At 54.1% G+C, this 56066-nt stretch carries 57 protein-coding genes and 1 riboswitch (2 of these 58 cut by a window edge); of the genes, 29 read left to right on the forward strand and 28 right to left on the reverse strand.

The genetic code is table 11. The features are described from left to right. On the forward strand, nt 1-575 hold the 3' end of the coding sequence (locus BG55_RS01735; RefSeq protein WP_034933648.1) for a beta-galactosidase. Its footprint begins 2509 nt before the window's first position; the window shows 575 of its 3084 coding nt (coding positions 2510-3084); its start codon lies beyond the left edge, outside the window; it ends in the stop codon at nt 573-575. 20 nt (nt 576-595) lie between these two features. On the opposite strand, the gene BG55_RS01740 is transcribed toward BG55_RS01735, so the two are convergent. Both BG55_RS01740 and cspE read right to left on the reverse strand, forming a co-directional pair. After that, nucleotides 596-1810: a multidrug efflux MFS transporter gene (locus tag BG55_RS01740; RefSeq protein WP_034933651.1), complete on the reverse strand. Its 1215-nt coding sequence runs from the start codon at nt 1808-1810 to the stop codon at nt 596-598. 337 nt (nt 1811-2147) lie between these two features. Next, nucleotides 2148-2360, reverse strand: a complete 213-nt coding sequence (cspE, locus tag BG55_RS01745) for a transcription antiterminator/RNA stability regulator CspE (protein ID WP_034933654.1) — start codon at nt 2358-2360, stop codon at nt 2148-2150. A 318-nt stretch (nt 2361-2678) separates the two neighbouring features. Here cspE and BG55_RS01750 point away from each other — a divergent pair, with 318 nt between their 5' ends. The 7 genes from BG55_RS01750 (at nt 2679) to BG55_RS01780 (ending at nt 9339) form a co-directional block, all read left to right on the forward strand. Then, a complete protein-coding gene (locus tag BG55_RS01750) occupies nt 2679-3350 on the forward strand; it encodes a MarC family NAAT transporter (protein ID WP_034933658.1) in 672 nt (223 codons plus the stop codon). A gap of 261 nt (nt 3351-3611) precedes the next feature. Further along, complete coding sequence (locus tag BG55_RS01755) at nt 3612-3860, forward strand: biofilm development regulator YmgB/AriR family protein (protein ID WP_034933955.1); 249 nt, start codon at nt 3612-3614, stop codon at nt 3858-3860. A 508-nt stretch (nt 3861-4368) separates the two neighbouring features. Continuing rightward, on the forward strand, nt 4369-5937 hold the full coding sequence (locus BG55_RS01760) for an ABC transporter substrate-binding protein (RefSeq protein ID WP_034933661.1): 1569 nt from the start codon (nt 4369-4371) through the stop codon (nt 5935-5937). Beyond that, complete coding sequence (locus tag BG55_RS01765; RefSeq protein WP_034933663.1) at nt 5937-6989, forward strand: ABC transporter permease; 1053 nt, start codon at nt 5937-5939, stop codon at nt 6987-6989. Before BG55_RS01760 ends, BG55_RS01765 begins: the two co-directional genes overlap by 1 nt. Beyond that, the gene (locus BG55_RS01770; RefSeq protein WP_034933666.1) at nt 6986-7843 is read left to right on the forward strand and encodes an ABC transporter permease; all 858 of its coding nucleotides are present in this window, start codon (nt 6986-6988) and stop codon (nt 7841-7843) included. The genes BG55_RS01765 and BG55_RS01770 overlap by 4 nt, the downstream gene beginning before the upstream one ends. Further along, on the forward strand, nt 7833-8681 hold the full coding sequence (locus BG55_RS01775; RefSeq protein ID WP_084276152.1) for an ABC transporter ATP-binding protein: 849 nt from the start codon (nt 7833-7835) through the stop codon (nt 8679-8681). The genes BG55_RS01770 and BG55_RS01775 overlap by 11 nt, the downstream gene beginning before the upstream one ends. Then, nucleotides 8674-9339, forward strand: a complete 666-nt coding sequence (locus BG55_RS01780) for an ABC transporter ATP-binding protein (RefSeq protein WP_034933673.1) — start codon at nt 8674-8676, stop codon at nt 9337-9339. Before BG55_RS01775 ends, BG55_RS01780 begins: the two co-directional genes overlap by 8 nt. A 69-nt stretch (nt 9340-9408) precedes the next feature. Here the strand turns inward: BG55_RS01780 and BG55_RS01785 are convergent, their stop codons facing one another. The 4 genes from BG55_RS01785 to BG55_RS01800 form a co-directional block, all read right to left on the reverse strand. Continuing rightward, entirely contained in the window at nt 9409-9603 is a 195-nt protein-coding gene (locus BG55_RS01785) for a hypothetical protein (RefSeq protein ID WP_034933676.1), read from the reverse strand. A 150-nt stretch (nt 9604-9753) separates the two neighbouring features. After that, nucleotides 9754-9870 (reverse strand): DUF305 domain-containing protein, encoded by a 117-nt coding sequence (locus BG55_RS21650; RefSeq protein WP_235192694.1) that lies wholly within the window; start codon nt 9868-9870, stop codon nt 9754-9756. A gap of 168 nt (nt 9871-10038) precedes the next feature. After that, the gene (locus BG55_RS21655) at nt 10039-10485 is read right to left on the reverse strand and encodes a lysozyme inhibitor LprI family protein (protein ID WP_034933683.1); all 447 of its coding nucleotides are present in this window, start codon (nt 10483-10485) and stop codon (nt 10039-10041) included. Then, a complete protein-coding gene (locus tag BG55_RS01800; protein ID WP_235192695.1) occupies nt 10482-11408 on the reverse strand; it encodes a DUF8812 domain-containing protein in 927 nt (308 codons plus the stop codon). Before BG55_RS01800 ends, BG55_RS21655 begins: the two co-directional genes overlap by 4 nt. Before the next feature lie 704 nt (nt 11409-12112). Here BG55_RS01800 and BG55_RS01815 point away from each other — a divergent pair. Both BG55_RS01815 and BG55_RS01820 read left to right on the forward strand, forming a co-directional pair. Further along, a complete protein-coding gene (locus BG55_RS01815; protein ID WP_152542583.1) occupies nt 12113-12337 on the forward strand; it encodes a hypothetical protein in 225 nt (74 codons plus the stop codon). Nucleotides 12338-12426: 89 nt separating this feature from the next. Further along, on the forward strand, nt 12427-13464 hold the full coding sequence (locus BG55_RS01820; protein ID WP_034933695.1) for an acyltransferase: 1038 nt from the start codon (nt 12427-12429) through the stop codon (nt 13462-13464). A 73-nt stretch (nt 13465-13537) separates the two neighbouring features. Here BG55_RS01820 and BG55_RS01825 read toward each other — a convergent pair whose 3' ends face one another. Both BG55_RS01825 and BG55_RS01830 read right to left on the reverse strand, forming a co-directional pair. Further along, a complete protein-coding gene (locus BG55_RS01825; protein WP_034933699.1) occupies nt 13538-13768 on the reverse strand; it encodes a hypothetical protein in 231 nt (76 codons plus the stop codon). 64 nt (nt 13769-13832) lie between these two features. Beyond that, on the reverse strand, nt 13833-14420 hold the full coding sequence (locus BG55_RS01830) for a class I SAM-dependent methyltransferase (protein ID WP_034933702.1): 588 nt from the start codon (nt 14418-14420) through the stop codon (nt 13833-13835). Nucleotides 14421-14979: 559 nt separating this feature from the next. Here BG55_RS01830 and yjbE point away from each other — a divergent pair. Together yjbE and BG55_RS01840 are read left to right on the forward strand one after the other, a co-directional pair. Next, nucleotides 14980-15231, forward strand: a complete 252-nt coding sequence (gene yjbE / locus BG55_RS01835) for an exopolysaccharide production protein YjbE (RefSeq protein WP_034933705.1) — start codon at nt 14980-14982, stop codon at nt 15229-15231. Between the two features lie 206 nt (nt 15232-15437). After that, on the forward strand, nt 15438-15638 hold the full coding sequence (locus BG55_RS01840; RefSeq protein ID WP_034933708.1) for a hypothetical protein: 201 nt from the start codon (nt 15438-15440) through the stop codon (nt 15636-15638). Between the two features lie 153 nt (nt 15639-15791). Here BG55_RS01840 and BG55_RS01845 read toward each other — a convergent pair whose 3' ends face one another. Next, entirely contained in the window at nt 15792-16940 is a 1149-nt protein-coding gene (locus BG55_RS01845; protein ID WP_034933712.1) for a Gfo/Idh/MocA family protein, read from the reverse strand. 309 nt (nt 16941-17249) lie between these two features. On the opposite strand from BG55_RS01845, the gene BG55_RS01850 reads away from it, so the two are divergent. Both BG55_RS01850 and BG55_RS01855 read left to right on the forward strand, forming a co-directional pair. Continuing rightward, nucleotides 17250-18113: a glucosamine kinase nucleotide-binding domain-containing protein gene (locus BG55_RS01850; RefSeq protein ID WP_034933715.1), complete on the forward strand. Its 864-nt coding sequence runs from the start codon at nt 17250-17252 to the stop codon at nt 18111-18113. Nucleotides 18114-18180: 67 nt separating this feature from the next. Continuing rightward, the gene (locus tag BG55_RS01855) at nt 18181-19287 is read left to right on the forward strand and encodes an ROK family transcriptional regulator (protein WP_034933719.1); all 1107 of its coding nucleotides are present in this window, start codon (nt 18181-18183) and stop codon (nt 19285-19287) included. Nucleotide 19288: 1 nt separating this feature from the next. Here the strand turns inward: BG55_RS01855 and BG55_RS01860 are convergent, their stop codons facing one another. Both BG55_RS01860 and BG55_RS01865 read right to left on the reverse strand, forming a co-directional pair. Beyond that, a complete protein-coding gene (locus BG55_RS01860) occupies nt 19289-20380 on the reverse strand; it encodes an ABC transporter ATP-binding protein (RefSeq protein WP_034933723.1) in 1092 nt (363 codons plus the stop codon). Between the two features lie 7 nt (nt 20381-20387). Continuing rightward, nucleotides 20388-20993, reverse strand: a complete 606-nt coding sequence (locus tag BG55_RS01865) for a GNAT family N-acetyltransferase (RefSeq protein ID WP_034933725.1) — start codon at nt 20991-20993, stop codon at nt 20388-20390. A 582-nt stretch (nt 20994-21575) separates the two neighbouring features. On the opposite strand from BG55_RS01865, the gene BG55_RS01875 reads away from it, so the two are divergent. The 5 genes from BG55_RS01875 (at nt 21576) to BG55_RS01895 (ending at nt 27031) form a co-directional block, all read left to right on the forward strand. After that, entirely contained in the window at nt 21576-22880 is a 1305-nt protein-coding gene (locus tag BG55_RS01875) for an extracellular solute-binding protein (RefSeq protein WP_034933959.1), read from the forward strand. 63 nt (nt 22881-22943) lie between these two features. Further along, nucleotides 22944-23816, forward strand: coding sequence for a carbohydrate ABC transporter permease (locus BG55_RS01880; RefSeq protein ID WP_034933732.1), 873 nt, complete (start codon nt 22944-22946; stop codon nt 23814-23816). Further along, entirely contained in the window at nt 23816-24631 is an 816-nt protein-coding gene (locus BG55_RS01885) for a carbohydrate ABC transporter permease (protein ID WP_034933734.1), read from the forward strand. Before BG55_RS01880 ends, BG55_RS01885 begins: the two co-directional genes overlap by 1 nt. Nucleotides 24632-24959: 328 nt before the next feature. After that, nucleotides 24960-25331, forward strand: a complete 372-nt coding sequence (locus BG55_RS01890) for a hypothetical protein (protein ID WP_052018645.1) — start codon at nt 24960-24962, stop codon at nt 25329-25331. Nucleotides 25332-25582: 251 nt separating this feature from the next. Next, complete coding sequence (locus tag BG55_RS01895) at nt 25583-27031, forward strand: sugar porter family MFS transporter (RefSeq protein ID WP_034933737.1); 1449 nt, start codon at nt 25583-25585, stop codon at nt 27029-27031. 117 nt (nt 27032-27148) lie between these two features. Here the strand turns inward: BG55_RS01895 and crcB are convergent, their stop codons facing one another. Next, a complete protein-coding gene (crcB, locus tag BG55_RS01900; protein ID WP_034933741.1) occupies nt 27149-27529 on the reverse strand; it encodes a fluoride efflux transporter CrcB in 381 nt (126 codons plus the stop codon). A gap of 81 nt (nt 27530-27610) precedes the next feature. Next, a riboswitch (Fluoride riboswitch) is annotated at nt 27611-27683 on the reverse strand. Nucleotides 27684-27916: 233 nt separating this feature from the next. On the opposite strand from crcB, the gene BG55_RS01905 reads away from it, so the two are divergent. Continuing rightward, nucleotides 27917-28945 carry an FUSC family protein gene (locus tag BG55_RS01905; protein ID WP_052018646.1) on the forward strand — a complete coding sequence of 343 codons (1029 nt, stop codon included), beginning with the start codon at nt 27917-27919 and terminating at the stop codon, nt 28943-28945. A 33-nt stretch (nt 28946-28978) separates the two neighbouring features. Here the strand turns inward: BG55_RS01905 and mdtI are convergent, their stop codons facing one another. From mdtI to BG55_RS01925, 3 genes are all read right to left on the reverse strand, one after another. Further along, nucleotides 28979-29308, reverse strand: coding sequence for a multidrug/spermidine efflux SMR transporter subunit MdtI (gene mdtI, locus BG55_RS01910; RefSeq protein WP_034933745.1), 330 nt, complete (start codon nt 29306-29308; stop codon nt 28979-28981). Then, on the reverse strand, nt 29295-29663 hold the full coding sequence (mdtJ, locus tag BG55_RS01915; RefSeq protein WP_034933749.1) for a multidrug/spermidine efflux SMR transporter subunit MdtJ: 369 nt from the start codon (nt 29661-29663) through the stop codon (nt 29295-29297). The genes mdtI and mdtJ overlap by 14 nt, the downstream gene beginning before the upstream one ends. A gap of 400 nt (nt 29664-30063) precedes the next feature. Further along, nucleotides 30064-31365, reverse strand: coding sequence for an MFS transporter (locus BG55_RS01925; RefSeq protein ID WP_034933756.1), 1302 nt, complete (start codon nt 31363-31365; stop codon nt 30064-30066). A gap of 119 nt (nt 31366-31484) precedes the next feature. Between BG55_RS01925 and BG55_RS22750 the strand changes: the two genes are divergently transcribed. From BG55_RS22750 to BG55_RS01935, 3 genes are all read left to right on the forward strand, one after another. Further along, nucleotides 31485-31661, forward strand: coding sequence for a hypothetical protein (locus BG55_RS22750; protein ID WP_160170826.1), 177 nt, complete (start codon nt 31485-31487; stop codon nt 31659-31661). A 426-nt stretch (nt 31662-32087) separates the two neighbouring features. Then, complete coding sequence (locus BG55_RS01930; RefSeq protein WP_034933758.1) at nt 32088-32939, forward strand: aldo/keto reductase; 852 nt, start codon at nt 32088-32090, stop codon at nt 32937-32939. A gap of 32 nt (nt 32940-32971) precedes the next feature. Beyond that, complete coding sequence (locus BG55_RS01935) at nt 32972-33961, forward strand: aldo/keto reductase (protein ID WP_034933762.1); 990 nt, start codon at nt 32972-32974, stop codon at nt 33959-33961. 35 nt (nt 33962-33996) lie between these two features. Here the strand turns inward: BG55_RS01935 and BG55_RS01940 are convergent, their stop codons facing one another. Then, a complete protein-coding gene (locus BG55_RS01940) occupies nt 33997-34884 on the reverse strand; it encodes a LysR family transcriptional regulator (RefSeq protein ID WP_034933764.1) in 888 nt (295 codons plus the stop codon). A 255-nt stretch (nt 34885-35139) separates the two neighbouring features. Further along, entirely contained in the window at nt 35140-35550 is a 411-nt protein-coding gene (uraH, locus tag BG55_RS01945; RefSeq protein WP_034933767.1) for a hydroxyisourate hydrolase, read from the reverse strand. Between the two features lie 427 nt (nt 35551-35977). On the opposite strand from uraH, the gene BG55_RS01955 reads away from it, so the two are divergent. Together BG55_RS01955 and dcuR are read left to right on the forward strand one after the other, a co-directional pair. Then, on the forward strand, nt 35978-37600 hold the full coding sequence (locus BG55_RS01955) for a sensor histidine kinase (protein WP_034933776.1): 1623 nt from the start codon (nt 35978-35980) through the stop codon (nt 37598-37600). Next, complete coding sequence (gene dcuR / locus BG55_RS01960) at nt 37597-38316, forward strand: two-component system response regulator DcuR (protein WP_034933781.1); 720 nt, start codon at nt 37597-37599, stop codon at nt 38314-38316. The genes BG55_RS01955 and dcuR overlap by 4 nt, the downstream gene beginning before the upstream one ends. Here dcuR and BG55_RS01965 read toward each other — a convergent pair. Together BG55_RS01965 and BG55_RS01970 are read right to left on the reverse strand one after the other, a co-directional pair. Next, complete coding sequence (locus BG55_RS01965) at nt 38297-39265, reverse strand: FAD:protein FMN transferase (RefSeq protein WP_034933784.1); 969 nt, start codon at nt 39263-39265, stop codon at nt 38297-38299. The genes dcuR and BG55_RS01965 overlap by 20 nt on opposite strands. A gap of 51 nt (nt 39266-39316) precedes the next feature. Then, nucleotides 39317-42094, reverse strand: a complete 2778-nt coding sequence (locus BG55_RS01970; RefSeq protein ID WP_034933788.1) for a flavocytochrome c — start codon at nt 42092-42094, stop codon at nt 39317-39319. A gap of 691 nt (nt 42095-42785) precedes the next feature. Between BG55_RS01970 and BG55_RS01975 the strand changes: the two genes are divergently transcribed. Next, complete coding sequence (locus BG55_RS01975) at nt 42786-44294, forward strand: DASS family sodium-coupled anion symporter (RefSeq protein WP_034933790.1); 1509 nt, start codon at nt 42786-42788, stop codon at nt 44292-44294. Nucleotides 44295-44349: 55 nt separating this feature from the next. Next, nucleotides 44350-45996 (forward strand): class I fumarate hydratase FumA, encoded by a 1647-nt coding sequence (gene fumA / locus BG55_RS01980; protein ID WP_034933793.1) that lies wholly within the window; start codon nt 44350-44352, stop codon nt 45994-45996. A 189-nt stretch (nt 45997-46185) separates the two neighbouring features. On the opposite strand, the gene BG55_RS01985 is transcribed toward fumA, so the two are convergent. From BG55_RS01985 to proB, 5 genes are all read right to left on the reverse strand, one after another. Next, nucleotides 46186-46611: a type II toxin-antitoxin system VapC family toxin gene (locus BG55_RS01985; protein ID WP_034933795.1), complete on the reverse strand. Its 426-nt coding sequence runs from the start codon at nt 46609-46611 to the stop codon at nt 46186-46188. Beyond that, nucleotides 46611-46862, reverse strand: coding sequence for a type II toxin-antitoxin system Phd/YefM family antitoxin (locus BG55_RS01990; protein ID WP_200871586.1), 252 nt, complete (start codon nt 46860-46862; stop codon nt 46611-46613). Before BG55_RS01990 ends, BG55_RS01985 begins: the two co-directional genes overlap by 1 nt. Before the next feature lie 91 nt (nt 46863-46953). Then, the gene (locus tag BG55_RS01995; protein ID WP_034933800.1) at nt 46954-47583 is read right to left on the reverse strand and encodes a LysE family translocator; all 630 of its coding nucleotides are present in this window, start codon (nt 47581-47583) and stop codon (nt 46954-46956) included. Nucleotides 47584-47669: 86 nt separating this feature from the next. Beyond that, nucleotides 47670-48923 (reverse strand): glutamate-5-semialdehyde dehydrogenase, encoded by a 1254-nt coding sequence (proA, locus tag BG55_RS02000; RefSeq protein ID WP_034933965.1) that lies wholly within the window; start codon nt 48921-48923, stop codon nt 47670-47672. A gap of 15 nt (nt 48924-48938) precedes the next feature. Then, a complete protein-coding gene (proB, locus tag BG55_RS02005) occupies nt 48939-50042 on the reverse strand; it encodes a glutamate 5-kinase (protein ID WP_034933803.1) in 1104 nt (367 codons plus the stop codon). 242 nt (nt 50043-50284) lie between these two features. On the opposite strand from proB, the gene ompC reads away from it, so the two are divergent. Next, on the forward strand, nt 50285-51400 hold the full coding sequence (ompC, locus tag BG55_RS02010) for a porin OmpC (RefSeq protein WP_034933805.1): 1116 nt from the start codon (nt 50285-50287) through the stop codon (nt 51398-51400). A gap of 92 nt (nt 51401-51492) precedes the next feature. On the opposite strand, the gene crl is transcribed toward ompC, so the two are convergent. The 3 genes from crl to gpt all read right to left on the reverse strand — a co-directional run bounded on the left by crl (nt 51493) and on the right by gpt (nt 53814). Further along, nucleotides 51493-51894, reverse strand: coding sequence for a sigma factor-binding protein Crl (gene crl / locus BG55_RS02015; RefSeq protein WP_034933809.1), 402 nt, complete (start codon nt 51892-51894; stop codon nt 51493-51495). A gap of 98 nt (nt 51895-51992) precedes the next feature. Beyond that, nucleotides 51993-53240, reverse strand: a complete 1248-nt coding sequence (frsA, locus tag BG55_RS02020) for an esterase FrsA (RefSeq protein WP_034933813.1) — start codon at nt 53238-53240, stop codon at nt 51993-51995. A 115-nt stretch (nt 53241-53355) separates the two neighbouring features. Next, nucleotides 53356-53814 (reverse strand): xanthine phosphoribosyltransferase, encoded by a 459-nt coding sequence (gpt, locus tag BG55_RS02025; RefSeq protein ID WP_034933815.1) that lies wholly within the window; start codon nt 53812-53814, stop codon nt 53356-53358. A gap of 252 nt (nt 53815-54066) precedes the next feature. Here gpt and pepD point away from each other — a divergent pair, with 252 nt between their 5' ends. Next, the gene (pepD, locus tag BG55_RS02035) at nt 54067-55524 is read left to right on the forward strand and encodes a beta-Ala-His dipeptidase (RefSeq protein ID WP_034933820.1); all 1458 of its coding nucleotides are present in this window, start codon (nt 54067-54069) and stop codon (nt 55522-55524) included. A 47-nt stretch (nt 55525-55571) separates the two neighbouring features. Here the strand turns inward: pepD and dinB are convergent, their stop codons facing one another. Continuing rightward, nucleotides 55572-56066, reverse strand: the end of a protein-coding gene (gene dinB, locus BG55_RS02040; protein ID WP_034933823.1) for a DNA polymerase IV. It continues 561 nt past the right edge of the window; the window shows 495 of its 1056 coding nt (coding positions 562-1056); its start codon lies beyond the right edge, outside the window — the gene reads right to left on this strand; it ends in the stop codon at nt 55572-55574.

The following is a 56066-nucleotide window of genomic DNA, read 5'->3' on the forward strand; positions in this document are numbered from 1 at the left end:
GTGTTCAGCTGGCAACCACCCAGGCATGGCAGTCTGACGGCAGAATTTGCTTCCTCAGCCGTAAACAGTATCGTTTTAATTCTCGTGGCGAGATGAATATTCAGACTGACGTGACGGTGGCGGCTGGCCTGCCTGCTCCGGCAAGGATTGGATTATGCTGCCAGCTGCGACAGGCCGCAGAGACGGTAAGCTGGCTGGGGCTGGGCCCCCACGAGAACTATCCGGATCGTCGCCTCGCCGCGCAGTTTTCCCGCTGGTCACTGCCGCTTGACTCGCTCTATACCCCGTATGTCTTCCCCGGCGAAAATGGCCTGCGGGGAGGCACCAAAGAACTCACCTTCGGCACGCTCACCGTGCGCGGCGATTTCCATTTTTCCCTCAACCGATACGGCCAGGAACAGCTGCGAAAAACCAGCCACCGCCATCTGCTGAAGGAAGAAGACGGCTGCTGGCTGAGTGTCGATGGCTATCATATGGGCGTCGGTGGCGATGATTCGTGGAGTCCCTCGGTCAGCCCGGAGTTCTTACTGACCGCCTCGCATTACGCTTATGCTGTCACCCTGAGTATTCGCTGAGCGGCCGACCTGGACCGCTTTCAGAGCGGACTGTTTCCCGCCGGTGGCGTTTTTCCCCTGCGGTAGACCAGCATCAGTTGCAGGGTGTTAATCAGCACCACTAACGCAGTGGCGGTAAACACCCAGCGAAAGCCACCTGCCGCCGAAACGCCCGATCCAATCAGTGGCCCGACAACGTTGCCCAGATACATAAAAGACTGGTTGTAACCAAAAATTCGCCCGGTAATACGATCGCTGGAGTAGCGCAGTAATAATGTCTGCACTGCCGGCATCATCGCGCCGTCGGCAAACCCCAGTAAGAAGCGTAATGCTCCAAGCTGAAAAGCACTGCCTGCCCAGGACATGGCGATAAACAGCAGGATGGTCAGCGTCAGTGCGCTGAACAGAATGCGCTGGGCGCCAATCCGATCGCCCAGCTTGCCCAGCCGTGGCGCGGACAACAGCGCAGACACGCCGGGGATTGCCGCCACCACGCCGCTGATAAAGGCGATATTCTGCACGTCCGGCTCCAGTTGGCGCACAAACAGCGTCAGGATCGGGCTGACAGAGCCGTTACACAGCTGGATAACCATCGTGGTGATGAACAGGCTGACCATCAGCCCCGGATGACTCAGAGAACGGAATACCATGCTGCCGCTGAGCTTATCCTCTTTCTTCACCTGCCGGTAACCGCTCTCTTTGATCAGCAGCAGCGTAATCAGAAAACTGGTCAGCAGCAGTGCGGAGGTAATCAGAAAAACCGTGCGCAGCCCCACCAGGTCGGCAAGAAAACCGCCCATCAGCGGCCCCATGATCACCCCACAAATCTGCGCGGTGGTCACCATACTCAGCGCCCAGCCGCTTCTTTCACGCGGGACCTGGGTCGCCACCAGCGCCATCGCATTAGGGATATAGCCTGATGTCAGCCCCATCAGCGCCCGCAGCAACAGCAGTTGCCAGACGTTGGTGACAAAAGCCTGAAGCAGGATCACTATCCCCATCCCCAGTGAGGCACGCAGCAGCATCAGCTTGCGCCCTTTGCGGTCAGCAAGGCTTCCCCACATCGGCGCGACAATAGCGGAAACCAGAAAGGTTACGCTGAAGATCAAACCAGACCAGAGCGTCAGCGAGCTGGCGTCGGTCACGCCCAGTTGCTCAACGTAGAGCGGCAGAAACGGGATAATCTGGCTGATGGCAAGCCCGGTAAACAGACAGCCAAACCAGACGGAGATGAGGTTAACCTTCCAGGATTCCATCTTGCGGGGGATGTGGCCTTATGGCAGAAGTGCGAGTTGAGAGTGTAACAAGCGCACGCGCTCTGCGAAGGAAAAACAGAATAGTTGTCACAAGTTTGAAACTTTTAGCTGTTGTGAGCCGAACGGTGTTAATGATTATCCGCCGTAACAGCGGTTGCTGCCCGACCGACAGATTTTCATTCTGGAAAAGCGTTGCGCGGTTAGCAAATAAGCTGGCGGATGAAGAAAATTATTGCGGCGTGGAACAAAGCGCTGTCAGCGGGACAAATGAAAACGGCCCGCAAGGGGGCCGTTCACAATCGATGCTTTCTGCTGTCAGCAGCAGAAATTCTCTGTCTTACAGCGCGATAACGTTAGCCGCTGCCGGGCCTTTCTGGCCGTTTTCGATAGAGAATTCAACTTTCTGACCTTCTTCCAGCGTTTTGAAGCCGCCGTTCTGAATTGCAGAGAAGTGTACGAAAACGTCTTTGCTGCCGTCGGTTGGGGAGATGAAGCCGAAACCTTTTTCAGCGTTGAACCATTTTACTAAACCAGTCATTTTGTTAGACATCTGTCTTTCCTTCTTAAATTATTGAGCCACAGTGGGCATGGGGTTTGTCAACAGGCCGGACTTATGAGGCACTTAAGAAGGAAGTCAGGAAGAAGAGATATCAGAGATAACGCTTAAACTGAAAACTGCTTTACTAAAACTGCTCGCATAGCTTGTCTGTTTCAAAACCGACGCGGCATTTACTCATAACGCTGCGCATTGTACAAGCCCCAAATGCAAAAAATCGAAAAGAGGCGGTAACCTGCTTCAGAAGCTGACGCAGATTAGGCATGATGATGCCCCCTTTGCGCAATGATCGATGTAACAAGGAAGAGAATCATGCTCGAACTTTTTCAGGCAATTGGACTGGGGCTGGTGGTGTTGCTGCCACTGGCAAATCCGTTAACCACCGTGGCACTGTTTTTAGGCCTGGCAGGCGACATGAACTACGCCGAACGCAACCGCCAGGCACAGCAGGCTTCACTCTACGTTTTTATCATCATGACCGTGGCGTTTTACGCCGGTAATGCGGTGATGAACACCTTCGGCATTTCTATTCCCGGCCTGCGCATTGCGGGCGGTCTGATCGTGGCTTTTATTGGCTTTCGCATGCTTTTTCCTCAGCAGCAGGCCGGACATTCCGTTGAGGCAAAACACAAACTGGATGAACTGAGCGAACACCGGGTGGTGAATATTGCTTTCGTGCCACTGGCCATGCCGAGCACCGCCGGACCCGGCACCATTGCGATGATTATCAGCGCCGCGTCCACCATTCACGACAGCAGCCAGTTTTCGCCGTGGGTTGTCAGACTTGCCCCGGTGCTGACCTTTTTCACCATCAGCGTGATTTTATGGCTTTGCCTACGCAGTTCCGGTGCCATTATGCGGCTGGTGGGTAAAGGCGGTATTGAGGCAATTTCGCGCCTGATGGGCTTCCTGCTGGTCTGTATGGGCGTGCAGTTCATTATCAATGGCGTTTCTGAGGTGATCACCACCTGGCCCGGCCATTAATCGCCCCGTCGCTGCCGCCAGTGTCGCTGGCGGGCACGGCAATCGGTGAGCGGCGAGTTTTAGCTCAGCAGAATTAAAAAATATTTCGGAACGTTACTGAATTTTCGCTTTTCCCCATCTACAGTAAAAATTCTCGTCAGGGGATGTTCCCGGCGACGTAGCGGGTTGCTGTTCTGGCAACCCTGTCGTATTCAGACACTTCATCCACACACACTCAACGGTCAGCCGCTGAGCGGTCAATGGCGCTTTTCGGAGGTGCAGATGGTCCATTATGAAGCGGGCGCAGCCAGGGCTATCACCGATTACTTTAACAGTCCGGCTTTCCATGCGCCGAAAGAAACTGAACTTCTGGCCGTGGTCACCCGTGAGCTGATGCAAAGCGGGAAACCTGCCAGCCACAAAGCGATTATTGCCAGCGTCATTTCCCGACTGGAGAGTGAGGTTGATGAGGCATTGCTCCAGGGATATCGCAATTTACTCAGCCAGCTTTTGCAGGATCATCCACCCTGAGCAGAGGGTTCTGTTATATCCGGCTCTGGCGCTCCCTCAATGCCGCAGCTTCGAACTGTCGCTGAAGCCCGGTACTATCCCCCTTTGCGCCTGAACGATTTTTCCAGAAAGCTGCTGATTTTTAATCTGCTTTTATCGCCACTGATTGTTTCACAATCCTTCTGTTTGCCGCAGTAAAAGCGCTACGCCCCGAAGCGGGTGCCCGTGACCGCCTCTCCAGACCGCGAACCTTTCAACCGGCAGCAATTGCCCTCTCCTTTGATGCTGTACTGCACCAGACTGAATTCTTCTGACAGCAAACTGCCGGTTTCAGTTAACAGATGCGATCGGCCTGTGGCGATCCGGTAGTAACAGCCATTTGACGGATGAATTGACCACTACTGTTAAATGTTTATAACCAATACCATTTTCTTATAACCTTTTTACATATTGATAGCGAATAATCTACTATTTATCGGGCGGGAAGCTCATTTACACTCGCGAATACACTAAAAGGTAAGGAAACGTCATGAAAATTGTAGTTCCGTCAATGATTGCCGTGGCGCTGGCCGCTTCGTTCTCCACCCAGGCTGCCACCCCACCGGATACGTTGGTGATTGCTCAGTCTATCGATGATGCCAGCAGCTTTGACCCGGCAGAGGGTTTTGAACTGACTTCGGTGCAGGCTTTTACCAATCTTTATCAGCGGCTGGTGCAGTCCGATCCGCAAAATCCGACCGACCTGAAGCCAACGCTGGCCTCTTCCTGGCAGCCCGGCAGTGATAACCGCAGCCTTACCTTTACTCTTCGCGACGGAGCAAAATTTGCCTCCGGTAATCCGGTGCGTCCGGAAGATGTGATTTTCTCGTTCAGCCGTGTGGTTAAACTGAATCTTGACCCATCGTTCATCCTGACCCAGCTGGGCTGGAACAAAGATAATGTTGATGCACAGCTGAAAAAAATCGATGACAAACATGTGCAGGTAAGCTGGACGGCCAACGTCAGCCCAACCTATGTGTTGAGCCTGCTGGCCGCCCCGGTTTCTTCCATCGTTGATGAAAAAACCGCGATGGCCAACGCGCAGAAAGGCGATTTTGGCAATAAATGGCTGGCGCTGCATTCCGCGGGCAGCGGCCCGTTCCAGATCCGCAAGTATATTCCGCACGAAGTGGTGCTGCTCTCAGCGAACCCCTCCTCACCGGCGGGTGCGCCAAAGCTGAAGAATGTGTTGATCAAAAACGTCCCCGAACCGGCTGCCCGTCGTCTGTTGCTGGAGCAGGGTGATGCCGATATCGCCCGTAACCTGGGAGCCGACCAGATCGCCGCGTTGAAAGGCAAATCCGGCGTCACGCCTCTGGCGGTTCCGATGGCGTCGCTCTATTACATTCAGTTCAATATTGATGCCAATCCGGTGCTGAAAAACCCGGCGCTGTGGCAGGCATCACGTTATCTGTTTGATTACCACGGCATCGCTGACGACCTGCTGAAAGGCCAGTTCCAGGTGCACCAGTCGTTCCTGCCGCAGGGCTTCCTCGGTGCGCTGAATGACAATCCGTTCAGTTATGATCCGGAGAAAGCCAAAGCGATTCTCAGCAAAGCCGGACTGAAAAACGTCAGCTTTAAGCTGAGCGTCAGTAATCAGCCGCCTTACCTCGACATTGCCCAGGCCCTGCAGGCCAGCTTTGCCAAAGGGGGAATTAAGGTTGAGTTGATTCCAGGTATCAGCAGCGAGGTTGCCACCTCGGTGAAAGCGCACAAATATGAAGCCACGCTGAACGCATGGGGCGCTGACTATTTCGACCCGAATACCAACGCGGCAGCCTTTGCTTACAACCCGGAAGATGGCAGCAAAACGCTGGCCTGGCGCTCCAACTGGCACATTCCGGAGCTGAATAAGCAGACGCTGGCGGCCACGGCAGAAAGCGATAAGGCGAAACGCATCAAGCTGTATGAAGCGATGCAGCGCGAAGTGCAGCAGAATTCGCCTTATGTTGTTGGCTTGCAGGCGCGCAACCTTCTGGCGCTGCGCAGCAATCTCAAAGGTTATGTCCAGGGGATTAACCCGGATATGGTCTACTACAGCCAGGTCAGTAAGTAATGGCAGGAATGAGTGCTGAAGCCGGGTCCGCCCGGCTGTTCTGGCTGCGCGGCGGGCAATTACTCACCGGTCTGCTGTCGCTGGCCGTCACCCTGCTGGGCCTGCTGGCGTTTACCTTTATGCTCTCCCATCTGTCGCCGGTGGACCCGGTGTTGCAGATTGTGGGCGATCACGCCAGTGAATCCACCTACGCTCAGGCGCGGCGTGAAATGGGGTTGGATCAGCCGCTGCTGATGCAGTTCTGGTACTACCTCACCCACCTTGCGCACGGCGATCTGGGTATTTCCCGCCTGACCAGCCAGCCGGTCGCCAGCGATCTGCTGCGCACCTTCCCGGCCACCATTGAACTGGCTACCTGCGCAATGCTGTTTGGCGCTTTCTTCGGTATTTTGCTGGCGCTGCTCGCCGCCTGGAAACCGGGCAGCCTGGTGGATAATCTTGCCCGTTTCATCTCGCTGCTCGGCTACTCGGTGCCGGTGTTCTGGCTGGGGCTGCTGGGGCTGCTGCTGTTTTACGCCGTGCTGCACTGGTCGGCGGGTCCCGGGCGACTTGACGATATCTGGGTCTACACGCTGGAACCGAAAACCGGCCTGGTGCTGGTGGACAGCTGGCTTTCAGGCGATGCGGAGATGTTTCGTAATGCCGTCGCCCACCTCTGGCTGCCGGTGGTGGTGCTGGGACTGCTGTCGATGGCGGGTATCACCCGTCTGCTACGCGCCGCCCTGCTGGAAGAGAGCAGCAAAGAGTATGTCACGCTGGCCCGGGCAAAAGGCGCTGGCCGGGGCCGTATTCTGCTGCTGCACGTACTGCCCAACGTTCGCGGTACATTAATCACCGTGCTGGCGCTCTCTTACGCTTCGCTGCTGGAAGGCTCGGTGCTGACTGAGACGGTATTCGCCTGGCCCGGCGTGGGTCGCTATATGACCACCGCGCTGTTTGCCGCCGATACGCCGGCCATCCTGGGTTCCACGTTGCTGATTGGCGGTTGTTTTATCACCCTCAATGCGCTGGCAGATGCGTTAACCTGGCTCACCGATGCGAGAACCCGATGACGCAAAATTTTACTGATATTGACCTTCCCGCACCACGCCGCCGCCGTCCACGCGTCACCTCGCTGACCACGGGCTGTGCGCTGGTCGCGGTGCTGATTATTACCGCCCTGCTGGCCCCGCTGCAGGCCCCTTTTGATCCCAATGCACAGCTGATGTCTGCCCGCCTGATGCCTCCCTCAGCGCTGCACTGGCTGGGAACCGATGGCTTTGGCCGCGATTTGCTCTCCAGAGTCATTTATGGCGCGCGGCCGACGCTGCTGCTGGTATCACTGATCCTGCTGCTGACCATTCCGGTAGGGATGCTGATTGGCATCTGCGCCGGTTATCTGGGCGGCTGGACCGAACGGCTGCTGATGCGCGTAACCGATATTTTTTTGTCGCTGCCGAATCTGGTGATTGCGCTGGCGCTGGTGGCGATGCTGGGTCCGGGACTGCTCAACGGCGCGCTGGCGCTGGCACTCACCAGCTGGCCGCCGTTTGCCCGCCAGGCGCGGGCGGAAACGCTGGCACTGCGCCGCAGCGATTATCTCGCCGCCGCACGTATGCAGGGCATTAATGGTCTGCGCCTGATGTTCGGGCATATTTTACCGCTCTGCCTGCCCAGCGCGGTGGTGCGCGCGGCCCTCAGTCTGGGCGGCATTATTCTGTCCGCTGCCGGGCTGGGCTTTCTGGGAATGGGGGTGCAGCCACCAACCGCCGAGTGGGGTTCAATGGTGGCCGAAGGCAGCAAAGTGATTTTCGATCAATGGTGGGTTGCTGCCGCGCCGGGGGGAGCGATTCTGTTCGCCAGCCTGGCATTTAACCTGACGGGCGATGGCCTGCGTGACCGACTGGATAGCCGAAATGCCAACTGAAACTTTCCCGCCGATTGTGGCGAAAAATCTGACCATTTCCAGTGCAACCGGCAGTCCGCTGGTCAACAACATCAGCTTCACCCTTGACCGGGAGCGCGTGGCGCTGGTCGGTGAATCAGGGTCCGGAAAATCGCTCACCGCCCGCAGCCTGATGGGGCTGCTGTCACCCGGCCTGCATTTGCAGGCAGAAACGTTCAGTATTGCCGGTGATAACGCACTGACCTTCAACGAGGCGCGCTGGAGCAGGTTGCGGGGCAGCCAGCTGGCGATGGTGATGCAGGACCCTAAATACGCTCTGAATCCGATGCGCACCATCGGCTGGCAGGTGGCAGAGCCGCTGAGGCTGCACAGTCGCTACAGTCGGGCCGAAATAAAAGAGAAGGTCTGCGAGATGCTGGATGCGGTCGGCCTGCCCCACCCTGCGGCACTGATGCAGCGCTACCCCCATCAGCTTTCTGGCGGGATGGGGCAACGGGTGATGCTGGCTATCGCGCTGATTGCCGATCCACAGTTTCTGATCGCTGACGAACCGACTTCTGCTCTTGATCACGCCATGCGCGATCAGGTGCTGGCGCTGATCCGCCGTCTGGTTGAGCAACGTAATATGGGGCTTTTGCTGATAAGTCACGATTTGCAACAGGTTTCCGAACACTGTGAACGGGTGATGGTGATGTATCAGGGCCGGATCCTCGACACGCTTCCCGCCGCCGAATTGCCGCAGGCTACACATCCCTACACCCGCACACTGTGGTCCTGCCGCCCGGGCAAAGCCACGCATGGCAGGCCACTGCCGGTGCTGGATCGTGCGGCGCTGGAGGCACACCGTGAACATGATTGAATTGCATGACCTGAGCGTTTCTCATCGCCAGGGCTATGAACAGCGCACCGTGGTTCACGATGTGTCGCTGAACGTCAACGCCGGAGAGTGTTTTGGCCTGGTCGGACCTTCAGGCTGTGGTAAATCATCGTTGCTGTGGGTGATAGCCGGACTGAACACCAACTGGCAGGGCGGCATGACGCTGGCAGGACATCCGGTCACACCGGGTCGGGCGTTCACCGGCCAGCTCAGGCGCGATGTGCAGATGGTTTTTCAGGATCCTTACGCTTCCCTGCATCCACGTCATCGCCTGCGTCGCACGCTGGCAGAGCCGCTGAAGCTGTTGCAGATGCCCGATATCAATGATCGCATCGACAGCGGTTTTCGCCACGTCGGGCTTGATCCCGCGCTGGCCGATCGTTATCCCCACCAGCTCTCAGGCGGCCAGCGTCAGCGCGTGGCTATTGTGCGGGCGCTGTTGCTGGAGCCAAAAATCCTGCTGCTTGACGAGCCGACTTCCGCTCTGGATATGTCGGTACAGGCCGAGATCCTTAATCTGCTCAACCGGCTGAAACAGCAGGATAATCTGACGATGGTACTGGTCAGCCACGACCCGGATGTTATCGATCATATGTGCGATCGGGCGGTGAGAATGGAGAGTGGGCATATCGTTGGCTGAGCCAGCCAGCGGTATGGAAACCGATGACCAGACCATCTGCTGGCTGGTCATCGCCTCCGGGCTGACAGGTCAGGAAATGGCAGAATCAGCAGATTTTTTCTGTTTGTCCGCTTCAAAGTGCGCCTTGAACTGTTCATAGACAGAGATCATATTTGAGGCATCTCCCTGCAATGGGCTGAGCTTTCCTGCGCGAACCAGCTCAATCACCAGCTGAAGCGCAGCCTGTTTTGGGCTGCTGGATGGATGAGAAATATCAGACGACATAGTGGCTTCCATAAGACAGAGTTGAAAGATAACTTTAACAACTTTCCTTATCAGCAGGTAAAGTTTTCGCTTGTTTCCATCACGTTACCGGCATTATTTTTTCTGCTGCTTCAGCCAGTGCTGCATCGGGTCAATCTCCGACCGCTGAGCTCAGATGCTCGTTTGCGCCAGCGCGCACATTTCCGGGTCTTTGCCCTGTTTCAACCCGGTTTTCGCCATCTCAATCGCCCTCCGATGATCGGCGATCATTCCTCTGGCAAAGGGCAATATCCGCCTCTCCTTCCTGCATAGCCGTCATCATCCGGACCTCTATCCTGTACCTGCCCTGTAAGGGAAAGGGCTCTCTTATGGCAGGGCACAGATGCAAAATAAAACAGCCGCCCGCTAATACGACGTCGGGCGGTGGATGAAAAACGTTTCCTTGCTGGCAGATGCTCAGCGAGCAGCAGGAAGTCCCATAAGATGAATCTCTTCCTCGTGTCGCTTGTTCAGGTTAATTTCGCACTGGTCAATAAAGGATTGATAATCATAAGCGTCTTCATCAAGCTCGGTCGCCACCGCAAGGCACATCTTTTTGCGGTACTGCTTCCATATTTTCTGTGCCATCAAAAAACGTTTACTGTACATATCACCCGATGTTACCGGGATATTCTCTACGCCATTAAACGGGCCAGGGTTATTAGCTTTAATTCGTTTATCCGTTTCTGAAATTAAAGCATCCAGATGAGTTTCACTCTCCTGCTTTGCCTTTGAAAGACAATCATTTTGTTGGACCGGTTCACTATATTGCCTGAAGCACGTCTGCCCTTCCGTGCTCTCGAACAAGGCGGCCATTGCTGATGAAGAAAAGAGGAAAAGGACCGTCAATTTTAATAATTTCATTTCAGATACCTTAACCTTTTTCGCTGTTGTTCATATCTCATCAAATTCATGTCGTTTCTTATAAAAAATGCCAGCGCTTTTTTGCCATTGATCGCTGCCCTGATGAGATCTGGCGCACTGTGCACTCCCTGATAAAAAATATCGACAACCACGTCTCTGACTTTCCTGTCCAGCGCATGCCATGATGGGGCGCCGGGCACACTCCTTGCCACTTTGCCGTACAGACTGCGCGCCTGAGCAAGTTTGGCCTTATAGGCAATCGAAAACAGCTGTACCTGCTGTTGATGGCTGATCTCCCCCACCAGTGGTCCGTACACCTGCACAAACTCTCTGGCCGGACGGCTCTTCAGGTGCGCTGCCTTCGAGCAAATCACCGCTTTGTACTCCTCGATTCCCGCCTGCATGAGCGTGGCATGAATCTCACCTCGACTCCTTCTTCCCATGTCATAACCCCGACCGAGCGTGACGCCCGAATTACCCATCGGCGGGCTGTGCAGCACGCGCGAAAAAAAGGGATAGTGCGACTGCCTGAAGGGTGCCACGGCGGTGAGATAGTCCACACCCTCTGCGTCAAAGGTTATCTGGCCTTCGTGCACGTGAAGCGGGCCAATGGTATTGCGTGGCCGCCAGTGAGGGCTGAGCGCCCTGCTGACAGCCTGCATAAAAAATGTATCCACCGGCATCACCAGCCCGGTGGGCGAGAGCGTCAGCAGCCGCTGATACCAGCGGATCGCCTCAATGGTACCCTGCCCGCACCGCCCGTCAACGATGAGGCGTCGTCCGGTGGACAGCGGGTAACCCGCGTCTGAAATCATCTGCTGGAGTTTTTTGACGTCGGCAGGCGCATTGCTGCCACAGGCCCCCACCGACGAAGAAAGACGTCCGGGGTAGATTGCCCCTTGCGCCATAGTGTGTCCTTTCATATTCGTTCCCTCCTGTGGAATTTCATTTTTGACCAGTAAGATAGCGCCAGCGGCTGGGCTGAATGGGGAATGAACAGATGCACCAGTAGCCGGATGAGCGTTGTCTCAGAAAATGATTGCAATACAGGTTAATAACCGTTCACAACCAAAAAACTGAAAGGTGATTTTTACAGAATAAAAAAAGCCTCTGTCTGATTCAGGGTCCTGACTCTCATTTTTTATCTGCCGCTGTACAAATGACCGCAGTAACTTAAAATTCACCGCGACCAATCTGCGGTAAAACATTTGCCCGGGTTGTCCTGTCTGACATTAACGTTCAGGTACAGTGAACGGCTGAAAAAAGCCTCACCGGTAATACAGAATTATCTGGTAATTACAGCCTGACTTAACTCAAATGGCCTGAAAATTTGGCAGTTTCTTCCTTCGAAGTCGATTCGCACAGCAATTAACGGAACATCAGCCCTGCCAATAAAACCATCTCTATCAATAGATTGAGAAAAATCCCGCGTCTTTAACAGCAGAAAATCCGCGCCCAGGAGTAAATAACCAGCCATGTTGAATTTACTCCCAGTTTATTCCGATATTGCAGCACGGACCTTGCAGCAAGCCCGGTGCTGGCGCTACCGTTAAGCCTCTGACTGGCAGCGCCGATAAAAAAGGAACGCCAGATAACTTCACTGCTGGTTATGTCGATGATGAAAGGAATGAATAAGCGGATTTCGCTGGTCGCCATGATTATTTTTACCGGCACGGTGATGCCGGTACAGGCTGAAAAAACCACGGTTGCGTTATCTCAGGAACAGGATGGCGGCACGGCAGGACGTGCCTGTATGTATATTCACCAGGGCAAAGCGGAATATGTGATGGTGCAGCCTGACGCTGTCTGTCCGGCCAGCGTCACGCTGGATGTGACAACATCGAGTACATAATGCTTTTTTCGCGCCTCAAGATACGTCACTGCGGCGGAGTATGTTACCTTTAGCCTGTTGACAATTAATCTGACAGGCTGCGGCAAAGCATGATAGTGACAAGGACTCAGGCGTTTAAAACAATCAATCTTAAACTGCTCACTCTGTTAGCGACATTTCTGGTCATTCTGTTGCATACGGCAGCCGTTCCCTTCAGCTATTTTCACCTGGCGTGGTCGGTCTCCGTCACCTATGAAGTACTGGGACGTATCGCTTTTCCACTTTATTTACTGATTGCGGGCTATCACTCATTAAATAAAAATGAATCGTTGCTCAGCACCCTGAAAAAACGGGTGATGAATCTGGTTATTCCACTGATTGTCTGGTCGGCCATCTATCTTTTCTACAATCAACGAATTAATGCCAACACGCAAGCCATCAGTTTTCTGGAGCTGTTCAGTAAGCCCGCTTATCCACATCTCTGGTTTATCTATACCCTGATCTTGTTGTATCTGGTGACACCGCTGTTAAATACGTTTATTCAGAATGGCAGCCGACAACGAATTAATTATACTCTCGCCGTCTGGTTTGCCCTGGCATCGGTTTATATGCTGTTTGATAATGTCAAAATCAACCTGCTGGAAAGTCAGCCTATCCCCTCTCCCAGTAATATTGATAAAGTTATTTATCTTTCCGGATTTTATATTATTGGTGGCGTGGTCAGACGTTTTAACATTAATCCGAAAGTAACCATTTCGACTATTATCTTTATTATCTCAACCGTACTGACGGCGGTGATGACCTACTCGTTATCCATCAGCACTTTCGCACCTAATCGGGTTTTTCTGTTTTATTCCGCCCCCACGCTGGTGGTGGTCTCTTTATCCTGTTTTTTTATGCTGCTTAATGCCGAATTTCGCTGGAAAAAATGGGTGTTTAATCTGGTTCGCAGCCTGTCGAGGCTGAGCCTGGGAATTTTCTTTGTGCACATTATCGTGCTGGAGACAATTTTGTCGTTTCTGAGGATTAACTTCGAGGGATACTATTCGGCCCTGACCATTCCGCTGGTCGCACTGGCCTGTTTTGTCATCTCGGCCGCCATCGTCTGGCTACTGCGGCTGATACCGTTGCTACGCAAAATAACCTGATATTGCAGCTACAGGCACGGCCACGTTAGCGGTGACCGTGCTCCCGGCAATATGGCCGGCTTGCCACAGAACGTTAAAAGGTCGCAACAGCAAACCTGTGTGGCTGATTAATTGCCTTCCGGGCAATCCAGTAAAGCAAGATGCGTTCTTCATCGTTATCCTGATCGGCCATCGCTAACAGCTTATGAGCCAGCGTGGCTTTATTAACCGGCTGTCCGGTAACGCTGAGATCAACCACCGCTTTGCCAATAATGGTGCAGACTTCTTCCTCATTTGATACGGGTAAATCGGTTTCAGTGCTCATCTTCTCCTCCTGTTATGGATAAAAACTAAGCCTGGCAAAGATACCGGAGATTGCCATCTCAAAGTCAGCTACCGTCTCCAGCCTGCTGTGGGAGATTATCCAGAGAATGACAGCGGTAGACCCAGGCAGGCGGCAGATTGCGCAGTACGCGAGTCCGGTTCCAGGCAAAGTAGCCGGAGAGTAACGGTTCAGAGAGCGAGGTGTACTGAAACTGTACAAATACGCCCTGCGGGCTAAGCAGTGAGGCGGCACGGGATAAAATGCCATGCCTGACCGAATGAGGCAGCGACAACAGCGGCAGGCCGGAAAAAATCGCGTCATAGTGTCCACTGAGCGTCTCAGCCGAGTCTCCTGTCACCTCAAGCCGCGCATCGTTAATTTCCTGCAACTGGGTGTGGAAACGCGGATTGGTTTCAAATGCCAGCAATGAGGCATCGGGTCGCATCCGGGCCAACAGATGGCGGGTCAGCACGCCATCCCCCGCGCCCAGCTCTGCGATGTGCTGACAGCGGTTCCAGTCCACCGCATCAGACATCGTGGTGCACAACGACATTGATGAAGGTGCAATAGTGCCTGTTTTTCGTGGTTCGGAGATGAATTCCTGCAAATAACCGGTCTTATCTTTAATCCAGGAAAACGCCGTTAATAACATACAGTCACCCCTGACGAGAAATAATCACTCCAGTAGGCCACAAGAAACTTAACGAGTTCTTAAAACCTGACGTGGAAGGAGAAAAATTAAGATTATTCGCATACGTTGCCGCCGTCTGGTGGGATGACATTCACATTCCCTTACAGACAATAATATTGTCACACAGCTGAGCCTGATGCGTTATAAAGGTTTACTCACCCGACTGAAGCAGAAAAATAGCGCCAGCGTTTAATCTGAAAAACAGCATTGCACTCAACTCATTCCTGGCGCTTATTTCAGGCCAGCGGGTTATTTTCCTCTCTGGCAAAGTACGCTCTCCGACATTAAGATAATTCCGCAATTTTTTCGTCCTGAAGCCAGCCGGTCATCTGCTCCTCTGTCCTGCGAATTCCCGTCAACCGACGAGCCGTTAAAATTATTTAAAAATAAGTGGCACTGTTTATCGCTCAACATAATCAGACCTGCAATAAATCCTGCTTTATCACCCTGTTTTAAATGTAAAAAATTAAAACTATTCTCCCTGACGAGTTTTCCGGAAACCATTTGGGGATGAATAAAAATGAAAAGAATAAGTGCGTCTTTGTTGTTACTGATCGCCACAGGCACCAGCACGGTGTATGCCGCACCGGCCAGCGGAGAAGCAGCCGGAAGTGCAGCCACTACCCTCGCTGAGGGTAACTCCAATGCCATGGGTTTGGGGGGGATCGCGGCACTTCTCGGTGTGGCGCTGGCAACGATGGGAGGCGGTGGCGACGGCGATGGTTCAACCACCACCACCAGTACCAGCACCACCACCAGTACGCAGCATTGAGTATTTTGCGATAACACGCACCTGCACCGGCCTCATCTTAATCGATGGCCGGATAGCGGTCCCTGCCACTGCCGCAGTGCATCATCAGCGGCTGAAAGTGGCAGGAACACCAGGCGCTGAAACGCGGCCATCTGGCTTGATAAAACCCCGCCGCTCCGCTTATCACCTATACTTGGGTCTGGTCTGGTACGTCAACGGAGTGAGCTATGTTGATTGGCTTCGTATTACTCGTCAGCGCATGTGGTCACGATGCCTGTGACGCCCTGCCCGTATCCGAACATCTTTTTCCCACCCGTGCCGCCTGCCAGCGCATTGCCGATCGTATCCATGAAAGGCGTCCAGGCGCGGTACTGATGTGCGGTGAAGTCTGGCGCAATCAGGGCAGTGAAGAAACAAGAGTCAACTGACAGGCGCGTCAGCGGCTTTTTTCTCTCCCTTCGCCGCCACAAAAGCGGGAGTATAAAAAGAATCTCCAGCGGACATTTACTCCATCACCGCGATGACGAAGCGCAGCAAAAATCGCTGTCGGGACAGTCATACCGCAGACGGCCGGGGTGATTTTATCGCCCCAGGCAGGCATCAAAAGCCGCCCAGCTGTCGCTCAGATCAATGACCGTGCGCGATTTACGCGCCTGATCGATTTTAATTGCCGTCAGACCGGCTTCCAGCGCATCAATTACTGACACCTTTAGCGGTGAGCCGGTTTTAATATGCCTGACAATCTCCGCCGCCATTAACGCATCTGCGCCATAGTGACCATCATAGGCATTTCCCTCGTACCGGGTGGATACCGTTTTCTCCCCGGTGCGGGCATCGTGTACCTGGAAATAGTTACGGACAAAATCCCCTTCGGCCATGCCGTCTGTGCCCATCACACAAAAGCGGCGGAACTCGTCCGGGACATTGAGATTGGCATGGAATGCCAGCGTCGCGCCGCCGCTGTACTCCACGATGGCGGTCTGGTAATCAACAATATCAGCATCACTGTCAAACACCGCATCCGTTGACGACCAGCCACTGGGTTTGACGTGGTACAGGGTTGAGTCAGCGGTCACCTCTCCCTGCGGCGCGTGCTGTGGCGTAAAAGATTTACGACCACCAAAACTGGCAACGCGCACGGGCCGCTCAGCCATCAGCCCCTGATACAGATCGATATCATGGCAACATTTTTCAAGGATATAAGGCCCGGCATAGCGCTCATAACGACGCCAGTCGCGCATGAAGAAGGCGCCATGATAAGGCTTGATGTGTTCAGTGGCTTCAATGGAGGTAATTTCCCCCAGCTGGTTTTGCGCTTTCGCCTGGAGCAAATCGTGGTACAGCGGCGAATAGCGTAACACCAGCCCAACAAGGATATTCTGTTCACCGTACTGTGCCACCAGTTTTGCCAGCGCCAGGGTCTGTGGTTCATCTACCACCACCGGTTTTTCGGTGAAAACACGCACACCGGCTTCCAGACCGGCCTGGATATGCTCCAGATGCAGATAGTTGGGAGAGCCGACCATCAGCAGATCAAAACCGCCAGCAGACAGCATCTCATCCAGCGAGGCAAATGCTTTTCCTGCGGGAATACCGAATTTTTCCAGCCCCGGCAGCCCGGCCGGAGCGGGATCAACATAGCCGACAACAGTGAAATCCGGGTCTGCCTTTTTAAACTCATTTACCACGTTAGAGAGACGAAAGCCCAGCCCGACGATAGCTACTTTCATATTGGCCCCTGCCTGAGTGATTCAGGCTACATTACTGGTTGTCACCGTCAGAGTGCAGATTCAGTCCGACGCGCCTGTGTTATTATTCAGCACCAACTTATTACGCCAGAAAAACTAATGTCAACAATCAAAGCCAACACCAAAAAAGATAAAAACATTAAACTACTGATTTATATAAATTTAGTTTAAATTAAATCTTCCATATTTATTTGTTATTGCGATTTAAGTTTTTTTAACTTATCGTAGCGACTCGCTCATACAAGCCCGTTATTTCGTGGATTACGCACCAGCGCCGGTCACGGGAGGATCATGCAACCTGAATTTTTGATCGGCGTCGATGGCGGAGGAACACACTGCCGTGCCCGCCTCGCCGCCGCTGATGGCACCGTGCTGGCCGAATGTAAAAGTGGGGCCGCGAATGTTTATTCCGACTTTGACACCGCGCTACTGACGCTCAACGCGCTGTTTGAGCAAACCCTCAGGGCTACCGGCCTGACATCCGCTATCTGGAAGAAAACCCGTGCCGTGCTGGGACTGGCCGGTGCCAATGTGCCTTCGGTCATCACCCGCCTGCATCAGATCCCTTTCCCCTTCGCCCGCGTGACGCTGCTGTCAGACGTGGAAATTGCCTGTATCGGCGCACACGGTGGTGAGCCGGGCGCGGTGCTGATTGCCGGAACCGGTAGCCAGGGCGTGGTGTGGGATGGTGCAGATTTCCGGCATATCGGCGGCTGGGGCTTTGCCCTTTCCGATCAGGGCTCCGGGGCGATTCTTGGACAGCGTCTGATACGCAAATCGTTACAGGCCCATGAAGGCTTGATCCCTTCCAGCCCGCTGACCACTCAGGTTATGGGCCACTTCAGTCACTCGCCTGACGTGCTTCTGTGCTGGAGCAAGTCCGCCACGCCGGGCGACTGGGGGCAATTTTCGCCATGGGCCTTTGACGCCGCCCGGCAGGGGGATCCCCTGGCGGAATCGCTGATTGCCGAAACGGCTGCGGAGATTGCGCAGATGGCCGATGTCCTGACCGGCAACGGTCAGTGGCCGCTGGCGCTGATGGGGGGGCTGGCAGCGCCGGTACTTCCCTGGCTTTCGCAGGCGCTGCGCGAGAAAATCGTCCCGGCGCGCAACGATGCGTTGTCAGGCGCATTGCAACTGGCGCGGCGCTGCTGATGCTACCCGGCGGCCGCAACTGCGGCACAGGCTGCCGCTAACTTTTTCGTTGAGACACCCTCCGGATATGATGGCTCCAAACGTTACCGCACGCATTCTGCGGCTTATAGTTGAAAACGCACCGGTCAGTCAGTCCGATTTGAAAGTGCGTAGTGGACTGAGTATGTCCACCGTTTCTCAGGCAACTAACCGCCTGCTGAGCCTCGGTATCATCGAGGAAAAAGGGCTTAAGCGTGTTTCGATGGGGCGTCCCAAAACGCTGCTCGGCCTGAACCCGGACTATGCCACCGTGGTCGGTATCCAGCTGAATGCCGAGCGCAACCTGATTGTGCTGACCGATTTGACCGGCAACCTGATTGGCGAGCAGCAGATCCCCTCCGGCGAGCTGACGCCAGCACAGCTGAGCGACGCGCTGGCTCGTTTTCTCAAAACCGTCAATGACAAACGCGTGGCGGCAATCGGTCTGGCGCTTGCCGGACTGGTCGATCCCACCACCGGCCACTGCCTGCGTTCCACGGTGTTGAACTGGCAGTACGTGGCTATTGCTTCATTACTTGAACAGCGCTTTGCTATCCCGGTTTATATTGAAAATGATGCGAATGCACTGGCGCTGGCTACGCTGGTTTTTGGTCAGTTGGGCAACGCGCAATCGGCAGTTATCGCCACCTACGGCAAGGGGATTGGTGCGGGAATTATTCTGGAGCGCACGCTGTATCGCGGACGGACCGGCACGGCGGGAGAAATTGGCAATGCGCTGCTGAGCAACGGCTCCACGCTGGAAGAAGTGGCCTCATCTAAGGCTATTTTACGCATTCTGCAAGAGGCGGGGGAAACGCCGGTGCCAAACCTACAGGCGCTGGACACGCATCCGTCATCGCTGGCACTGGAAGTTATGGCAACGGCCGGACAGCAGCTGGGGATTTCACTGGCAAATCTCGCCGTGGCTTACGACCCCGATATTATTTATCTGGCGATGGAGCCTCAGATGGCTTCACGTATTCTGCTCGATCACATCAGCCAGAGCTTCCGCGAATATCGCCTGAAACTGACGCCACAGGTGACCCCGTTGCAGTTTCTGACTGACTCAAACCGCATGTGGGCACTGGGTGCCGCAGGCTTCGCGGTGAACCGGCTGATTGATGTGCTGTCGGCAGAGGCAGACAGTGAAACCTGAATTAACGCACGCGCTGGCCCTGCCTGCCAAACAGCAGGCAGTGCGCCGGGTTAAGCGCCAGTTGCATCCTTTCCCCCACTGCCACCTCATCCATCTGCCTGGCTTCGATCACCAGCAGGTTTTCACCGCCACAATCCAGATAGAGATAGCTGGTATGCCCCAGTCGTTCGGCATACGACAGCCTGGCGGAAAAAATATCATCCGGATTCGCCCCTGCCGCTGCGGCAAAGTGCTCTGGTCGGATGCCCAGCGTCAGCTGTTGACCGGATTGCAATGGCTGCTGCACCGGCAGGCTTAGCGACGTCAGATTCAGCTCCGGCACCGACAGCTGGACCCTGCCTGACGAAGCAGCAACTACCTGCGCGCGAAGGAAATTCATTTTGGGAGAACCAATAAAACCTGCAACAAACTGATTATCCGGGTCATGATAAAGCGCCAGCGGGGCACCCACCTGCTCAATCTGCCCCTGACGCAGCACCACTATCCGGTCGGCCAGGGTCATCGCCTCCAGCTGATCGTGGGTGACATAAATCATGGTGTTGCCCAGGCTCTCGTGCAGTTTCGCAATCTCAATGCGCATTTGCAGCCGCAGCTCTGCATCCAGATTGGAAAGCGGCTCGTCAAACAGGAAAATGTCCGGCTGGCGGATAATGGCCCGACCTATTGCCACGCGCTGCCGCTGACCGCCGGAGAGGGCTCTTGGCAGCCTGTCCAGCAGTTCGGTCAGGTGCAGCTTCTCAGCGGTGGCGGCAATCTGGCGTTCAATTTCTGCCTTCGGGCGCTTTGCCACTTCCAGTGGATAAGCCAGATTGCCTTTTACCGACATATTGGGATAGAGCGCATAGGACTGAAAAACCATCGCAATACCGCGCTCGGTGGCAGGCTGATGTGTCATATCTTTAACGTTGATCAGCAGCTTACCCTGGCTTATCTCTTCCAACCCGGCAATCATTCTCAGCAGCGTTGACTTGCCACAGCCCGACGGGCCGACAAAGACAATAAATTCACCCTTCGCAATCTGCAAATCGATGCCGTGGATCACGTTGACATGGTCGTAAGACTTTTTGACGTTGCTTAATTGCAGTGTGCCCATAGCGCCCTCAGTTCAGATCCTGCCCCATATAGATGGCATTGCTGCGAAATAAAAAATGGAAACCCAGACGCTGATAAAAAGCGGTGACCGGCTCATTTTGTAAGCTGATACCAACGTAAACCCCTTTCACCCCGGCGGCTTTCAGCGCGGCCAGTTGCTGTACAACCAGCCGCCGTCCCCAGCCACCGCGCTGTGCCTCCGGCAGCAGGTTAATGTGCAGATGGGCTGGAAAAGGCGTGGTCAGCGCCTCCGACGCCGTTTCGGGATGACGTACGGAATCCAGAATTTTGCTGTCCAGCGCCGCAACCGGCTGACGTTCGCTTAAGCGCTCCGCCTGCTGCGGCCACCACGCCTGCGCCAGCCGCCGCTCGAAGGCCACGGTATCCGGCGCGGCAACCACATAGCCCACCACCTTCTGTTCCTTTTCCAGTACAAAAGCAAAGTCCGGGGCAAAGCGGGCGTAAGGGACGGCAAAACGCAGGCCGGGATAGTGCGGATCGGAATAGAGTTCGCTGGCATCTTTGCCCGCATCGGCGGTTTTCAGGCAGATTTCATACAGCGCGTCTGTATCGCTGGCCATTGCCTGACGAATACGTCCTTCAGCAAAAGTCATTATCAGCACCCATCACATGGTGATTAACAAGTCACCAACTTAAATAAAAGCGACTTAGTTTTCAACATAAAATAATTAGCTCAACGGGCAGGCAACTGCTGATTATTCTGTCAGGGATCACAGTCTGAAAATTTACGCCGCGCTCGTGGCGGGCTGAAAAGCCAGCGCAGCGACGAAACGGCCATTTTTCGCCATCAACAGCCAGTAAAAATTCACTTCCCTTCGGGTGACATACTATTTTCATATGACCATTCAGCAGCTTAGAAAGAGCATAAACGTAAGCTGCCGGACAGAGTGAATCACCACCGGCCATCACCTTCAGGCGGTCATCCGGCAATTTTCCAGGATTTAACGCTGTAAAAATACCTTATTCTGGTTTTTATTGCGGGCGTGGCGCGTTGTTAATCTTGCCAGGGTGATGTTTGACTTTATTTAATCATTAAAGTAAGTATGAATGAAGGCTGTCAGTTACGCCCTCATACAACCTGCGGGAGAGTCGGTTGTTACCCTGAAAGGATGCGCCACTGATGCTGGAGAAACAGATCCATGTTCACTGCTGCCAGGCTTTCCCGTCATTCCCGCATGTCCCTTTCCCGTCCGGTGCTGTCGTTGTTGGCAGGCGCTTTACTGAGCACGCTGTTCCCGGCTCAGGCGGCCACCACGCTGGCCGAATGGGATATTTACAACTATCCCGCCCAGACCAGCGCCGTAGACGAAGCCATTAAAGCGTTCACCGCCAGCAATCCCGGCGTGACCATTGAACGCTCGGTGCACTCTTTTGATGACACCCGCATCCCACTGAAACTTTCCCTCAACTCCGGTGATGGTCCGCAGATTGCTCAGGTTAATCAGGGCGGAGGCGATATGGGCGCACTGGTGAAAGAGAAGCTGCTGATCCCGCTGGATGATTATGCAAAACAGTACGGCTGGACCACCCGCTTTCCTGATTCAATTCTGAAACGTAACCGCTGGTCAGATAAACAGGAATTCGGCAGCGGTAAGCTTTACGGCGTTGCCAGCCTGGGGGAAATGGTGGGGCTTTATTACAACAAGGCATTACTGGATAAAGCGGGGATCGCTCCGCCGAAAACATGGTCGGAATTCGAAGCCGCCCTGGCAAAACTGAAAGAACAGGGAACGCCGCCGCTGATGCTGGGCCTGCTTGACGGTTCAGCAGGACAGCAGATGCTGACCACGCTGTGGCAGGGCCAGATCCCCAGTAGCGACCGTAAAGGGATGGATGATTTGATCTATGACGTTGGCGGCACGTTTAAAGACGCCAGATTACAAAAAGCCGCCGGGGTGATGCAGGAATGGAACCATAAGGGCTACTTCTTCCCTGGTTTCCAGGGGATTGGTAAAGATGATGCCGCCACCCTGTTCCAGAGCGGGCAGGCGGCCTTTTTTGTCAGTGGTACCTGGTATATGGGGCAATTTAAAGAGAATAAGGACATTCATTTCGCCGCCTTCCCTCCGGCTGATGGCGTAAAAGAACCCTTAATGGTCGGGGGCACCGACCTGCCTTTCTCCATTACCCTGACGGCAAAAACCAAAGCACAACAGGATGCGGCGGCAAAATATATCGACTATATCGTTTCCGACCAGATGGCAGAGAAGTGGCTGAAGGCCGGTTTCCTGCCCGCCAGCGCCAACAAGAACGCCCGCCTGCCTGCGGATAACCCTCTGCTGGCTGATGTTTACAACGTCTGGACTGCGGTGAACCAGCATGACGGTCTCGGTCATTACGTTGACTGGGCCACACCAACGATGGGCGATGCGCTGAACGAAAACGTGCAGCTGCTGCTGGCGGATAAGCAGACGCCACAGCAGATGAGTGAAAAACTGGATGCTAACTATCAGCAGTATCTCACCAGCCTGAAAAAATAATCTCCAGGCCCGGCGCACGGCGTCCGGGCGCTTTATTCCGCAGTATGCAGGGAGAACATCGCCATGCTCAATAAATCACCACTGCAGAATGCCCTGTATATTTTGCCCGCCTTACTGGTCTATGCGCTTTTTTTGCTGTTCCCGCTGCTGGTATCCGTCGGCGTCAGCCTGACCTCATGGGACGGGGCCACGCGCCCAATATTTATTGGTCTGGACAATTTCGTGCAGATGTTCCGCGACCCGGTGTTCTGGATATCGATCAAAAACAACGCGCTGTTGATGCTGTTTTATACCCTGATCCCGCTCTGTATTGGCCTGTTGCTTTGCAGTTTTCTTAATGACACCCGTAACCCCCGCGAGCGCAGCGTTTTGCGCATTCTGTTTTTTCTGCCTTACATCATGCCGATGGCCGTACTGGGGGTGGTATGGCGCTGGCTGTATAACCCGGCGTTTGGCCCCATTGACCATTTTTTCCGTGCCGTCGGCCTGCCGCAGTTCGCCCTCTCATGGCTGGGGGATTTTAACTGGGCCTTACCGGCGGTGGGTCTGGTCGCGACCTGGTATTTTTTTGGTTTTTGCCTGGTGCTGTTTATGTCGGGCATCCAGCGAATGGATCCCTCCCTGCTCGAAGCCGCCGATCTTGATGGTTCGTCACGCCGGCAGAAATTTATCCGCATCACCCTGCCGGGCCTGCGCCCTGAAATCCGCGTGGCGCTGCTGCTGACGGTGATTTCCAGCCTGAAAGCCTTTGATCTGGTCTATGTGATGACCCACGGCGGGCCGGGCAACTCCACGCTGGTCACCAATTTATATATGTATCAACAGGGCTTCGATCTGCGCCACTACGGCTATGCGTCGGCGGTGGCGATAGTCGGCATGCTGCTGGTCTTTACCATTAACAGCATTATTCATTTTGCTATCAGGGAGCGTTACTGATGCGGGGAAATTCGCTTATTTCGCGGGCGGTTATCTGGTTTGTCGCCATTGCCACGGTTCTGCCGTTTCTGATGGCGCTGCTGACGTCGTTTAAAACCCAGAGTGAGCTGTTTGCCGGTGTGTTTACCCTGCCCTCTCAGCTGAGTATGGCCAACTATCTCTCCGCCTGGCAGGAAGGCCACTTTCGCACCTATTTCCTTAACTCGGTGCTGGTGGTGTTTCCGGTGGTGATCGCCAGCATTGGGCTGGGCATTTTATCGGGATTTGGCTTCGCTTTTTTACGTGTCCCTGGCAAACGGGTTTTTGCCGCGCTGATGGCGCTGGGTATGGTGCTGCCCGGCGAAGCTTTTATCATTCCGCTGTATCACCAGTTGCACTGGATGGGTCTGACCAACACGTATCTGGCGCTGATCCTGCCGCAGGTTGCGCTGTCACTGCCGTTTACCACGCTGATGATTGCCACCGCCTTCCAGCAGGTGCCCAAAGAACTGGTGGAAGCCGCAGTGATGGACGGCGCAAAACGCTGGCGGATTTTGTGGCGACTGCTGGTTCCGGCCATTGTGCCCACGCTGACCACGCTGGCGCTGTTACTGTTTATCTGGACGTGGAATGAATTTCTTATCCCGTTGATTCTGGTCAACAAAGACGAACTGCGCACGCTGCCGATCGGTATGATGTTTTTCCAGAACAAAAATACGGTAAATATCCCGGTGCTGATGGCCGGTGCCATGATTGTGATCCTGCCTTTGGTGGCCGTGTTTCTGGTCTTTCAACGCAAATTTATCAGCGGCGTGACTGAAGGCGCGGTGAAATAAGTAACTAAATTAATACATTTACTTCCCCGCCGCCTTTTTATCCGCCGCCCGCTCTTTTTCATCACCAAATTTCCCGGTCAGCGGTAGCAAAGGCCGGGAAAACCGCTTAAAACATTTATCTCTCCGCTCAGGATAGCCAATTTAATAATATAAATATCAACTCATTAATAAAAAAAAGTTTGCGCTGAGCTTAGAATTTTCCGAAAAAAATCCCTCAACTGGCTAATTTTCTTTTTTAGGTTAAATTTAAACAGCCCAGGATAAAAATAAAACGGGTAAAGATTTAATTAAACTTAATTTTCACCAGAAAGCGGAGAGACCAATCCGTATGGATAAAGCACACTTTTATGAGCGACTGACGCGCTGGCGGCATCTGCGTTTTAATGATGTAACCCTGCGTGAGCGCGCTGACACACCGGCCTGGAATAAGAAGTACGAAGTTTATATTCTGGACAACACGCGCCTGTCCGCGCAGCTGTACATTCGTACCAGCCAGCCGGAGGAAAATACCGCGCTGATTATGGCGCAGTATCAGGCCTGGCTGGATGAGTATAATGCAATGCAGAATCCACAAATGGCGGTTATCGTCGCGGAATTATCCCCGACAAAACGGGCTTTAATGCCTGACAGCTGCCACCGGGTGCCCGCCCCCTCAAGCCCCTTTGCCCCTCTGTCAGTGCCCAGGCATAACCTGCCGTAATCCTCCTGAAATTGCCGGAATCACTCCGGCGATTGCTGCGTTATTGCTGGCCGTTCCTCACCCTGCTGTTTATCTGGCTCTGTGATGCTCCCCATTTTGTCGATTTATCAGACGCTTTGCCTGTTTATTCCGCACTTTGTAATTTATTTCCCCCATTTGCTACCAAAACCCCAGCGGTGAATTAGATTTAAAACTGGTGTGACTCCTGTCACACAATAACCACAACGAGAGCATTAGCCAGGGAGTAACTTGTGACTGAACCATCAAACAGCGGGCCATCCGGCACCACGGCACTACAGCCAACCGAACCGCTGGTGAAAGTAATTGCTTTTATCGCCACGCTTGGCGGATTGCTGTTTGGCTATGACACCGGCGTTATCGCCGGCGCTCTGCTTTTTATGAAGCACGATCTGCACCTCACTTCACTGACCACCGGTATGGTCACCAGCTTTTTGATTCTCGGCTCCGCCATTGGCGCGGTATTTGCCGGTCGGGTTGCCGACCGTTTTGGCCGTAAAAAAGTCATTCTGATCATGGCGATCGTCTTTATGCTGGGTTCGCTGGGCTGCGCGATGGCCCCCACGGTGACCATCATGATCACCTTTCGCTTTATCCTCGGTCTGGCCGTGGGTGGCGCGGCGGCCATCGTGCCGATCTACATTGCAGAAATTGTTCCGGCCAATCGTCGCTGGCAGTTTGTCACGCTTCAGGAACTGATGATTGTCTCCGGCCAGCTGATCGCCTACACCAGCAACGCAGCGATCAATGAAGTCTGGGGCGGAGAAACCACCTGGCGCTGGATGCTGGGGGTCGCCTGCGTCCCGGCGGTGATTTTATGGGTGGGTATGCTGTTTCTGCCGGATACGCCACGCTGGTACGCGATGCACGGGCGCTACCGCGAAGCCCGTGACGTGCTGGAACGCACGCGTCATTCCCGCATGGTTGAGCGTGAAATGAGTGAAATCCGTAAATCGATGGATCCGAAAAGCCAGAAAAATGCCCGGCGGCAGAAAACCATTTCCGTGTGGATGAAGCGGCTGGTGGCGCTGGGGATTGGTATTGCGATGCTGCAACAGCTGTCGGGGGTGAATACCATTATGTTTTATGCGCCGACCATGTTGCAGGCCACCGGGCTGGGCACCAACGCCTCACTGCTGGCAACCATCGCTAACGGCGTTATTTCAGTGATCATGACCTTTGTGGGCATTATGCTGCTCAGCCGGTTTGGCCGCCGACCGCTGCTGCTGGTCGGCCAGATTGGCTGCACCTGTACGCTGCTGGCAATTGGTCTGATTACCTGGCTGATGCCGGAAACGGTCGATGGTCATCCTGATGTGCTGCGCAGTTATCTGGTGCTGGCCGGGATGCTGGTATTCCTCTGCTTTCAGCAGGGTGCCCTCTCCCCGGTCACCTGGCTGCTGCTGTCAGAAATGTTTCCGATGCGTATCCGCGGCATGGCAAACGGAATTTCGGTGTTTGCCATGCAGATGACCAATTTCTCCATTGCCTTTATGTTCCCGATCCTGCTGGAAACCTTTGGCCTGACCATGACATTCTTTGCCTTCACAGCAATTGGTATTGCAGGCGGGATTTTTGCCATCCTCTTTGCGCCAGAGACCAGAGGTAAAACGCTGGAACAGATCGAAAAACACTTCAAAAAACATCTTCAGGATGATCCTGCGCCCCAGACGATTGTTTGAGTAGCACAACGCGCCACGGATGGCGCATCCTGCCGCTGATGCCCCTGCCGTCAGACCGTTTCCGGGTTGACAGACATGCTTACAGAGCGGGAGAGGCCAACGGGTTTAGCCGTGATTTTATCCCAGCAGCAACGTCATCAGCCAGAACCCGGCAAAGGTCATCAACAGCGACCCCACCACATGGGTAAAAACAGAGATCATTGCCCACAGCATCTTGCCGGTCTGTATCAGGGTGACAATTTCCAGCGAGAAGGTAGAGAAGGTGGTCATGCCACCGCACAATCCGGTGGTAATCAGCAGCTTCCAGGCCGGATCGATCTGCGGATTGCGCAGAAACCAGGCCATCGCTGCACCGATAATAAAGCCGCCCACCAGATTGACCAGCAGCGTACCCGGCGGCAGTTCAGGAAACAACGCATTCAGCCGGATCCCCAGCAGCCAGCGGATCACACAGCCCGCAGATCCCCCAATAACGACGGCAATTAAAGATTTGATCATTATGTCCTCAAGACGTTTACAGAGAGGGGTGTCAGGCAGGTGACAGGCACCTGAAACCCATCCTCTTCATAGTGAAAAGATGCGATATCAGGCGTCATCAGCCCCGGCCAGGCGGGGCGGTTGGGAAAGGTGGAACACCATCACCTTGCGCAACAGCCTAAACAGCACTTCCGCGTTTTGCAAACCTTCTGTGACTGATGCCCGAAAACACGGGCCGGAGTAAGGTCGAATGATACGAAGGCCGCTGATTTTTCACACCGTGCGCTATCCTGCACCTTTTACCGGCGATCGCGCTGTTCGTTTCGACCCCCTCAGTCGCGCGTCTTGCCAAAAACCATTCACCTCTGCAAGATCGCTTTTTTCCGCCGCCGGAGATGCTGTTAATTAATGCGCCCTGCTCCTGAGTTACGACACGATATCCTGCTGGGCCTGTGCTGCCTGCCAGCCATCATCGCCATCTGCCTGGCCGGTTTTCTGTTAAATCAGGTCTCCGCCGCCAGCGTGATTGCCAGCGGTGCGTTGACGCTGGCCTTCGGCGCAAACAAAACCTGGGGTGACTCGTCGCTGTCGCTGCTGCTGGTGACCACCTCAGGGCTGGCGTTCTCCTGCTGGCTTGGCTGTCTGGCTGGCAACCTGTTGCCGCTCTATATCGCCGGAGCCATGCTGTATGCCGGACTTTATGTCGCGATGGCGGATGTCGACAGCAGCGCCTGGTGGATGCTGTTGCAGTGGTCCATCGCTTATCTGGTATCGGGTTACTATGCGGGCGGGCTGGAACATGCGGCCATGCGTGCGGCAATGACCGGTGCAGGCGGCCTCGTCCAGATGCTGTTTCTGGCGCTGCTGTTTCGTCGTTTTAACTTTCAACGACACGACTTTAACCCGCGATACTGGCTGAGCTTTTTACGCGCTACCACCCATGACTATCGTCATAAGATCCATCTGCAATGCTCGGTTATTCTTGCCTTGCTGACCATGTGCCTGGTCCTGACCACGGTGGAACTGTTACATCTGAAAAATGGCTACTGGGCGGGAATGACGTTGTTGTTCTGCCTGCGCAATCACTATCAGGATACGCTTTCACGCGTGCGGGCAAGAGTGTCAGGGACCCTGATCGGCAGTGTGGTGGCCGCGATACTGATCCACTTCTGGCATACGCCATTATTGCTGACCTGTGGATTTATCCTCTGCGGGTTTATCGTGTTTACCTTCTCTTACTCGCTGATTTCAAAATCTTATTTTGTCTTCAGTTTTTTTGTCACCCTGATGGTGGTGTTTATGATTGCCAGCCTGGGGATGTCGCAAACGGCGGTCGCGGCTCACCGTCTGGAAAATACCGCCCTCGGCGGTGCTTTTGCTTTATTTGCCATTATCCTCACCGGCCTGTTTACCCGCAGGTCGCTGAATGACGACTGAACGGCCTTGCCATATAGCAGGCCGTCCGCTTTTTCATGCCAGCTTCAACATCACCATTCCCAGCAGCAGCAAGGCCAGTCCTGCCCAGCCTTTAGCATTCAGCTTTTGCCCAAACAGGATCCAGCCTGCTGAAATCGTCATGGCGACACCGAAACCGCCCCACAGCGCATACGCCACGGAGAGATCGATACCCTTTACTGCCTGCCCCAACGCACTGAAGGCCGCTAATACGCAGAGGATTGAACCGACCCCATAAACCGGCCGCCGGAAACCTTCTGACCATTTCAGGGCAATATTCGCAATAATCTCCAGCACAATGGCCAGCGCCAGCCAGAGCAAATGGACAACATCACCGGCTGGCATGACTGACCTCCTGAGCGTGGCCGGCCTTTTCCGGCGCGGGAGAACCCGATTTAATCAGCCAGATACCGCCGAGCATTACCGCCAGTCCGGCCAGTTTTAACGGGCTGAGCACCTCTTCAAATACCAGAACGCTACCAAGGGTAATCAGCACAATCCCTACCCCTTCCCACAGGGCATAGGCCACGCCCAGGGCAATGCGTCTGACCGCCAGTGAAAGAAAAATATAGGAAAGGGTGATCATCAAATACATTGCGGCATGACCTGATAAGTTACCGCTGACGCTGGCGTACTTCATCGACAGCGTGCCAGTCACTTCCGCCAGAATGGCAAAAGCTAAAAACAACCAGTATTTCATTTTCTCTCCGGAAAAATGATGAATTCAGAAAACAGCGACAGGGTTGCGGCATGAACAGATCGCCACAAAAAAGTCTGTTGAAGAAATAACGTGGGAGAGAATGCCTAAAGGCCACTACACCAGTGATGTTCACTGGAAAGAATGGCTGACAAAAACAGCCGGGAGGAGGAAGAGTTAATACGGGCTTTATTCATAATCATCATGATTACCAGTCAGCGGTCCGTTGAGATCCTTACGGAGCGGGATATGTCCTCTGTGTATTTGGCTAAAAGAAAAGTAAAATGTCGCGTTATAGTAATCAAACCGGGCAAACATCGTCAAACAGTTCTTTCAACGAAAGAATGTTTCATCAGGCTCTGCCTTGAGTGCCGGGCCTGATGAGGCGCATTTACCGTCGGGCTTATTTTTCCGCGACTTCCGCTTGCTCCTGTTGCTCCTCTTCGGTATTCACCATCGTCGCCTGAATCTCCTCTTCAGCAATGGTAGGATTCAGTGCGGCGGCGAGCGGCGAGCTGGTCAGGCTGTCTGGCATCGCGACATTCGGAATGGCCGCATCACTCGTCTCCGGTTGCACTCTGGCATGAAGCTGACTGATTACGGCAATGCCGATCCCGCAGAGACAAAAGAAGCCATAAAGCAGATTGCCGCCCAAAGGTTGCATCAGCGCACCGGTTACCAGCGGACCGATACAGGCTCCGACACCAAAGGCCATTAGCAGGCAGGCGGTCAGCGAAACACGGCGTTCCGCCATCACACTGTCGTTTGCCATCGCCACAATCAGTGGATAGAGAGAAAACTGCATCATGCTGGTGATGAAGGCGGCCAGCACCACCCACCAGAAATCAAACCGAAAGGGCAACATCAGTGGCAGCGCAGCCAGCGCATACAGTAACGCCGTACACAGTAACAGCCGGTGCCGGTCCGTTCGGTCCGAAAGCCAGCTGAGGGGAAACTGCGAGATCAAGCCGGCAAAAATGGTGATCCCCATAAACAGGCCAGTTTGCTGGGTGCTGAAGCCCAACAGGCTGGTGTAGACCGGCGTCATACCGTAGAACGCGCCGACGGCCATGCCAGTAATCAGAATGATCAGCAGAATTTTAGGGATGGTGCGGAAAAAATAGCCCAGCTCCATAGGAGCAGGCGTCATGGGCTGCGCATTGGTGCGGGTGGTCAGGGCGATGGGAACCAGACAGAGCGCAAAACAGAGAGCCACAATCAGCAAACTGCTGCTGCCGGAGCCAATCTCCGTCATCAGGATAATCTGTCCAAAGGAGAGCCCCAGATAGGTTGCGGCCATGTAGAAACCAAAAATCATTCCACGCTGTTCGGTTTCCGCCTGATCGTTCAACCAGCTTTCCAGCACCATATACTGGCACATCATGCACAAACCGATAATCAGGCGCAGAAAAATCCACATCGGCAGATAGTCGGTAATGCCATGCCCCAGTACCGAGGCGGTGACAATTCCGGCACAGGCCACATAGGCACGGATATGTCCGACACGGGCAATCAGGTTGTGCCCGACTTTGCCGCCGATCACCAACCCTATGTAATGGGCGGCGGTGATGCCGCCAATCAGGCCGCCGCTGACCTGCTGGTGAGCCAGCCGCAATGAGACGTAAGTCGTCAGCAGGCCGGAACCAAGCAACATCAACAGGGTGGTGGTATACAACGGTAAAAAAGTGCCAAGGACTTTTTTCATTATGGCTCCCTGTCGTCTGCGTTCCGGGGAAAGATCTTTCGAACCAGAACTGTAGTCGTTCTTCCCGGTCAGGGGCAAGGTTGCCTGACGGCTTGCGGAGTATTCTCAGGTGAACAGCCATGACATTGACGAAGATCCTTGCAGGCCGCTATCGCCCGGCCTCTCTTCTTGCTGTGATGCTCACCGCGCTGGCGGTGATAAGGTCGGCGTATCGACAGGGTGCATCTGCCGGGAGTCGTTCACGGGTATACAGGCTTTCTGCTGAGGAGCGCAGCGAAGCTGTCGGCGCAAGATAACGGCTGGCGTAGCTCTTTTTGTAATAAATACAAGTAACAGGCCACTTTCGGTTAAAGTTTTTGACAGCCGGACCGATGAATTAAGTACTTAACCAAAACCGCCAGTGAAAACCATGACGCTTATTAAACCTGTAGAGCTTATATTGCTTTCTATTACAATAGTTTACTGTTGCGCCATGTGCTCGTGGTTCTGGTAAACAGGGCGATTTGTCAGCATCTCATTTGCTGAGTGCCGCTGACAGATTGCCTGCCATGCAGCGTGATCTCCCTACTCTTTCTTCTTCGAATCCGCTTACTTCCCTGCCAGAAGCACCCGCTCCGGGCTGATTGATGAGCTGAGCTGATAGCCCCTTGCAGATTACGCCACTGAAAAAATCCGTCCCCCTGCGCTAAGGTTACCTCCCTGTGCAGCGTAAGGATGACATGATGCAAACTGTAAAACTGAATAATGGCGTTAACATGCCCCTGCTCGGCTTTGGCGTCTTCCAGATGACCGATGCCGCGGAATGTGAACGCGCGGTTCTGGACGCAATGGAGGTCGGCTACCGGCTGATTGATACCGCCGCGTCCTGGCAGAATGAAACGCAGGTGGGAAATGCGCTTAAGCAGAGCGGCATTGCCCGCAACGAGCTGTTTGTCACCACCAAACTGTGGCTTCAGGACACCCATTATCAGGGGGCAAAAGCCCAGTTCGAGCGCTCCCTGAATCGCCTGCAACTGGACTATGTTGATCTCTATCTCATCCACCAGCCCTATGGCGATGTACATGGCGCATGGCGGGCGATGGAAGAATTGCACCATGCCGGAAAAATTCGCGCTATTGGCGTCAGCAATTTTCATCCGGACCGGCTGGCCGATCTGATGGCTTTTAATAAGGTGGTTCCGGCGGTGAATCAGATTGAAGTCAACCCATTTAACCAGCAATTGCATCCCGTCCCCTGGATGCAGAGCCGGGGTATTCAGCCTGAGGCCTGGGCCCCCTTCGCTGAGGGTAAAAACGGCTTATTTCAGCATCCGCAGCTGACTGCCATTGGTGAGAAATATGGCAAAAGCGTCGGTCAGGTTGTGCTGCGCTGGATCTTCCAGCGTGGAATCGTCTCTCTGGCAAAAACCGTACGCAAAGCACGCATGGAAGAAAACATGCATATTCTGGATTTTCAGCTTAGCGAGGCGGAAATGGGGCAAATTACCGCGATGGACAGCGCCACCAGCGCTTTTTTCTCGCATCGCGACCCCGCCAGAGTGGAGTGGCTTACTGCGCGTAAGCTGGACGTGTAATCCCTGCAAAACTGACGATGAGGGACAGAACGATGGAAAAACGTTATCTCGGAAAATCCGGGCTGGAAGTTTCAGCGCTGGGACTGGGCTGTATGGGATTGAGCTACGGTTATGGCCCGGCAACGGATACCCGCAAAGCCGTTGAACTGATCCGTGCGGCGGTGGAACGTGGCGTCACTTTTTTCGATACCGCAGAAGTTTATGGCCCGTACCTGAATGAAGAGGTGGTCGGCGAAGCCCTGAAACCCTTCCGCGATCGGGTGGTGATTGCCACTAAATTTGGCTTCACTTTTGGTGATGATAATAAACAGCAAATTTTAAACAGTCGGCCGGAACACATCCGTCAGGCAGTGGAAGGTTCGCTGGTACGGCTTAAAACCGAGGTGATCGACCTGCTTTATCAGCACCGGGTTGACCCCGATGTCCCGATTGAAGATGTGGCAGGAACCGTGAAAGATCTGATCGCTGAGGGAAAAGTCAGGCATTTTGGTCTTTCCGAAGCCGGGGCACAGACCATCCGCCGCGCCCACGCCGTCCAGCCGGTTACCGCATTACAAAGTGAATACTCTATGTGGTGGCGAGAGCCGGAGCAGGAGATCATACCGCTGCTGGAGCAACTGGGCATTGGCTTTGTGCCTTTCAGCCCGTTAGGTAAAGGGTTCCTGACCGGTGCCATCAATGCCGGTTCAACCTTTGGTGAGGATGATTTCCGCAGTAAGGTTCCGCGTTTTGCCACAGAAGCGCTGGAAGCGAACAAAAAGCTGGTGCTGCTGCTGGCAGAGCTGGCGGCAGAAAAAGGGGTCACCTCTGCCCAGATTGCGCTGGCATGGCTGCTGGCGCAAAAGCCCTGGATTGTGCCCATTCCGGGAACAACCAAACTTCACCGGCTGGATGAAAATCTTGCCGCGACGACCTTCACGCTCTCCCCGGATGAGTTGCAGAAGATTGCCGGGGCGCTGACAGCGGTTAAGATTGTGGGCGAGCGCTATCCTGCCGCCATCCAGGCGCGCGTGGGACGTTAGTCACTGATGGGCCTGACGCGCGTTTTCAGGCCCTGTCAGTAACGCAGCGCGTCAATCAAACAGGCGAACGCAGGCGGGTGCTGTTTGCGGCTGGGGTAGTAGAGGTAATAACCGGAAAAATTGGGGCACCACGCCTCTAACACCTGAATCAGCGCACCCGATTCCACATGCTGCTGAACCAGATCCTCCGGCAGGCAGCTGATCCCGAAGCCAGAAAGCACCGCGTCCACCCTTTCCGTTAACAGGCTGAAGGTTAACTGCCCGGTAACTTTGACCCGCAGCGGCTTACCGTCTTTCTCAAACTCCCAGTGATACAAACCTCCTGCGGTAGGCAGGCGCATGTTGATACAGCGATGATGCTGGAGATCATACGGCGTCTCCGGAAGAGGATGGGTGGCAAAATAGTCAGGTGAGCCGACGACAGCCATGCGCATGTCCGGTCCGATCCTCACCGCAACCATGTCTTTATCGACGCTCTCTCCCAGCCGTATCCCGGCATCAAAACGCCCTTCGACAATATCAACCAGACCATTATCGACCACCAGTTCGACGTTGATTTCCGGGTATTGCTGCAAAAAAGGTTTTAACTTTGGCCACAGCAAACTGCGTGCTGCATGTTCGCCTACCGACAGCCGGATATTGCCGGACGGCGCGCCATCCAACTGCACCAGCGTTTCCAGCTCCTGTTCAATTTCAGCGAGGCGGGGTTCGAGGCAGGCAATAATGCGTTCACCGGTTTCGGTGGCGGCGACGCTGCGGGTGGTGCGGGTGAGCAGCCGCAGATTAAGACGCGCCTCCAGCGCCTTAATAGCATGGCTGAGAGCGGATTGTGACACGCCCAGTTTTGCGGCGGCTCGGGTAAAACTTCGTTCCCGTGCAACGACCAGAAAGATCTGCAATTCGTTGAAATTCTCTTTCAGCATTCACTCTTTCCTTTTTAACGCGACCATCTGAAAGTCCGGCTGCTTCCCGAACGATAGCGAAATACAGCAGGGCGAGACACTTTACCAGAGTCGTTGATAAAGGGGGTAAAGAGGCGAGGCTGAACAGAATAATGGCCAGCGAGCGCGCAGTGGCAATCCAACAGACGATGTGGAACAGCAAGAATAAATGCGCGGCCAGGGGAGATTAATAAGGCAGCAAGCGCTCCCGGCCACCCGCCGGGAACGCGGTGGCGGTTAACTCCCTTTGTAGGTTGAATAGCCAAACTGGCTGAGTAACAACGGAATATGCAGTTTTTCATTTTTTTCCGTCACCGTGAACAGTACCGGGACTTCAGGAAAAAAAGAGGCCATCTTTTGCTGATGAAAATAGTCACCCGTTTTAAAGGTGACTTTATAATTTCCGGGCTGCATATCCTGATCGGACGGAAACAGCGATTTAATGCGCCCGTCATTATCGGTTTTGCCATCGGCCAGCGGGACCCACTGGTTATTCTGCTGTTTTTCCAGGGTGACATTAACGTTTGCCGAAGGAAGCCCCGTTTGCTGATTCAGAATATGCACGCTGAGCGTACCCTGCGGAGCACTGAATACCACCGGAGCGAAAGCCAGAGAAGCAATTAAAATGACGCCAGATAGTTTCTGCATTTTATTTTCCTTAACAGTGTGTGTAGACCACCGAAAAATATAGCAGGTATTTTTATGCTGGCTGGTGCGAAACGACACTAAATATAATTAATTCCGCACGGGCCGCTCAGTCATATTCGATTATTACGATTCCCCAATATGCACAAGCAATATATTTTCAGTTTTTACATCGGTAAAAATTGAAAGGGACCGTCCTGTGACTTCTTTTTTCCGTGATGAATAATGCCTGCTCCAGATATTTCGTCCCTCGTTTATTTCCTGAAAAAGCGCCTGACTTAATGCCTCCACCACCTGAGGAATAATCCTGTTGTTAACATCGTCAGGGGTGACATCTGCTGTACAGTGCGCCAGGTGAATGGCCTGCACCGCTTTATCAATGCCGGGCCATCAGCGATAATCACGGTTTGCGCTTTGCAATGGGAAAATAATGGCTGACACACAACTCCATAAGCCTGCACCCAGGCGACCATTGAAACTCAGTACCTCGGTGTCACTGATGGTAGGCTGCGTGATTGTCCCGATGCTGGTGGTGATTTTTGCATTGTATTTTGTCCATATCAGCAATCTCACCCGCGATGGTGTGAAAGCTGCCGCCTTTGCCGTAGCCCGCACGCTGGCGGACGATCCCGAAGTAAAACAGAGCCTGACGTTGCCGCCCGACAGCTATCGCATCCAGACCGTGGCAAATCGCGTTCAGCAGCGCAACGGACTGATGTTCGTGGTGATAACCAATATGCAGGGTATCCGCTACTCCCATCCTAACCCTGCCACCATCGGCGCACGATTTATTGGCGATGATATCAATCCCGCCCTCGCCGGACATGAAAATGCGGCGGTAAACCGGGGGACGCTCGGCGAAGCTATGCGCGTATTCACGCCTGTCTGGGACGATCGGCACCAGCAAATCGGCGTGGTTTCCGTTGGCATCTCCCTCAGTAAGGTGGCGGACCAAATCAGCCGCAGCCGCTGGAACGTGCTGTGGACCGTTTTGTTCAGTGCGCTGATTGGCGCACTGGGGACAGGCGTGCTGGTACGAATGCTTAAGCGAATCCTTTTTGGCCTTGAACCGCATGAAATTTCATCCCTTTTTGAACAACGACAGGCCATGCTGCAATCCCTGAAAGAGGGTGTCATCGCCATCGACAGCCAGGAGCGGGTGACGCTGATTAACCATGCCGCTCGTAAAATGTTGTTGTCGCCGGATGAATTCCAGCAGGGCAAACGCGTCGAGCCAGGCCCGCTGGTGGCCGCGCTGGGTGAGGTACTGCGCAGCGGCAAACCGGTACAGGATCGGGAAATTCGCAGCTATGGCCGCCTGTTTCTGTGCAATATTCTGCCGGTGCGCAACAATAATCAGGTGATTGGCGCAATCAGTACCTTTCGCGACAAAACGGAAATCCAGATGCTGATGCAGCGGCTGGACGGTATGGTCAGCTATGTCGATGCGCTGCGCGAACGGTCGCACGAATTTATGAATAAACTGCACGTGATCCTCGGCCTGCTGCATATGAAAAATTACAGCAAGCTGGAAGATTACATTCTGCAAACCGCCAATAACTATCAGGAAGAGATTGGCTCTTTGCAGCACAAGCTGCGATCGCCGGTCATTGCCGGTTTTATGCTGGGTAAAATGAACCGTGCGCGCGATGCAGGCCATATACTGACGCTGGCAGAAGAGTGTCTGGTACCGGATAATCCCAATGAACAGCAGGTTGCCGTGCTGATTACGGTGCTCGGTAATCTTATCGAGAATGCGCTTGAAGCCATGTCGGGCCAGCCCGCAGGCGAAGTCAGCGTGCTGCTGCACTATCAGAATGGCTGGCTGGGTTGCGAAGTCAGCGACGACGGTCCGGGTATTCCCCCTGAACAGGTCCCGCTGATTTTCGATAAGGGATTTTCCACCAAAGGTGGTGAACACGGCGTCGGACTGGCTCTCGCCAGGCAGCAGGTTGAACAGCTCGGCGGCACGATTACCGTAGAATCCGAACCTGGCGTCTTTACCCAGTTTTTTGTTCAGTTACCCTGGGACAGTGAAAGGAAAAATAAGTGATAAATGTATTGATCGTTGACGACGATGCCATGGTTGCAGAGCTGAACCGCGTTTATGTCAGCCAGGTGCCCGGCTTTGCCTGCTGCGGTCACGCAGCCACCCTGCGTCAGGCCGAAGAGATGATCAACAATCCGTCGTTGCATATTGATTTGATCCTGCTGGATGTCTATCTGCAACAGGACAACGGGCTGGATCTGCTGCCCGTGCTGCGTGCGGCCCTCAGCCCGATTGATGTGATTGTGATCTCCTCCGCCTCTGACGCCGCGACTATTCAGAAATCAATGCATTACGGAGTGGTGGATTACCTGCTGAAACCCTTCCAGTTTCCTCGCTTCGAAGAGGCCCTGACCGGCTGGCGTGAGAAGAAAAAGCTGATGGTGTCACATCAGTATTACGAACAGGCTGATGTTGACCGTCTGATGCACAGCGGGACGCCCGTTGTTGCCGATGCCCGCAAATTACCGAAAGGTCTGACCCAGCAAACCCTGCGCACCCTGTGTCAGTGGATTGATGCTCACCCGGCGAACGAGTTTTCCACCGACGAGCTGGCGAGCGCGGTGAATATTTCGCGGGTGTCATGTCGTAAATATCTGATCTGGCTTGCGCAAATTGACATCCTTTATACCAGCGTCCATTACGGACTGACCGGACGTCCTGTTTACCATTACCGCCTGAAAGCAGAGCACCACGAGCTGCTTAAACAGTACTGCCAGTAATCAGCCGGTACGCTTTATCCAGCAGGGTAAAGGAGAACTGACGAGCAGAAGAGAGGATCACCTCATGCTGTCTGGTCACAAAGATCGCCTCAACTCCTGGCTGCTGGCGCAGTGCCGCGCATCCCTTTTCCACCCCCATACCAAAAATCAGCGTGGTCCAGATATCGCCGTCGAGTGAATCCGCAGAGACAATGGTGACGCTCTCCAGCTCATTCTCCAGCGGGTAGCCGGTGCGCGGATCAAGGATATGGTGATAGCGGCGTCCATCCTGCTCAAAGTAGCGTTCATATATTCCGGACGTGACCACAGATTTATCGGTGACCTTAATTGCGCCGAGCAGTGCATCGGCAGCCGCAAAAGGCTTTTTCAGTCCGACAGACCAGCCGTCAGGTGGTGCGCCCAATGTCTGGACATTGCCTCCAAGGTTGATCAGCGCCCGCTCCGTGCCCTGCGCACGGAGATAATCCCGAACCCGGTCAGCAATAAACCCTTTTGCTATCGCCCCCAGGTCAATTTCCATCCCGGGCCGGGTCAAAAACACCGTGCCAGCGGACTCATCCAGCACCACCTGTTGCGGACGGGTGCGCGGTAATAGCCCGGCTATCTCGTCGGCAGGCGGCACGCTGTCGCCTTTAAAACCAATACGCCAGCGCTTGACCAGTGGACCAATGGTCAGATTAAAGCAGCTCTCCTCCAGCAGGCTGGCCGCCAGCGCACATTTGATTAAGGCAAAAACCGGCGCGCTGACCGCCACCGGATGACGTCCCGCCGCCAGGTTGATATCCATCACCTCAGAGCGGGCGCGGTTGACGGTCAGCAGGTCTTCGTACTGTTTAATCAGACGAAATACCTGAGAAGCCAGCGTCTGGTTATCTTCGAACAATTTTAACAGGATGGGAGAACCCATTAAGACGGCTGAGTAGCCATATATGCGGTAGTCAGACGACATCACAGGCTCCTTGTTATGACGCGCCCCGTTGGCTGGCGGGGCGCAGATGACTTAATTTTTTGCCCGGCTTGCCGCCTGATGGCCCGCCAGGGTGCCAAATATAATGATATCAGCGACGGCATTGCCGCCAATGCGGTTCCCGCCGTGGAGGCCACCGACCACTTCACCGGCAGCAAAGGCACCGGGGATCACCTGCCCCTGCTTATCCAGCACCGCCGTGTCCGGATTGATGGTGACACCGCCCATAGTATGGTGCACGCCGGGGGCAATTTGTATCGCGTAGAAAGGCCCCGCTTTCAGCGGATTACGCATTGCCGTTTTACGTCCAAAATCAGTGTCATTCTGCGGCTCAACAAAACCGTTATAGCGTTCCAGCGTGGCGAGTAACTGATGATGACTCATCCCCAGCTTGTCAGCCAGTTGGCGAGGCGAATCCGCGCTGACCACAAAACCTCGTGCAATGTATTCATCTGCGGCTTTGTTTTTTATCCGTACATTTTCATCAAAGACGATCCAGGCGTTCTTCTCCGGCAGGGCGATAATCTGCGCCGATACTTTATCTCTGGTTTCCATCTCATTACAGAAGCGGCTGCCCTGCTGATTAACCAGAATAGCGCCCCCGCCGCGGATAGATTCCGAAATCAGATAGGAGCTGTTCTGTTCTACCGTTGGATGGATCTGGATCTCACCCATGTCCACCGTACCTGCACCAATGTGCTCCAGCAGAGCAATTCCCCCGCCGGTTGCCCCCTTATGATTGGTGGTGACAAAACCGTCCAGATCCGGACGGTATTTCACCACCATCTGGCTGTTGGCGCTGAATCCCCCGGTGGCCATAATAATGTTGCGGGTGCGAATAATCAGCTGTTCGTTTTCTTCATTTAACAGATACAGACCGCAGACCTCGCCCTGCTCTGACTGAATTTCGGTCACCGTGGTATCGGTCATTATGGTGATTTCACGACGGGCTATATTGCGCATTAATCCGCTGATCAGGTAGCTGCCTACTGCCGACCCGTCCCTTGGCCGATGGGTGCGATCTGTGCTCATGCCGCCGGTGGTGGTGATGTCATTGAGCATAATCCCGTGACCGGCCAGCCATTCAATGGCCTGGGGGGCATTTTCAACAAAGCGGTGCAGCAATGCCGGGTTGTTGAGGTTTCTGCCGCCTTTCAGCGTTTCCGCATAGAAGCTTGCTTTGCTGTCCTGGATGCCTTTCACCCGCTGGAAGCGGGTTTCTGCCGCATTCATCCCGGCAGAGGCTTTAATGGTATTACCGCCGAGGGTCGGCATTTTTTCCACAATCAGTACCCGCGCACCCTCATCATGGGCCTGGATGGCCGCCGCCAGACCGGCTCCGCCACTGCCTACCACCACGACGTCATACTCATCTGCTGCCCCGGTACTTCCGCCCTCCTCCATCATCCGTTCCCTGCTGGATTTCACCATTGCTTTGGAGACGGCTTTTTTCACCGCTTCACTTTGCGAGGTGGCGCCGGAAATGGCATCCACATGCGGGCTGTTGGCAGTAAGAATACGCTGGCGTATTTCGCTAAAGCTGGTGATGAAGTTGACATCGTCGGCCGGTCCGTCAGCCAGCTCGATCGCCGCGATCCGATCGCTTTCAAGCTGGATGCTGAAGGTCAGCTGATGGGCATCATCCTGCACTTTCTCAACGAAGGTGCCCGCTTTAAACTTCGCGCTGGCCATGCTCATGTCACGAATCATCGCTTCAACCAGCGAAAAACGCCACAGCGGTTCAGGTATATGCTTTGCTTCGCGTTGGGTACTGTCGATGTACAGTTCCGGTTGTTCCCCGCTGGCAATGCGAGCGGCCCAGTCCGGATAAGCGATACACGCCCGCCCCACGGCCACCAGATCGTAACCGTGCGCCAGCGCCTGACTGACATCCGCCTCATTTACCACGCCGCCGACGCCCATTACCGGGATCGCCGCCAGAGCCGCAGAGCGTTGTGCCAGATACTTACTGATTAACGGCGTCGGATCGCGGGTATCAACAATCGACGATCGCAGCGCATAGCCCAGTGAAAAGTGCAGATAGTCCAGGCCACGCGCCGCCAGTTTTTCCAGCAGCCAGAGTGTGTCGTCAAAACGAATACCAGGAACTTCCATCTCTTCAGGGGAAAAACGGTAGCCGATAATAAAAGCATCATCAGCGTACTGGCGGACCATCTGGTGGGTGATATCCAGCACCGCTAACGGAAATCTGGCACGATTATCGCGGCTGCCGCCCCATTCGTCGTCGCGCTGGTTGGAGTTTGGCGAGTAGAACTGCTGGATAAGATAGGTGTTGGCACCGTGTATTTCCACGCCGTCAAAGCCAGCCTGAATCGCACGCCGGACACCTTCACCAAACTTCACTACCATTGCGGCCACTTCTTCGGTGGTCAGCGCGACCGGTGTTGCGGCACCTTCTCGCGGTGCCGCCAGCGCGCTGGGTGCAACCGGCGTCCGTCCGCCGATAAGTTTTGGGTCGACCATGCGACCACCATGATAAATTTGCAGAATCGCCCTGGAGCCTTCAGCTTTGATTGCCTGCGCTATTTTTGCCAGACCGGCTATTTTTTCGTCGTTATCGATACCGATAGCGCCAGGAAAAGCCAGCCCGAGACTGTCGATAAAACAGCACTCCACCACGATGGTTCCGATGCTACCCGCGCGCGCCCGGTAATATTCCACCAGTTCACTACTCACCGTGCCATCAAAATAGCCGGTACAGGTAGTCATTGGTGCCATCAGCAGGCGATTTTTAAGTTCAGTACCATTCGGCAGGGTAAACGGGCTGAAGATAAGCGATTGGTTGCTCATAATTGTCAACTCCAGAATTTTTAAAACAAGAAATTAATATTCGATTGCCGGAATTATTTTTCGCTCTGGTTATTTATCGATGGCATGCATGCAATATAATCCTATTTTTAATTACTAAATCGATTACATTAGTTAAAAAACTATTGAAGCACGGTACTGTTCTGAAAATACAGCGAATAAAATTGTGCATAAAATAAAAAAATTACAATAACACCCATTAATTTAACCTCTCGTTTACTTTTAATTTTTGATTTAAAGTGTTAATTTTCAATTAATTACATCAAAACTTCGTGTATATATCACACACAATCACTCTCATCAGAACAATCGCAGATTTTTTAAATTACACATCTGTTAAAAATAAACCTTATAAAAAAGTCAGGTATTTGAAAAATTAAATCAGAGACTGGCAAAGGTGGTTTATTGATCTTGATCAATTATCATCACATCAAAAGGCGCAGAATATAAATATTCAGTTAACGTCATTCACCTTCATTTTATTAATACATATTAAAAATAATGCGACAGGTCATTTTTCTTTTCATGAAGATGACTATTCCTGCATAAGTTAACGTGCTGAAAGCGACTGAATGACCGCTCGCCGTTAGTCGGAAAATGGCAGGAAAATAAGAAAAAGTGACAGGTAGCGACTGGACTGAACCCAATTCTAAACTACTGGCAGATCTGAACTATGACTGATAAATCAATCTCTATGCCGCTGAACAAAGCGGGCAACGCGAAGGACGGTAGCAAACGCCTGCTGATGCTGGCGCTACCTGTTTTCGTCAGCCTTTTGCTGTTGTTGGTGCCGGTTCCGCAGGGACTGGAACCTCACGCATGGCACTTCTTCGCCGTATTTGTGGGGGTAATCGTTGGCCTGATTTTCGAACCCCTGCCCGGCGCGGTTATTGGCCTTACCGGCGTGGTAGTCATCGCGCTCGGCAGCCAGTGGCTGTTGTTCAGCCCGGAACAGCTGGCCGACCCGAAATTTAAGCTGGCGGGCCAGTCATTCAAATGGGCGGTGAGCGGCTTTGGTAACTCCACCGTCTGGTTAATCTTCGGTGCCTTTATGTTTGCTGCCGGTTACGACAAAACGCAGTTTGGCCGCCGTCTGGCGCTGATTCTGGTTAAATACCTTGGCCGTCGCAGCCTGACGCTGGGCTATGCCATTACGCTGGCTGACCTGCTGCTGGCACCGTTTACCCCATCGAATACCGCGCGCAGTGGGGGCACCATTTTCCCGATTATTTCTAACCTGCCGCCGCTCTATGGTTCTAAACCGAACGATCCCAGCGCGCGAAAAATTGGCTCTTACCTGATGTGGGTTGCGATTACCGCGGCCTGTATTACCAGCTCAATGTTTCTTTCTGCGCTGGCACCCAATCTGCTGGCACTGGCTCTGGTGAAAAGTATCGTTGGCATCAACATCTCCTGGGGTACCTGGTTTATCGCCTTCCTGCCGCTGGGATTGTTACTGATCCTGACCATGCCGCTACTGGCTTACTGGTTCTATCCGCCCGAAGTCAAAGTCAATGATGAGGTTCCGCTGTGGGCAAGCCGTGAGCTGAAAAAACTGGGTAAGATGTCACGTAATGAGATTCTGTTACTGGTGCTGGTCTGTGCTGCGCTGGTGATGTGGATTTTCGCCGCAAGCTTTATTGAACCGGCAATGGCCGCACTGTTAGTGATTGTGCTGATGCTGTGGACCGGCGTGCTGGAGTGGAGCGATATCACCGGCAATAAAGCAGCCTGGAATACCTTCGCCTGGTTCGCCACGCTGGTTGCTCTGGCAGATGGTCTCTCTTCCACCGGCTTTATCGCCTGGCTGGGTAAAGAAGGCGGTGCGATGATGGGCGGTATCTCTCCCGGCATCGCCACTATTGTGCTGCTGCTGGCGTTTTATCTGCTGCACTATCTGTTTGCCAGCACCACCGCGCACACCACCGCGCTGTTGCCTGCCATGCTGACCATCGCATCGACCATTCCCGGCATGAATATGGAAGTCTTCTGCCTGCTGATGGTGACCTCGCTGGGTATCATGGGGATCATTACTCCGTACGGCACCGGCCCAAGCCCTATATACTATGGCAGTGGCTATCTGCCGACCAAAGACTACTGGCGGCTGGGGACTATCTTCGGGGCGATTTTCCTTGCCGCCCTGCTGGTAATTGGTTACCCGTGGATGGCAATGATGTTCTGATTAACAACCGCCGGAGAGAGCCCTCCGGCGGTTAAATTTTAGGAGTAAGCGAGCGATGTTAAATAAACCGTTTTATTACCAGAACCCTTTCCCGCTGGCGCACGATGATACCGACTACTATCTGCTCACCCGTGATCATGTCTCCGTCGCTGAATTCGATGGTCAGCCCGTACTGAAAGTGGAGCCAGAAGCCCTGACGCTGCTGGCAAAACAGGCGTTCCACGATGCTTCCTTTATGCTGCGCCCTGACCATCAACAGCAGGTGGCGGATATTCTGGATGATCCGCAAGCCAGCGAAAACGATAAGTATGTGGCGCTGCAATTTCTGCGCAACTCAGAGATCGCCGCCAAAGGGATCCTGCCCACCTGTCAGGACACCGGTACGGCGATTATCATGGGTAAAAAAGGCCAGCGGGTATGGACCGGCGGCGGTGACGAAGCGGCGCTGTCGCAGGGGGTCTACCAGACCTATATCGAAGATAACCTGCGCTATTCGCAAAATGCCGCGCTGGATATGTACAAAGAGGTGAATACCGGCACCAATCTGCCAGCGCAGATCGACCTCTACAGCGTTGACGGCGACGAGTATAAGTTCCTCTGCGTGGCCAAAGGCGGCGGCTCAGCCAACAAAACCTATCTGTATCAGGAAACCAAAGCGCTGCTGGCCCCGGGAAAACTCCAGGCTTATCTGGTGGATAAAATGCGGACTCTCGGCACGGCGGCCTGCCCGCCTTACCATGTCGCCTTTGTCATTGGCGGCACCTCAGCAGAAGCGACACTAAAAACCGTTAAGCTGGCTTCCACTCACTACTACGATAACCTTCCTACCGAAGGAAATGAGCATGGCCAGGCCTTCCGTGATGTTCAGCTGGAGCAGGCGTTGCTGAAAGAGGCGCAGAATCTGGGGCTGGGCGCGCAGTTTGGTGGCAAATATTTCGCCCATGATATTCGGGTGGTCCGACTGCCGCGTCACGGTGCCTCCTGTCCGGTGGGGATGGGCGTTTCCTGTTCCGCCGACCGTAATATCAAAGCGAAAATTAATCGTGACGGCATCTGGATTGAGAAGCTGGAAGATAATCCGGGCAAATTTATTCCTGAACGTCTGCGTCAGGCAGGAGAAGGCGAAGCGGTGCAGGTTAATCTCAATCGTCCGATGAAGGAGATCCTGGCGCAGCTTTCAGACTTCCCGGTTTCCACCCGGCTGTCTCTCAGCGGCACCATTATTGTGGCGCGTGATATTGCCCATGCGAAGCTGAAAGAACGTATTGATAACGGTGAGGGGCTGCCGCAGTACGTGAAGGATCATCCGGTTTATTATGCAGGCCCGGCGAAAACGCCGGAAGGCTATGCTTCTGGTTCACTGGGTCCAACCACCGCCGGAAGAATGGATTCGTATGTCGATCTGTTGCAGTCGCACGGCGGCAGCATGATCATGCTGGCAAAAGGTAATCGTAGCCAGCAGGTGACCGATGCCTGTCACAAACATGGTGGCTTCTATCTTGGCAGTATTGGCGGGCCAGCCGCCGTCCTCGCGCAACAAAGTATTAAGAGCCTGGAGTGCGTGGAGTATCCGGAACTGGGAATGGAAGCGATCTGGAAAATTGAAGTGGAGAATTTCCCGGCGTTTATTCTGGTGGATGACAAAGGCAATGATTTCTTCCAGCAGATTCAGAGCGGCCAGTGCAGCAGCTGTCTTAAGTAAGCTGCGACAGTGAAAATAAGCGGGCGTCTGAGGCGTCCGTTTTTTTATGCCTGATAACCCGTCTGGCTGTAAGTTTCTGCCCTGACTTTTGCAACGCTGGGATGCGCAATGGATTATTTCCCACACCCACAGAAAGCCGTGTGAAAGGTAATGACGGCTTTGCTCTGTAGAGGCGGAGTTTTACGCCAGTCAGGACGCCAGCCAGGGATTAACCCGCTCCACTCCCAGGTGATCAAAATCCTGGGTATTACGTGTCACCAGAATCATGTCATGCCAGTACGCCGTAGAGGCGATCAGCGCATCCGTTTCCGAACGTTTATCAGGGATATGCAATCCGGCGCAGTGCAGCGCCACATCAGCATCAACCGGCAGGCAGCGATGCGCAAATTCGCTCTGTACCCGGAGATCAAACCATTTCCGCAATACCGAAGCCTGTTTTAAATCCCTGCGCGCCAGACTCAGGATCCCTCTTTCGATTTCCAGTAAAGTGATAGCAGAGATAAACAGATCGCCCGCATCAACCGTCATCGCCCAACGGGCAACATTCGCATCAATTTTTCGCGTCCCGGCTTTGCGCAGTTCCGAAACCACATTGGTATCCAGTAAATAACGCATCAGAAATCCGTTTCCCTGTTGATAATGGTACTGCGTTCAGGCTCAAATTCGATATCAGCGGCTTCCGGCATGGCCAGTGCATCCAGAATATTCCTGCGTGAGCCGGTCATCTGCTTAAACTGCTGGTAGGTGAGAAGAACGTGGGCGGGTTTTCCGCGATCCGTAATGTATACCGGCCCCGTTTCTGCCGCTTTTTTGGCTTTGGACAGCGCCTGATTAAACAAACGGCTGGTTATAGTAGTCACTTTCATCAACCTCTCCTGCAATGGTAGCAACGTCACTACATGCTACCGCAGGCACCACCTGAAAAACCACAGCCTGATGAAAATTTAATCACCAGAGTTATTTCCGTCCGTCAAACACCATTTTCAACGCCAGGCCGGTTAACACCGTGCCCATCAGCCAGCGCTGTACTTTCTGCCAGACAGGGCGCTCAGCCATCAGGCTGGCAATGGTGCCTGCGGCATAGATAATCAGCGCGTTGACCAGCAGGCTGATGGCGATCTGCACCGTACCGAGTGTCAGCGATTGCGCCAGGACATCCCCCTGTCCAGGCCTGATAAACTGCGGCAGCAGGGTCAGGTAAACCAGTGCAACTTTCGGATTAAGAGGATTGGTCAGTAAGCCCATGGTGAACAATTTGCGGTTACTGTCAGCAGGCAGATGACGTAACTGAAAAGGTGATTTTCCGCCGAAGATGACCTGCCAGGCCATGTACAACAGGTAAAGCGCCCCCGCGATGCGCAGCACATCATAGGCAAGTGGCACCGCCATAATCAGCGCGGTGATGCCCATTGCCGCACACAGCATATAGAAAATGAAACCCATCGCCACGCCAGCCAGCGAGATCCAGCCCGCCTTACGGCCCTGACAAAGGGATCGCGAAACCAGGTAAATCATATTGGGGCCAGGGGTCAGCACCAACCCTGCGGCGATGGCAGCAAATGGCAATATCTGGGAGAAAGTAATCATCTGAACACGCCTGTTAATTTTGCACAGCGAGAACTTATCCTGAAGGGCACAACGCCACATCCCTGTGGCGTAAGAATGAAAATAACCTAGCGGCGCAGGGTGTCGTTACCGAAAGCGATCCATTTATAGGTGGTCAGCGCCTCCAGGCCCATCGGGCCACGGGCATGTAACTTTTGGGTGCTGACCGCGACTTCTGCTCCCAGACCAAACTCGGCACCATCGGTAAAGCGGGTACTGGCGTTAACGTATACCGCCGATGAATCCACCTCATTAATAAAACGGTTCGAGTTCGTGATGCTGCGGGTGAGGATGGCATCAGAATGCTGCGTGCCATATTCACGAATATGGGCGATGCCCTCATCAAGGGAGTCCACCAGCTTAACATTGAGGTCCAGCGCCAGCCATTCGTCGCGATACTGTGCGTCGGTCACCGCGCTCACCTCTGCCGGCCCCTGTTGTAACAGGGTCATCGCGCGAGGATCGGCGTGTAATCTGATCCCCTCTTCTTTCATCCGCTGGCTTAAAGCAGGCAGAAAACTGTCGGCGATGGCAGCGTGGACCAGCAGGGTTTCCAGCGAGTTACAGGCGCTTGGACGCTGTTTCTTGGCATTGACGATCACCGCCAGCGCCGCGTTCTGATCGGCATCAGCATCGACAAAGGTATGACATACGCCAATACCGCCGGTGATCACCGGGATGGTCGACTGCTCACGGCAAAGCTTGTGCAGACCCGCCCCACCGCGAGGGATCAGCATATCCACATAACGATCCAGTTTCAGCAACTGGTTGACCAGCTCGCGATCGGGGCTTTCAATCGCCTGCACGGCAGCGGCAGGCAAACCATGCTGTTTTAACGCATCCTGGATCACACGCACGGTGGCACCATTGGTGCGATACGTCTCTTTGCCGCCACGCAGGATCACCGCATTACCGGTTTTCAGGCACAGCGAGGCAACATCCAGCGTCACATTGGGTCGCGCTTCGTAAATCACCCCGACCACGCCCAGCGGCACGCGGCGACGCTCAATACGCAGGCCGCTGTCCAGCAGGCCGCCATCGATCACCACGCCCACCGGGTCGGCCAGGTGGCAAACCTGACGGACATCATCGGCAATGCCTTTCAGACGCGCCGGGTTGAGCATCAGGCGATCCAGCAGCGCTTCACTCAGGCCATTTTTGCGCGCATCCGCCAGGTCGAGTTCATTGGCGGTGAGGATCTGATCGCTTTGTGCTTCGAGACGATCGGCAAGGGTCATCAGCACCTGATTTTTTTGCCCGGTGGAGAGCACCGACAGCTGGTAAGAGGCGGCTTTTGCGGCCTTACCCATTTCTTCAAGCATCATAAGCCTTGTTCCTTAACTGACAATCATATCGTCGCGGTGCACGGCAACCGGGCCATACTCGTAACCCAGAATGTCGTTGATCTGCTGGGAGTGATGCCCGGCAATCATTCGCATCGCATCGCTGTTATAACGGCAGACACCGTGGGCAACATCGCGACCTTCAAGGCTGCGAATACGGATCACTTCGCCGCGTGAGAAATTGCCGCTAATCTCGCGGATCCCCTTCGGTAACAGTGAGCTGCCGCGCTCCAGAATTGCAGAGAGTGCGCCATCATCCACGGTTATCTCTCCCGCAGGCGGCGCACCAAAAATCCAGCGTTTACGGTTCTCCAGCGGCGTCTGCATGGCATGAAAACGCGTGCCCACCGGCTTGCTGTCGATAACATCTGCAATGACTCCGGCACGGCTGCCAGCTGCGATAATGGTATCAATTCCGGCGCGGCAGGCTACATCAGCGGCCTGCAACTTGGTGGTCATGCCGCCCGTTCCAAGCCCGGAGACACTGTCACCGGCCAGCGCACGCAGCGCGTCATCGATACCCCGGACGTCCTGAATCAGTTCCGCCTGCGGATTATGGCGGGGATCGGCAGTAAACAGACCCGCCTGATCGGTCAACAGCAGCAGTTTATCCGCGCCGGCCAGAATCGCCGCCAGTGCTGAAAGGTTATCGTTGTCGCCGACTTTGATTTCCGCCGTCGCCACCGCGTCATTTTCATTGATCACCGGCACGATGTGGTTATCCAGTAAAGCCCGCAGCGTATCGCGCGCATTGAGGAAACGTTCACGATCTTCCAGGTCGGCACGGGTCAGCAGCATCTGACCGATATGGATACCATAAATGGAGAACAGCTGCTCCCACAGCTGGATTAAGCGGCTTTGCCCCACCGCAGCCAGCAGCTGCTTTGAGGCGATGGTCGGCGGCAGTTCCGGGTAGCCCAGATGCTCACGTCCGGCGGCCATCGCGCCAGAGGTGACAATCACAATTCGATGGCCTGCCGCATGTTGCTGCGCGCACTGACGCACCAATTCGACAATGTGTGCCCGGTTCAGCCGACGCGATCCGCCGGTTAATACGCTGGTCCCCAGTTTCACTACCAGGGTCTGGCTGCTGCTCATTATTTCCTGCCGTAACTGAAAAAAAGGTAAGGGAGTCTTTGTATCAGGTGTGCCTGCGGAAGCCAACAGTCGCGGCAGCAAAAGGAGGTAATAAAAGTGCGTGACAGTGACCTGTAGAAAAAGTTCACATTTCGCTAGCTCATATGTAATAAATCTGCAATATTCGCAGGGTAAAACGTTTCTTCTTTCAGAACTTTCTGAAGGTCACTATAAAAATTTACTTATTCGGGATTGATAGCAAAATGAAGAAAAGCGCACTGGCCATTATTATCGCCGCCCTGGCTCTCTCAACCGCTGCTCAGGCCGCAGAAATTTATAATAAAGACGGCAACAAGCTGGATCTGTATGGCAAAGTTAAAGGCCTGCACTATTTCAGCGACAATGACGCGGCAAACGGCGACAAATCTTACATGCGGATTGGCTTTAAAGGTCAGACGCAGATTAACGATCTGATGACCGGTTATGGTCAGTGGGAATATCAGTTCAATACCAATAACTCCGAAGGCAGTGATGCCAACAACGGCAATAAAACCCGTCTCGGTTTTGCCGGCCTGAAGTTTGGCGACTATGGCTCATTCGACTACGGCCGTAACTACGGCGTGCTGTACGACGTGGAAGCCTGGACCGATATGTTCCCTGAGTTTGGCGGTGATGGCACGGCGCGTACCGATAACTTCATGGCACAGCGCGCCACCGGCGTTGCCACCTACCGTAATACTAACTTCTTCGGCCTGGTTGATGGCCTGAAGTTCGCCCTGCAATACCAGGGTAAAAACGATGCGGATTCTGCCAATGCGCGCAGCACCATCAGCAGACAAAATGGTGACGGCTACGGCGCGTCAGCAGTCTATGCCTTTGGTAATTCTGGCGTCAGCATCAGCGGAGCTTACACCAGCTCAGACCGGACTAACGCGCAGCAGGCACAGGCCTGGGGCAAAGGCGAAAAAGCCGATTCGTGGGGAACGGGTGTGAAGTATGACGCTAACAGCGTTTATCTGGCAGCCATCTACACCGAAACGCGTAATATGACCCCGATCAGCGGCACGGCAGTCATCAACAATACCACCACCACCGTGGCTGGCGCGGCGAACAAAGCGCAGAACCTGGAACTGGTTGCCCAGTATCAGTTTGACTTCGGCCTGCGTCCGTCTCTGGGCTATGTGCAGACCAAAGGTAAAGATATCGAAGGTATTGGCGACGTTGACCTGGTTAAATATATCGACGTTGGCGCGACTTACTACTTTAACAAGAACATGAACACCTATGTTGATTACAAGATCAATCAGCTGAGCGACAGCAATAAACTGTCACTCAACAACGATGATATCGTGGCTGTAGGTCTGGTATATCAGTTCTGAGTTGAACCCGGTCAGATTCACGTAATCTGTCTGTAATAAAGGCTGGCGATTGCCAGCCTTTTTCGTTCTTCTGCCCGGTTATCTGACTGCTGTCAGGCGGTCAGTCTGACCGGCTCATCGGCAAAGTCGGCGGCAGGCTTCAGCCCCAATGACATCTCTTCCAGTTGGGCTTTCAGGCGGGTGTGAAAGTTACGCAGTGTCTCTTCCAGCCGCTCGTTGTTTTCCTTTCCTTTCACCGTTGAAGGTTTCCAGTTGCCTTCTTTATCAAACAGTCCGAAATGATACTCATAGGTGAAATGATCGTCCTGCGCTGCCAGCTCCATCCACCATCCCCAGAATTCACGCAGTTCAGGAGCCGGTTTCACATTGACGCAAACGGCAAGACAGTCAAAAAAGAAGCGATCGTCCACGCATTTGGCTTCGCGGATATAGGGTCCAAGAGAACCAAAACGCTTCATTAAGCGGCTCCTGGGATGTCCACCTGGTAACGCCATTGTCTAACCTCCAGAATTAAGCTTGGTTTTCTCCTGATTTCAGAGGCACAGCGGCCATCTGAAGCTATTGGTATAGCAGAGTATTCCGTTTTTACCAGTCAGCAACGCAACGCTTTTGCAAACCAGCTGACGATATTCTCTAAAGCTCTGTCAAAGCTGCCAAAAACAGGCGTTCCTTCTATCCGCAGCGCCTTACCTTGCGCAGACGACCGCGCGATCAGCAAGGATTCTTCTTCCGGGCTGAACGGGTCCGCCGGCCAGTAAGCTGAAAACATCGGTATCGGGCAACGCCGGCCTAACAATCCCTGCGTTTTCAGTGAATAGCTGTTGAGCTCGGCGCGCAGTGCAGCATCCGTTGCGGTTGCCATCCCCAGGCGGCTGGCCAGCACATCCATATACATTGAGGGCACGTTGTCCTGCAATGACCTCTCACACAGCAGGCTGTGGACGACTGGCCCCAGGCAGGCCACGCCGCGCAGTCGGGGGGCTTCCAGATACGCCAGCCGCACCGCCACATTGGCACCAAACCGCAGGCCAAGTGCCGCCACCCGGGTATGATTAACCCAGGGAACGGTTGCCAGTTGCTGCAACACCTGCTGGTGCAGAAAACTGGTGTCCTGGGTCAGTTTCCATTTTGCGGAAAACCCGATGGAAGGCATATCAATGGTCAGCAAGGCGATACCACGCGGGGCCAGGTAGCGTTGAAACAGGCGATAGTGGTCGGTCTGCAAAGTATCCAGACTGCCGCAAAGTAGCACGGTGGGATAAGGTGGGCTGGCAGTGCCAGGCATATGCAGGAAACCGCACACGGGACCACCGCCAGGCACGGCAAACTCCAGCTTTTTGAGCTCACCCGAAAGCCGCGAGGTTGCCTGCTCAAAGGCCCGGTTGGCCATCAGCTGCGCCTGTCCGGCCAGTTCGTCACCACTCAGATGGGGATAACCAGCAATGCTGAACAGATACGCCGCCTGCAACCAGTGGTTTCCTGCCAGCCTGTCATCTTCTTCCGCTGCCGCCCGGTCCTGCCACAGCGCCGCCTGTTTTGACCACTCATAAATCCAGTTGCCGCCCCGGTAACCCATCACGGTATCCAGCAGCCGATCGTCAGTGCGTTCTGCCTGGCTGACGGCGATGCGGGACAGCACCTCCTCCGTTTCCAGCGGTGCTACTCCGCGCCAGGCCCACAGCAGGCGGTTGATTGTCCGATACCAGCCGGTGTGACTTTCACCTTCCAGCGCAGAACAAAGCTCAGATTGATGGCGATTAAGACGACGAACCAGGGATGAGGTTTCAGGATGCCTGAATCGCGGTTTGAATAACTCTTCGCTCAGGTTTTTGTTGGTCATGGGGCAATTCTCCGGCGCAGTGAGTGCCGGGTAGTCTAGCCTGGCTGCCGGTGGGCTGCGAACCGTAAAAAGCACAACGCCCGGCTGAACCGGGCGTTGCAATGATACAGGTCAATCAGCCTTTCACAATCGGCGGAATGTAAACCACGCCCATATCCCAGGGCTGTTCAATCCAGGTATTCTGCGGAATATCAACCACATAATCATCAACCAGCGGGCGACCAGCCGGTTTGGCGAAAATGGTGACAAAACGCGCCTTAGGATACATGTCACGGATAGCCTGCGCGGTGCCGCCGGTATCCACCAGGTCGTCAATGACGATAAAGCCTTCGCCGTCACCTTCAGCACGTTTCAGCACTTTCATTTCGCGCTGATTATCGTGATCGTAGCTGGATATGCACACGGTATCGACATAACGGATGCACAGCTCACGCGCCAGTAAGGAAGCAGGAACCAGTCCACCACGGCTGACCGCGATGATACCTTTCCACTGTTCAACAGGAAGCAGGCGCTGAGCCAGTTTGCGGGCATGAATTTGCAGCATATCCCAGGTGACGACGTATTTTTCACTCATATAAAAGAAGTCCCGGCCAGGCTGACTGGCTTAAAAATGTACCAGGAGAGGGGTTGCGCAGGATTATAAAGATCCGTGCCACTAAAAACCAGCACCGGGCTGGCTTTTCCCTTCATCAGATAAGCATCACGGTGGAAACGATGATATTCTCCTTCGCAACCGGTCAGATCTGCTGACGGAAACCCGCTTACTGGCCCATATTCACCCTGCACCGTTGCCTTATGCTGATGGTGCCGACACAGGAGATTTATCGTGTCTGAATTGTCTCAACTGTCACCCCAGCCGCTGTGGGATCTTTTCGCTAAAATCTGCTCCATCCCGCACCCCTCCTACCATGAAGAACAGCTGGCACAGTACATTTTGTCATGGGCGGCACAGCAGGGCTTTGCCACCGACCGCGATGCGGTGGGCAATATTCTGATTCGTAAACCGGCGACGCCCGGGCTGGAAAATCTTAAGCCGGTCGCCCTCCAGGCGCACCTCGACATGGTGCCGCAAAATAACAGCGATACCGTGCATGACTTTACCAAAGATCCCATCCGCCCGTGGATTGACGGTGAATGGGTGAAAGCGCGGGGGACCACGCTGGGCGCAGACAACGGTATTGGCCTGGCTTCTGCGCTTGCCGTACTCAATGACAAATCCGTAGAGCACGGGCCGCTGGAAGTGCTGCTGACCATGACGGAAGAAACCGGCATGGTGGGCGCTTTTGGTCTGCAACCCAACTGGTTGCAGGCAGAGATCCTGATCAATACCGATTCTGAAGAAGAGGGTGAAATTTATATGGGCTGCGCAGGCGGCATCGATTTCACCAGCAGGTTGCCGCTCCATCGGGAAGCCCTACCGTCAGACTTTGTCCCTCTGAAGCTTGTCCTGAAAGGTCTGAAAGGTGGACATTCCGGTGCGGATATCCATGTCGGCCTGGGCAATGCTAACAAATTGCTGTCCCGTTTCCTGTTTGCTCATGCCAGAGAGCTTGACCTGCGCCTGATCGACTTCACCGGCGGCACATTGCGCAACGCGATTCCTCGCGAGGCCGTTGCCACTCTGGCCGTGGCGGCAACCCGGGTTGATGAACTGAAAAGCCTCGCGCTCAGCTACCTCGCCACCCTGCAAAACGAGCTGGGGTTAAAAGAGAAGAACATCAGCGTGGTGGTGGAGAACGTCGCCGCAGCACAACAGGCGCTGACCAGCAGCAGCCGCGATACCTTTATCGCACTCCTGAACAGCACGCCTGACGGTGTTATCCGTAACTCTGACGTTATGAAAGGCGTGGTGGAAACCTCACTGAACGTCGGCGTGGTGGCGATGAGTGAAAACGAGGCAAAAATCAACTGTCTGGTTCGCTCACTGATCGACAGCGGTAAGGATTACGTGGTGGAGATGCTCACCGCGCTGGGCGACCTGGCTGGCGCACAAACCGTGGCGAAAGGCAGCTACCCTGGCTGGCAGCCCGATGCGAACTCTCCGGTGATGGCCGTGGTGGCAGAAACCTACAAAAAGCTGTTCAACAAAACGCCCAATATTCAGGTCATTCATGCAGGCCTGGAGTGTGGGTTATTTAAAAAACCCTATCCGGAGATGGATATGGTGTCGATTGGCCCGACCATCACCGGTCCGCACTCGCCGGATGAGCAGGTTCATATCGGTAGCGTGGGGCTGTACTGGCAATTGCTGACCGCCCTGCTGAAAGCCATTCCCGCGAAATAACCTCACTCTGCGTTTAAGCATTCGGGGCCGTCAGTATGGCGGCCCTTCTACAATCCCAGTAACAGCTGACGTTCCAGCTGTGGGTCCACCAGCATCACATGCAGCCCGACCAACCTGACTCCCCGTCCCGCCCGACGTTCATCCCAGCTTTGCTTCGCCACCGCGATAAAATCCTCTTTGTTCAGCACCGGCCACAGATGCTCCTGAGTGGTTTGCTGAAAATCATCAAACTTCAGCTTTACCCCCTGGCGTGCTATCAGCCGGTCAGGCCTGATTTTCGTCAGACGACGCTCCAGCTCCTCATAGAGGAAATCAATGATTGTCAGGCACTGCTCCCACTGATGAATATCTTCTGAGAGCGTACGCTCCACGCCCAGCGACTTACGCAACCGGTCAGTCACCACTTCACGTTGATCAATGCCGTGACATCGCTCCCACAATATGCGGCCAAACTTGCCAAATCGCTTTAACAACAGCGCGAGGTCGCCGTTCTGCACATCGCCACAGGTCAGCAGCCCAAGCTCTTCCAGCTTTTTTGCCGT

Source organism: Erwinia mallotivora, from assembly GCF_000590885.1.
GTDB lineage: Bacteria > Pseudomonadota > Gammaproteobacteria > Enterobacterales > Enterobacteriaceae > Erwinia > Erwinia mallotivora.

What these genes read in the sequence shown, in the direction of transcription:
- BG55_RS01765 (WP_034933663.1), top strand. Translation starts at nt 5,937, where the DNA reads ATGGCAGGAATGAGTGCTGAAGCCGGGTCCGCCCGGCTGTTCTGGCTG.
- crl (WP_034933809.1), bottom strand. Translation starts at nt 51,894, where the DNA reads ATGGCGTTACCAGGTGGACATCCCAGGAGCCGCTTAATGAAGCGTTTT.
- mdtI (WP_034933745.1), bottom strand. Translation starts at nt 29,308, where the DNA reads ATGCCAGCCGGTGATGTTGTCCATTTGCTCTGGCTGGCGCTGGCCATT.
- BG55_RS01755 (WP_034933955.1), top strand. Translation starts at nt 3,612, where the DNA reads ATGGTCCATTATGAAGCGGGCGCAGCCAGGGCTATCACCGATTACTTT.
- BG55_RS01775 (WP_084276152.1), top strand. Translation starts at nt 7,833, where the DNA reads ATGCCAACTGAAACTTTCCCGCCGATTGTGGCGAAAAATCTGACCATT.
- BG55_RS01750 (WP_034933658.1), top strand. Translation starts at nt 2,679, where the DNA reads ATGCTCGAACTTTTTCAGGCAATTGGACTGGGGCTGGTGGTGTTGCTG.
- gpt (WP_034933815.1), bottom strand. Translation starts at nt 53,814, where the DNA reads ATGAGTGAAAAATACGTCGTCACCTGGGATATGCTGCAAATTCATGCC.
- BG55_RS01890 (WP_052018645.1), top strand. Translation starts at nt 24,960, where the DNA reads ATGGATAAAGCACACTTTTATGAGCGACTGACGCGCTGGCGGCATCTG.
- BG55_RS01780 (WP_034933673.1), top strand. Translation starts at nt 8,674, where the DNA reads ATGATTGAATTGCATGACCTGAGCGTTTCTCATCGCCAGGGCTATGAA.
- proB (WP_034933803.1), bottom strand. Translation starts at nt 50,042, where the DNA reads ATGAGCAGCAGCCAGACCCTGGTAGTGAAACTGGGGACCAGCGTATTA.
- BG55_RS22750 (WP_160170826.1), top strand. Translation starts at nt 31,485, where the DNA reads ATGACATTGACGAAGATCCTTGCAGGCCGCTATCGCCCGGCCTCTCTT.
- BG55_RS01965 (WP_034933784.1), bottom strand. Translation starts at nt 39,265, where the DNA reads ATGTCGTCTGACTACCGCATATATGGCTACTCAGCCGTCTTAATGGGT.
- uraH (WP_034933767.1), bottom strand. Translation starts at nt 35,550, where the DNA reads ATGCAGAAACTATCTGGCGTCATTTTAATTGCTTCTCTGGCTTTCGCT.
- BG55_RS01935 (WP_034933762.1), top strand. Translation starts at nt 32,972, where the DNA reads ATGGAAAAACGTTATCTCGGAAAATCCGGGCTGGAAGTTTCAGCGCTG.
- BG55_RS01880 (WP_034933732.1), top strand. Translation starts at nt 22,944, where the DNA reads ATGCTCAATAAATCACCACTGCAGAATGCCCTGTATATTTTGCCCGCC.
- BG55_RS01850 (WP_034933715.1), top strand. Translation starts at nt 17,250, where the DNA reads ATGCAACCTGAATTTTTGATCGGCGTCGATGGCGGAGGAACACACTGC.
- BG55_RS01925 (WP_034933756.1), bottom strand. Translation starts at nt 31,365, where the DNA reads ATGAAAAAAGTCCTTGGCACTTTTTTACCGTTGTATACCACCACCCTG.
- fumA (WP_034933793.1), top strand. Translation starts at nt 44,350, where the DNA reads ATGTTAAATAAACCGTTTTATTACCAGAACCCTTTCCCGCTGGCGCAC.
- BG55_RS01975 (WP_034933790.1), top strand. Translation starts at nt 42,786, where the DNA reads ATGACTGATAAATCAATCTCTATGCCGCTGAACAAAGCGGGCAACGCG.
- BG55_RS01770 (WP_034933666.1), top strand. Translation starts at nt 6,986, where the DNA reads ATGACGCAAAATTTTACTGATATTGACCTTCCCGCACCACGCCGCCGC.
- BG55_RS01905 (WP_052018646.1), top strand. Translation starts at nt 27,917, where the DNA reads ATGCGCCCTGCTCCTGAGTTACGACACGATATCCTGCTGGGCCTGTGC.
- BG55_RS01955 (WP_034933776.1), top strand. Translation starts at nt 35,978, where the DNA reads ATGGCTGACACACAACTCCATAAGCCTGCACCCAGGCGACCATTGAAA.
- BG55_RS01825 (WP_034933699.1), bottom strand. Translation starts at nt 13,768, where the DNA reads ATGAGCACTGAAACCGATTTACCCGTATCAAATGAGGAAGAAGTCTGC.
- frsA (WP_034933813.1), bottom strand. Translation starts at nt 53,240, where the DNA reads ATGACCAACAAAAACCTGAGCGAAGAGTTATTCAAACCGCGATTCAGG.
- yjbE (WP_034933705.1), top strand. Translation starts at nt 14,980, where the DNA reads ATGAAAAGAATAAGTGCGTCTTTGTTGTTACTGATCGCCACAGGCACC.
- BG55_RS01830 (WP_034933702.1), bottom strand. Translation starts at nt 14,420, where the DNA reads ATGTTATTAACGGCGTTTTCCTGGATTAAAGATAAGACCGGTTATTTG.
- BG55_RS21655 (WP_034933683.1), bottom strand. Translation starts at nt 10,485, where the DNA reads ATGAAATTATTAAAATTGACGGTCCTTTTCCTCTTTTCTTCATCAGCA.
- BG55_RS01940 (WP_034933764.1), bottom strand. Translation starts at nt 34,884, where the DNA reads ATGCTGAAAGAGAATTTCAACGAATTGCAGATCTTTCTGGTCGTTGCA.
- BG55_RS01785 (WP_034933676.1), bottom strand. Translation starts at nt 9,603, where the DNA reads ATGTCGTCTGATATTTCTCATCCATCCAGCAGCCCAAAACAGGCTGCG.
- BG55_RS01860 (WP_034933723.1), bottom strand. Translation starts at nt 20,380, where the DNA reads ATGGGCACACTGCAATTAAGCAACGTCAAAAAGTCTTACGACCATGTC.
- BG55_RS01970 (WP_034933788.1), bottom strand. Translation starts at nt 42,094, where the DNA reads ATGAGCAACCAATCGCTTATCTTCAGCCCGTTTACCCTGCCGAATGGT.
- BG55_RS01845 (WP_034933712.1), bottom strand. Translation starts at nt 16,940, where the DNA reads ATGAAAGTAGCTATCGTCGGGCTGGGCTTTCGTCTCTCTAACGTGGTA.
- BG55_RS01990 (WP_200871586.1), bottom strand. Translation starts at nt 46,862, where the DNA reads ATGAAAGTGACTACTATAACCAGCCGTTTGTTTAATCAGGCGCTGTCC.
- BG55_RS01985 (WP_034933795.1), bottom strand. Translation starts at nt 46,611, where the DNA reads ATGCGTTATTTACTGGATACCAATGTGGTTTCGGAACTGCGCAAAGCC.
- BG55_RS01800 (WP_235192695.1), bottom strand. Translation starts at nt 11,408, where the DNA reads ATGAAAGGACACACTATGGCGCAAGGGGCAATCTACCCCGGACGTCTT.
- BG55_RS01995 (WP_034933800.1), bottom strand. Translation starts at nt 47,583, where the DNA reads ATGATTACTTTCTCCCAGATATTGCCATTTGCTGCCATCGCCGCAGGG.
- BG55_RS01815 (WP_152542583.1), top strand. Translation starts at nt 12,113, where the DNA reads ATGAATAAGCGGATTTCGCTGGTCGCCATGATTATTTTTACCGGCACG.
- BG55_RS01740 (WP_034933651.1), bottom strand. Translation starts at nt 1,810, where the DNA reads ATGGAATCCTGGAAGGTTAACCTCATCTCCGTCTGGTTTGGCTGTCTG.
- BG55_RS01760 (WP_034933661.1), top strand. Translation starts at nt 4,369, where the DNA reads ATGAAAATTGTAGTTCCGTCAATGATTGCCGTGGCGCTGGCCGCTTCG.
- BG55_RS01820 (WP_034933695.1), top strand. Translation starts at nt 12,427, where the DNA reads ATGATAGTGACAAGGACTCAGGCGTTTAAAACAATCAATCTTAAACTG.
- BG55_RS01840 (WP_034933708.1), top strand. Translation starts at nt 15,438, where the DNA reads ATGTTGATTGGCTTCGTATTACTCGTCAGCGCATGTGGTCACGATGCC.
- BG55_RS01875 (WP_034933959.1), top strand. Translation starts at nt 21,576, where the DNA reads ATGTCCCTTTCCCGTCCGGTGCTGTCGTTGTTGGCAGGCGCTTTACTG.
- cspE (WP_034933654.1), bottom strand. Translation starts at nt 2,360, where the DNA reads ATGTCTAACAAAATGACTGGTTTAGTAAAATGGTTCAACGCTGAAAAA.
- mdtJ (WP_034933749.1), bottom strand. Translation starts at nt 29,663, where the DNA reads ATGAAATACTGGTTGTTTTTAGCTTTTGCCATTCTGGCGGAAGTGACT.
- crcB (WP_034933741.1), bottom strand. Translation starts at nt 27,529, where the DNA reads ATGATCAAATCTTTAATTGCCGTCGTTATTGGGGGATCTGCGGGCTGT.
- BG55_RS01855 (WP_034933719.1), top strand. Translation starts at nt 18,181, where the DNA reads ATGATGGCTCCAAACGTTACCGCACGCATTCTGCGGCTTATAGTTGAA.
- BG55_RS01885 (WP_034933734.1), top strand. Translation starts at nt 23,816, where the DNA reads ATGCGGGGAAATTCGCTTATTTCGCGGGCGGTTATCTGGTTTGTCGCC.
- BG55_RS01865 (WP_034933725.1), bottom strand. Translation starts at nt 20,993, where the DNA reads ATGACTTTTGCTGAAGGACGTATTCGTCAGGCAATGGCCAGCGATACA.
- proA (WP_034933965.1), bottom strand. Translation starts at nt 48,923, where the DNA reads ATGCTTGAAGAAATGGGTAAGGCCGCAAAAGCCGCCTCTTACCAGCTG.
- ompC (WP_034933805.1), top strand. Translation starts at nt 50,285, where the DNA reads ATGAAGAAAAGCGCACTGGCCATTATTATCGCCGCCCTGGCTCTCTCA.
- BG55_RS01930 (WP_034933758.1), top strand. Translation starts at nt 32,088, where the DNA reads ATGCAAACTGTAAAACTGAATAATGGCGTTAACATGCCCCTGCTCGGC.